Origin of the sequence: Bradyrhizobium guangdongense (assembly GCF_006483445.1) — a bacterium.
Lineage (GTDB): Bacteria > Pseudomonadota > Alphaproteobacteria > Rhizobiales > Xanthobacteraceae > Bradyrhizobium > Bradyrhizobium guangdongense_A.
In genome coordinates this window covers 1-49,597 of the sequence record NZ_PPPT01000066.1, presented here as the reverse complement: position 1 = coordinate 49,597, position 49,597 = coordinate 1, and the positions used below count along the sequence as shown (strand labels likewise).

46 protein-coding genes are annotated in these 49,597 nt (G+C 63.8%); 17 read left to right on the top strand and 29 right to left on the bottom strand.

Features of this window, described 5'->3' with window-relative positions; all coding sequences use genetic code 11:
- Positions 1-61 precede the first annotated feature (61 nt).
- Positions 62-790, top strand: coding sequence for a glutathione S-transferase family protein (locus C2U70_RS09800; RefSeq protein ID WP_140977801.1), 729 nt, complete (start codon positions 62-64; stop codon positions 788-790).
- A 201-nt stretch (positions 791-991) separates the two neighbouring features.
- Here the strand turns inward: C2U70_RS09800 and C2U70_RS09795 are convergent, their stop codons facing one another.
- The 11 genes from C2U70_RS09795 to C2U70_RS09745 form a co-directional block, all read right to left on the bottom strand.
- Entirely contained in the window at positions 992-2,143 is a 1,152-nt protein-coding gene (locus C2U70_RS09795) for an ABC transporter substrate-binding protein (protein ID WP_140977800.1), read from the bottom strand.
- A 78-nt stretch (positions 2,144-2,221) separates the two neighbouring features.
- A complete protein-coding gene (locus C2U70_RS09790; RefSeq protein WP_140977799.1) occupies positions 2,222-2,641 on the bottom strand; it encodes an acyl-CoA thioesterase in 420 nt (139 codons plus the stop codon).
- A gap of 12 nt (positions 2,642-2,653) precedes the next feature.
- Positions 2,654-3,415, bottom strand: a complete 762-nt coding sequence (locus C2U70_RS09785) for an SDR family NAD(P)-dependent oxidoreductase (protein ID WP_140977798.1) — start codon at positions 3,413-3,415, stop codon at positions 2,654-2,656.
- A gap of 24 nt (positions 3,416-3,439) precedes the next feature.
- The gene (locus tag C2U70_RS09780) at positions 3,440-5,323 is read right to left on the bottom strand and encodes a feruloyl-CoA synthase (RefSeq protein WP_140977797.1); all 1,884 of its coding nucleotides are present in this window, start codon (positions 5,321-5,323) and stop codon (positions 3,440-3,442) included.
- The gene (locus tag C2U70_RS09775) at positions 5,320-6,129 is read right to left on the bottom strand and encodes a crotonase/enoyl-CoA hydratase family protein (RefSeq protein WP_140977796.1); all 810 of its coding nucleotides are present in this window, start codon (positions 6,127-6,129) and stop codon (positions 5,320-5,322) included. The genes C2U70_RS09780 and C2U70_RS09775 overlap by 4 nt, the downstream gene beginning before the upstream one ends.
- 189 nt (positions 6,130-6,318) lie before the next feature.
- Positions 6,319-6,717: a type II toxin-antitoxin system HicB family antitoxin gene (locus C2U70_RS09770; protein WP_140977795.1), complete on the bottom strand. Its 399-nt coding sequence runs from the start codon at positions 6,715-6,717 to the stop codon at positions 6,319-6,321.
- 5 nt (positions 6,718-6,722) lie between these two features.
- Positions 6,723-6,911 (bottom strand): type II toxin-antitoxin system HicA family toxin, encoded by a 189-nt coding sequence (locus C2U70_RS09765; RefSeq protein ID WP_140977794.1) that lies wholly within the window; start codon positions 6,909-6,911, stop codon positions 6,723-6,725.
- Positions 6,912-6,959: 48 nt separating this feature from the next.
- On the bottom strand, positions 6,960-7,421 hold the full coding sequence (locus tag C2U70_RS09760; protein WP_140977793.1) for a DUF3237 domain-containing protein: 462 nt from the start codon (positions 7,419-7,421) through the stop codon (positions 6,960-6,962).
- Between the two features lie 11 nt (positions 7,422-7,432).
- Entirely contained in the window at positions 7,433-8,749 is a 1,317-nt protein-coding gene (locus C2U70_RS09755) for a TRAP transporter large permease (RefSeq protein WP_140977792.1), read from the bottom strand.
- Positions 8,750-8,751: 2 nt separating this feature from the next.
- Complete coding sequence (locus tag C2U70_RS09750; protein ID WP_140977791.1) at positions 8,752-9,261, bottom strand: TRAP transporter small permease; 510 nt, start codon at positions 9,259-9,261, stop codon at positions 8,752-8,754.
- Positions 9,262-9,333: 72 nt separating this feature from the next.
- The gene (locus C2U70_RS09745) at positions 9,334-10,350 is read right to left on the bottom strand and encodes a TRAP transporter substrate-binding protein (RefSeq protein WP_140977790.1); all 1,017 of its coding nucleotides are present in this window, start codon (positions 10,348-10,350) and stop codon (positions 9,334-9,336) included.
- Between the two features lie 410 nt (positions 10,351-10,760).
- On the opposite strand from C2U70_RS09745, the gene C2U70_RS09740 reads away from it, so the two are divergent.
- Positions 10,761-11,180 (top strand): PaaI family thioesterase, encoded by a 420-nt coding sequence (locus C2U70_RS09740; protein WP_140977789.1) that lies wholly within the window; start codon positions 10,761-10,763, stop codon positions 11,178-11,180.
- Between the two features lie 138 nt (positions 11,181-11,318).
- Here C2U70_RS09740 and C2U70_RS09735 read toward each other — a convergent pair whose 3' ends face one another.
- Positions 11,319-12,200 (bottom strand): LysR family transcriptional regulator, encoded by an 882-nt coding sequence (locus C2U70_RS09735; RefSeq protein ID WP_140977788.1) that lies wholly within the window; start codon positions 12,198-12,200, stop codon positions 11,319-11,321.
- A 121-nt stretch (positions 12,201-12,321) separates the two neighbouring features.
- On the opposite strand from C2U70_RS09735, the gene C2U70_RS09730 reads away from it, so the two are divergent.
- Complete coding sequence (locus C2U70_RS09730; protein ID WP_140977787.1) at positions 12,322-12,945, top strand: pyridoxamine 5'-phosphate oxidase family protein; 624 nt, start codon at positions 12,322-12,324, stop codon at positions 12,943-12,945.
- Positions 12,946-13,120: 175 nt separating this feature from the next.
- On the opposite strand, the gene C2U70_RS09725 is transcribed toward C2U70_RS09730, so the two are convergent.
- From C2U70_RS09725 to C2U70_RS09715, 3 genes are read right to left on the bottom strand one after another with little or no spacing between them, the layout of a single operon-like run.
- Entirely contained in the window at positions 13,121-13,852 is a 732-nt protein-coding gene (locus C2U70_RS09725) for an ABC transporter ATP-binding protein (protein ID WP_140977786.1), read from the bottom strand.
- Entirely contained in the window at positions 13,849-15,618 is a 1,770-nt protein-coding gene (locus C2U70_RS09720) for a branched-chain amino acid ABC transporter ATP-binding protein/permease (protein WP_140977785.1), read from the bottom strand. Before C2U70_RS09720 ends, C2U70_RS09725 begins: the two co-directional genes overlap by 4 nt.
- A gap of 6 nt (positions 15,619-15,624) precedes the next feature.
- Entirely contained in the window at positions 15,625-16,665 is a 1,041-nt protein-coding gene (locus C2U70_RS09715; protein ID WP_186294161.1) for a branched-chain amino acid ABC transporter permease, read from the bottom strand.
- 176 nt (positions 16,666-16,841) lie between these two features.
- Here C2U70_RS09715 and C2U70_RS09710 point away from each other — a divergent pair, with 176 nt between their 5' ends.
- On the top strand, positions 16,842-17,351 hold the full coding sequence (locus C2U70_RS09710; protein ID WP_140977784.1) for a MarR family winged helix-turn-helix transcriptional regulator: 510 nt from the start codon (positions 16,842-16,844) through the stop codon (positions 17,349-17,351).
- A gap of 9 nt (positions 17,352-17,360) precedes the next feature.
- Here the strand turns inward: C2U70_RS09710 and C2U70_RS09705 are convergent, their stop codons facing one another.
- Positions 17,361-19,457 (bottom strand): EAL domain-containing protein, encoded by a 2,097-nt coding sequence (locus C2U70_RS09705; RefSeq protein WP_140977783.1) that lies wholly within the window; start codon positions 19,455-19,457, stop codon positions 17,361-17,363.
- 237 nt (positions 19,458-19,694) lie between these two features.
- Between C2U70_RS09705 and C2U70_RS09700 the strand changes: the two genes are divergently transcribed.
- Genes C2U70_RS09700 through C2U70_RS09670 form a run of 7 tightly spaced genes read left to right on the top strand, consistent with a single transcriptional unit; the run spans position 19,695 to position 27,091 of the window.
- Positions 19,695-19,961, top strand: coding sequence for a helix-turn-helix domain-containing protein (locus C2U70_RS09700; RefSeq protein WP_140977782.1), 267 nt, complete (start codon positions 19,695-19,697; stop codon positions 19,959-19,961).
- Between the two features lie 34 nt (positions 19,962-19,995).
- The gene (gene hyfB / locus C2U70_RS09695) at positions 19,996-21,996 is read left to right on the top strand and encodes a hydrogenase 4 subunit B (protein ID WP_140977781.1); all 2,001 of its coding nucleotides are present in this window, start codon (positions 19,996-19,998) and stop codon (positions 21,994-21,996) included.
- Positions 21,993-22,949: a respiratory chain complex I subunit 1 family protein gene (locus C2U70_RS09690; RefSeq protein ID WP_140977780.1), complete on the top strand. Its 957-nt coding sequence runs from the start codon at positions 21,993-21,995 to the stop codon at positions 22,947-22,949. Before hyfB ends, C2U70_RS09690 begins: the two co-directional genes overlap by 4 nt.
- A 1-nt stretch (position 22,950) precedes the next feature.
- Positions 22,951-23,613 (top strand): hydrogenase-4 component E, encoded by a 663-nt coding sequence (locus tag C2U70_RS09685; protein ID WP_140977779.1) that lies wholly within the window; start codon positions 22,951-22,953, stop codon positions 23,611-23,613.
- Positions 23,610-25,049, top strand: a complete 1,440-nt coding sequence (locus C2U70_RS09680; protein WP_140977778.1) for a hydrogenase 4 subunit F — start codon at positions 23,610-23,612, stop codon at positions 25,047-25,049. The genes C2U70_RS09685 and C2U70_RS09680 overlap by 4 nt, the downstream gene beginning before the upstream one ends.
- 4 nt (positions 25,050-25,053) lie before the next feature.
- On the top strand, positions 25,054-26,562 hold the full coding sequence (locus C2U70_RS09675; RefSeq protein WP_140977777.1) for a hydrogenase expression protein HypE: 1,509 nt from the start codon (positions 25,054-25,056) through the stop codon (positions 26,560-26,562).
- 4 nt (positions 26,563-26,566) lie between these two features.
- Entirely contained in the window at positions 26,567-27,091 is a 525-nt protein-coding gene (locus C2U70_RS09670) for an NADH-quinone oxidoreductase subunit B family protein (RefSeq protein ID WP_140977776.1), read from the top strand.
- 44 nt (positions 27,092-27,135) lie between these two features.
- Here the strand turns inward: C2U70_RS09670 and C2U70_RS09665 are convergent, their stop codons facing one another.
- The 11 genes from C2U70_RS09665 to C2U70_RS09620 all read right to left on the bottom strand — a co-directional run bounded on the left by C2U70_RS09665 (position 27,136) and on the right by C2U70_RS09620 (position 38,445).
- The gene (locus tag C2U70_RS09665) at positions 27,136-28,419 is read right to left on the bottom strand and encodes a glycerate kinase type-2 family protein (protein ID WP_140977775.1); all 1,284 of its coding nucleotides are present in this window, start codon (positions 28,417-28,419) and stop codon (positions 27,136-27,138) included.
- 161 nt (positions 28,420-28,580) lie between these two features.
- Complete coding sequence (locus tag C2U70_RS09660; protein WP_140977774.1) at positions 28,581-29,810, bottom strand: ABC transporter substrate-binding protein; 1,230 nt, start codon at positions 29,808-29,810, stop codon at positions 28,581-28,583.
- On the bottom strand, positions 29,798-29,962 hold the full coding sequence (locus tag C2U70_RS32930) for a hypothetical protein (protein WP_186294160.1): 165 nt from the start codon (positions 29,960-29,962) through the stop codon (positions 29,798-29,800). Before C2U70_RS32930 ends, C2U70_RS09660 begins: the two co-directional genes overlap by 13 nt.
- Positions 29,963-29,994: 32 nt before the next feature.
- Positions 29,995-31,224: an ABC transporter substrate-binding protein gene (locus C2U70_RS09655; protein WP_140977773.1), complete on the bottom strand. Its 1,230-nt coding sequence runs from the start codon at positions 31,222-31,224 to the stop codon at positions 29,995-29,997.
- 261 nt (positions 31,225-31,485) lie between these two features.
- A complete protein-coding gene (locus tag C2U70_RS09650) occupies positions 31,486-32,712 on the bottom strand; it encodes an ABC transporter substrate-binding protein (RefSeq protein WP_140977772.1) in 1,227 nt (408 codons plus the stop codon).
- 119 nt (positions 32,713-32,831) lie between these two features.
- Complete coding sequence (locus tag C2U70_RS09645) at positions 32,832-34,013, bottom strand: ABC transporter substrate-binding protein (protein ID WP_433960670.1); 1,182 nt, start codon at positions 34,011-34,013, stop codon at positions 32,832-32,834.
- Positions 34,014-34,094: 81 nt separating this feature from the next.
- Complete coding sequence (locus C2U70_RS09640) at positions 34,095-35,111, bottom strand: branched-chain amino acid ABC transporter permease (RefSeq protein ID WP_140977770.1); 1,017 nt, start codon at positions 35,109-35,111, stop codon at positions 34,095-34,097.
- Between the two features lie 2 nt (positions 35,112-35,113).
- On the bottom strand, positions 35,114-35,992 hold the full coding sequence (locus tag C2U70_RS09635) for a branched-chain amino acid ABC transporter permease (protein ID WP_140977769.1): 879 nt from the start codon (positions 35,990-35,992) through the stop codon (positions 35,114-35,116).
- A 12-nt stretch (positions 35,993-36,004) separates the two neighbouring features.
- Positions 36,005-36,718 carry an ABC transporter ATP-binding protein gene (locus tag C2U70_RS09630; protein WP_140977768.1) on the bottom strand — a complete coding sequence of 238 codons (714 nt, stop codon included), beginning with the start codon at positions 36,716-36,718 and terminating at the stop codon, positions 36,005-36,007.
- A complete protein-coding gene (locus C2U70_RS09625; RefSeq protein ID WP_140977767.1) occupies positions 36,715-37,512 on the bottom strand; it encodes an ABC transporter ATP-binding protein in 798 nt (265 codons plus the stop codon). Before C2U70_RS09625 ends, C2U70_RS09630 begins: the two co-directional genes overlap by 4 nt.
- Before the next feature lie 66 nt (positions 37,513-37,578).
- Complete coding sequence (locus C2U70_RS09620) at positions 37,579-38,445, bottom strand: IclR family transcriptional regulator (RefSeq protein ID WP_186294159.1); 867 nt, start codon at positions 38,443-38,445, stop codon at positions 37,579-37,581.
- A 131-nt stretch (positions 38,446-38,576) separates the two neighbouring features.
- Here C2U70_RS09620 and C2U70_RS09615 point away from each other — a divergent pair, with 131 nt between their 5' ends.
- From C2U70_RS09615 to C2U70_RS09590, 6 genes are all read left to right on the top strand, one after another.
- On the top strand, positions 38,577-40,673 hold the full coding sequence (locus C2U70_RS09615; protein ID WP_140977765.1) for a 3-hydroxyacyl-CoA dehydrogenase NAD-binding domain-containing protein: 2,097 nt from the start codon (positions 38,577-38,579) through the stop codon (positions 40,671-40,673).
- A 184-nt stretch (positions 40,674-40,857) separates the two neighbouring features.
- Positions 40,858-42,540, top strand: a complete 1,683-nt coding sequence (pimA, locus tag C2U70_RS09610; RefSeq protein ID WP_140977764.1) for a dicarboxylate--CoA ligase PimA — start codon at positions 40,858-40,860, stop codon at positions 42,538-42,540.
- The gene (locus C2U70_RS09605) at positions 42,537-43,724 is read left to right on the top strand and encodes an acetyl-CoA C-acyltransferase (protein ID WP_140977763.1); all 1,188 of its coding nucleotides are present in this window, start codon (positions 42,537-42,539) and stop codon (positions 43,722-43,724) included. The genes pimA and C2U70_RS09605 overlap by 4 nt, the downstream gene beginning before the upstream one ends.
- Positions 43,725-43,740: 16 nt before the next feature.
- Positions 43,741-44,931 carry a pimeloyl-CoA dehydrogenase large subunit gene (gene pimC, locus C2U70_RS09600; RefSeq protein WP_140977762.1) on the top strand — a complete coding sequence of 397 codons (1,191 nt, stop codon included), beginning with the start codon at positions 43,741-43,743 and terminating at the stop codon, positions 44,929-44,931.
- 182 nt (positions 44,932-45,113) lie between these two features.
- Positions 45,114-46,256, top strand: coding sequence for a pimeloyl-CoA dehydrogenase small subunit (pimD, locus tag C2U70_RS09595; RefSeq protein WP_140977761.1), 1,143 nt, complete (start codon positions 45,114-45,116; stop codon positions 46,254-46,256).
- 196 nt (positions 46,257-46,452) lie between these two features.
- The gene (locus C2U70_RS09590; RefSeq protein WP_140977760.1) at positions 46,453-47,226 is read left to right on the top strand and encodes an SDR family NAD(P)-dependent oxidoreductase; all 774 of its coding nucleotides are present in this window, start codon (positions 46,453-46,455) and stop codon (positions 47,224-47,226) included.
- Here C2U70_RS09590 and C2U70_RS09585 read toward each other — a convergent pair whose 3' ends face one another.
- Positions 47,227-48,054 carry a hypothetical protein gene (locus tag C2U70_RS09585; RefSeq protein WP_140977759.1) on the bottom strand — a complete coding sequence of 276 codons (828 nt, stop codon included), beginning with the start codon at positions 48,052-48,054 and terminating at the stop codon, positions 47,227-47,229. It lies immediately after the preceding gene.
- A 47-nt stretch (positions 48,055-48,101) separates the two neighbouring features.
- Positions 48,102-49,463 (bottom strand): MBOAT family O-acyltransferase, encoded by a 1,362-nt coding sequence (locus C2U70_RS09580; protein WP_140977758.1) that lies wholly within the window; start codon positions 49,461-49,463, stop codon positions 48,102-48,104.
- Positions 49,464-49,597 lie beyond the last annotated feature (134 nt).

Below are 49,597 nucleotides of genomic sequence, written 5' to 3'. Positions count from 1 at the left end.
CCACCATGGTGGCAGCAGCGTGGCACTAGGTTCCCCAACAACGCTTCAGGAGAGCAACGGAATGATCACGCTTTATGGCTTTGGCACCGGGTTCGGCCTGCCGGAAATCAGCCCCTTCGTCACCAAGACGGAGGTGCAGTTGAAGATGGCGGGACTGCCCTATCGCAAGGAGCGCGCGATGCCGCCGGCCTCGCCCAAGGGGCAGTTGCCGTTCATCGACGACGACGGCGAGGCGGTGGCCGATTCCACCTTCATCCGCGCCCATATCGAGCGCCGTTACGGGTTCGATTTCGACGCCGGGCTGTCGCAGGCCGAGCGCGCCCAGGCCTGGGCGTTCGAGCGCATGGTCGAGAGCCACGTCTATTGGGGCCTGGTCGGCGCGCGCTGGGTCGATCCCGCCAATTTTGCCAAGGGGCCGTCGCATTTTTTCGACGGCGCGCCGGAGCATAATCGCGAAAAACTGCGCGAAGATGCGCAATTCCGCGTCGCCGAGAACTATCTGCTGAGCGGCCTCGGCCGCCACGCGCCCGATGACGATGTCGATCTCGCCGTGCGCTCGCTGTTTGCGCTGTCGGTGCAGCTCGGCGACAAGGCCTATCTGATGGGCAACAAGCCGGCCGGCGTCGATGCCACCGCCTTCGGCGCGCTGGCGGGGATTTTGACGCCGTTCTTCGAATCCAAGCTGCGCGAACGCGCCGAGGAGTTCGGCAATCTCACCGCCTATGTCGATCGCATGATGAGCGAATATTATCCGGAATTTGCATGGAGCAAGCTGCGAAAGGCCGCCTGAAGCACGTTTCGAGCGGGAGGGCCGCGCGCCACAAAACCTGCGCGGCTTCCCCCAAAGCGCTTGCGCAAACAAGGAGCTAGGTGATCTCACAGCATGCCCGGCCGCCACGTCATCGGCTACTGTGCATGGGGTTGTTTTCATCCCAAAAAAAGAGCCGGCCCTTTTGGGGCCGGCTCCGGTCGTCTCGGTGGTATCAGCGCGTTACTTGACGAGCTTGTACTTGCCGTCCTTCACCGTCAGCAGGATGCGCGAGCGCTCGTCGAGCCCGTAGCGATCCTTTTCGGTGAAGTTGTAGACGCCCTGGCTCGCCGCCAATTCCTTCTCGCTGAGCAGGGCCTGGCGGATCGCCTCGCGGAACTCCGGCGTGCCGGGCTTGGCGGTCTTCAGCGCCGTTGGAATGATGCGCTTGAGGATCTCGAACGCGTCGAAGGAGTGGCCGGCGAACTGGCTGCGGCTGTTCGGGCCATACTTGGCTTCATAGGCCGTATTGAGCGCGAGGCCGGGCTTCTTGGTCGCCGCTTCGTCCGGCTGGTCTTCCGGGTCCATGACCGGGCCGGAGGCCATCAGGACGCCTTCCGCGGCCTTCCCGGCGATGCGGATGAAGTCCATGCTGGCGGCACCATGGGTCTGGTAGATCAGGCCCTGGTAGCCGCGCTCGCGCAGCTCGGTCTGAGGCAGAGCGGCCGCGGTGCCGGAGGCGCCGACCAGGATGGCGTCGGGATTGGCGGCCACGAGCTTCAGCACCTGACCGGTCACCGAGGTGTCGGGACGCGCAAAGCGTTCCTCGTCCACGATGGTCATGCCCATCGGCACGGCCTGCGCCTTGAGGTCGTTGAACCAGAGGTCGCCATAGCTGTCGGAGTAGCCGATATAGCCGAGGGTCTTGATGCCCTTCGACTTCATGTGGTCGTACAGCACCTTGCCGACGATCGGAATCGGCTGCGGCATCGCCACCGACCACTTCATGCGTTCCGGGGTGATCGGGAAGGGCGCCAGACCAAAGTGCGGGATGCCGGCCTCGTTGGCGACGTTCGACACGGCGATGGTCGGCGGCGTCAGCGCCGAGCCCATGATGATGTCGGCTTTGGATTCCGTGACGAACCGCCGTGCGTTGGTGGTCGCGGTGGTGGGATCGCCGCCGTCGTCGAGCACGATCACCTTCAACGGCACGCCGCCGATTTCCTTCGGCACGAATTCCAGCGCGTTACGTTCGGGAATGCCCAGCGCCGCGCCCGGACCGGTCGTGGTGGTGGTGATGCCGATGGTGACCTCGGCGGTCTGGCTGAGCGCCGGCAGTGCCGGTAGCGCGAGCGAAGCAGCGGTGATTGCAGCCGTCAGATAAAACCGTTTCATTAATGTCCTCCCTGGTTTGTTTCTTTGTAAGCAGAAGTCGAGCGTGAATTCAGCCCCGTCTTTGGATGGTGCGGCGATTTAGCTTCCCGTGAATTTGGCTACCATTTCCGCCGGGAACGGTGCGGATTTCAGCTTGTCGGGGTTAACGGGGTCGCGGCCGACCAGCACGCGGGTCTCAAAACCCTCGATCGCCAGCGCCTCGCCCTTGTAGACGTTGTGCTTCACCTCAAAGCTCGAGCGCTTGATGCTCTCGATCTTCGTCTCGATGGTGATCCAGTCGCCATAGGTCGAGGGGATGTAGAACTTTGACCGCGTGTCGACCATGGGGATGCCGACCAGGCCGTATTTCTTGACCAGGTCCTGTTTGGAGAAGCCGGCCACCTCGAATAGGGTCGACGTCGAATCGTCGAACATCGCGAAATAGCGCGGATAATAGACGATGTTGGCGGGGTCGCAGTCGCCCCACTGGATCTGGACCTCGCGCCGGTTCACGAACATGCGGTTCTCGCCTTACTTGGGCGCCATGCGCAGCGAACCGTCGAGGCGCACCACTTCGCCGTTCAGATAGGTATTCTCGACCATGTGCAGCGCCAGCGCCGCGAATTCGTCGGCGCTGCCGAGCCGGCGCGGGAAGGGGATCGCGGCGGCGAGCGAATCCTGCGCTTCCTGCGGCAGGTTGGCGAGCAATGGGGTGAGGAACAGGCCGGGCGCAATCGTGAGCACGCGGATGCCGAACTGCGCAAGCTCGCGCGCGATCGGCAGCGTCATGCCGACGATGCCGCCCTTGGACGCCGAATAGGCCGACTGGCCGATCTGGCCGTCATAGGCGGCGACGGAGGCGGTGTTGATGATGACGCCGCGCTCGCCGCTCGCCTGCGGCTCGAGCTTTGACATCTCGGTTGCGGCCAGGCGCAGCATGTTGAAGGTGCCGATCAGATTGACCTTGATCACCTTGTCGAAATCGGCCAGCGCCATCGGACCGTCGCGGCCGACGACACGCTTGGCAACGCCGATACCGGCGCAGTTGACGAGCACGCGCGCCGGGCCATGGGCCTTTGCGGCAGCCGCAAAGGCGGCTTCAGCGGAGGCGGCGTCGGACACGTCGCACACCACGGCCACGCCCTTGATCTCGGCGGCAACGGTCTCGGCCAGCTTGGCATTGAGGTCGCATACCGCGACCTTGGCGCCCTGCGCCGCCAGTTTTCGCGCGGTGGCCGCGCCCAGTCCCGATGCGCCGCCGGTGACGATGGCTGCCTGATCCTTCAACAACATGGCTTTCTCCTTTGGCGGTATCTGTTAGCGGACCGTGATCACACGGTCCGATGGATTGGCGGCATAGAGCTCTTCGATCAGATCAGTGCGATGTTCGAGCACTGCACGCTGGTTGATCGAGCCCTTGTCGGTGACTTCGCCCTTGTCGATCGAGAGCGGCGTGTCGAGCAGGATCGCGCGGGTGATCCGGGTCGAGGAGCCGGTCGCAGATTCCAGGAATTTGGTCAGGCGTTCGCGGAAGGCCTCGCGGACGAGGCGATCGCGCGCGGTGACGGTGAGATCGTCGGCCGGCAGCGTCGGGTTGATCAGGCGGCAGCCGTCGAGATCGAGCAGGACGATCGCGGAGACCTCGTCGCGATTGATGCCCGCGATGACGACGTCGCGCACCAGCGGTGCGCAGGCCGCCGTGAGCCGCGCACGCAGCGGACCGACGCTGACCCAGGTGCCGCTCGCGAGCTTGAAATCCTCGCTGACGCGGCCGTCGAAATCGAAGCCGGCGTTGAAATCATCGGGATCGGCGGGCTTGAGCGCATCGCCGAGCTTGTAAAAGCCTTCTTCGTCGAACGACTTTGCGGTGATGTCGGGCTGGCGCCAGTAGCCGGGCATCACGTTCGGGCCCTTGGCGCGCACTTCCATCTTGCCGTTGTTCGGAACGAGTTTTGCGTCGTTGCCCGACACCGGAAGCCCGACATGGCCGGAGCGGCTGGTGTTCGGATTGACCGACATGAAGAACGGCGCGGTTTCGGTGGCACCGAGGCCGGTCAGCATCGGCACGCGATAGCCCTTCTCCTTCACCGCGAGCTCGTCGAGGCTGTTCCAGACGAAGGGCGACAGCGCCGCGCCCGAGAAGAACATCGCATGCAGCCGGTCGAAGAATTTTGCGCGCAGGCCCTGGTCGTCGCGCAAGTACGGCAGCAGCGACTCATAGCCCTTGGGGACGTTGAAATAGACCGTCGGCGAAATCTCCTGGAGATTGCGCACGGTCTCCTCGATGCCGCCGGGCACCGGCTTGCCGGCATCGAGATACATCGAGCCGCCATTGTAGAGCGTCAGCCCGATATTGTGGTTGCCGCCAAAGGTGTGGTTCCACGGCAGCCAGTCAATGATGACGGGCGGCTCGTCCTTGAGGAAGGCCAGCGTCTCGCGCAGCATCACCTGGTTGGCGCAGATCATGCGCTGGGTGTTGATGACGGCCTTGGGATTGCCGGTCGAACCCGAGGTCAGCAAAAACTTTGCGATCGTGTCCGGGCCGATTTTCCCATGCACCTCGTCGAGTCTGGGATGGATAGGCGTCGCCATGAGGTCGGCGAGCAGCGTGACGTCGCGTCCCGCGACCGTGCCGTAGGACGCCGCGATCTCGGTGCCCTGCGAGACGTTGGCAGCGAGCGCGTCGGCAAACCTGTCGGCGTCCTCGGCAAACACGAGGCCGGGCGTCAACAGCTTCATCAGGTAGGAGAGCTTGCCGTAATCCTTCGAGACCAGCGAATAGGCCGGCGAGACCGGACAGAACGGCACGCCGGCATAGAACGCGCCGAAGGCGAGCAGCGCGTGGTCGATCGAATTGCCGGAGAGGATGACGACCGGCTTTTCCGCCGACAGTCCGCGCTGGATCAGGCCTGACGCGATGTGCCTGGAGGAGGCCAGCAGCTCGGCATAGGTGATCTTGCGCCAGCCGCGGCCGCCTTCGCGCTCGGCCATGAAGACACGGTCCGGCGTCGTCGCGGCCCAGTGATGCAGGCGGTCGGTGAGGCGGACCGGATAGTCGCCGAGCGGCTGTTTCGGCCGCAGGTAGATCGTGCCGTCGTCGCGCCGCTCGACAATGACGGCGGGCGTGCCGAACGAGATCGGCCGGAGCGGGGCGGTGCTCGCGCCGCGGTCTGATTCAGAGGCGGACGGCTGGGCGCTCATGATTTCGGCTTCACCTTGGCGGTCTTGTGCTCGAGGAATTCGCGGATCCGGCGCTTGGCTTCCTTGTCGCTCTGCGCCACCGTCGCCATCAGCGATTCCATCAACAGGCCGGTCTGCGGATTGGCCTCCGCGATCATCGGCAGCGCCTGCAGCACGGCAAAGTTCGTCAGCGGCGCATTGGAAGCGATGCGCTGGGCGAGTTCCAGCGCCTTCGGCAGCGATCCGTCAGCCTCGGTCAGATATTGCGCAAAGCCGTAGGAGGCGCCTTCCGTGGCGGAATAGACGCGGCCGGTCAGCATCATGTCCATCATGCGCGCCACGCCGATCAGGCGCGGCAGCCGCACCGAGCCGCCGCCGCCGACGAAGATGCCGCGCTGTCCCTCGGGCAGCGCGAAATAGGTCGAGGGCTCGGCGACGCGGATATGGGCGGCGCAGGCAAGCTCGAGCCCGCCGCCGATCACCGCGCCCTTCAGCGCGGCGATCACGGGCACCCGGCTGTACTGGATGCGGTCAAAGACCCGGTGCCACATCTGGGAGTGCAACAAGCCGCCGGTGGCGTCATGGTCCTGCAATTCCGAGAGATCGAGGCCGGAGGAGAAATGGTCGCCGATGCCGTGGATCACCACCGCCCCGATGTCGTCAGGTAGCGTCGCAAAGCATTCGCCGATCTCCAGGATGATGCCGTCATTGAGCGCGTTGCGCTTGGCCGGCCGGTTCAGACCAACGGTCAAAACCTTGTCCGCCCTCTCGATCCTGAGCAGCCCCGAGGCCCCCGCACCAGCGGTATCGGCGTTTCCCTGTGTCATTTGCGTCCTTTTGAGAATAGTTATGTTCTATAACGAATTTTGAAGGAGTCAATATGGAGGTGGGTGCGCTGGCCATTCCCGGCCCGCGGGGCTGTGATCAGGACGGCGAGAAAAAGCCCTGAATCCGGTGCCGTCCTGGCGAAATCAGGACCCATAACCCCGGGGAGTGGTTCTGGACGCTCCGGCGACTCACGCAGCTTCAGCGATCAACTTTTTCGCCGCTTGAGCGAGTAATCCTGATCGCGTGAAGCCGTGCGCTTCTGCGTAGCGGTCGATCTGCTCCAGCACGTCGCCGGGCAATGTGACATTGACGCGAACCACTTTCGGCTGCTCGTCCTTCACCGAAACGAGAATGGCGACGCCTGAGCGGTTTTCGGGATCCGACATGATCTCTTCGAGAGACGACGGCTCAGGAATGGCCTCTCCGTCTTCGGCCAAACCTTCGAGATGAAGCGCCAACGCTTCCTCGGCCATGTCGCGCGCGTCATCGAGCGTCGTCCCCGCCGTGACAACGCCAGGGAGATCGGGAAAAGACACGCCGAAATCGCTGTCGGCATCCTTGTGAATAAGACCGATGTAGTGACGCATGCGCGCTACCTCAGCTTCAGACCGGATTGCTTCTCGATGCTCTTGAGGGTCCCGAGCGGGATATCCCGCTTGGGATGGGGGACGGTGACGCGGCCCGTTTTCGTCGGGTGCTTGAATTGGGTGTGGCTGCCTTTTTGAGCCACTTGGACCCAGCCATCCCTCTGAAGGGCCGAGATGATTTCTCGGCTATTCATGGTGTGTATTTATACACACAAGATCGCGGATGTCAATATTCCAGGCCCTCACATCACCTGATGCACATCGATCACCACGCGGTCGGCATGGCGCGCGGCCGAGGCGACAAAGATGTGTTCCATCAGCCAGCGGTACTTTTCGTGTCCGGTCTCGAACTTCGGCACGGTGCGGAAGTAGATCAGTTTTGGATCGACCGGCTCGCCGCGCTTGAGCTTTTGTAGCAGGTCGACCGGGCCGAAGCGCATGCCCTTGTTCTCCACATAGACGGTGGCGCCGTCGTCGGTCTCGAAGGCGTATTTGGCTTCGAGATCGATCAGCTCGTTGGGACGGATGATCTGGAAGTCGGCGCCGAACGGCAGCACTTTGCCGGTGACCGCGCCGGTGACCTCGCCGCCGATGATGGGGATGATGCGTCGAACGCCGGTGCCGGTCTCACCCGCCGTGACGACGTCGCCGATGCGCACGGTGAGGGTGAAGACGTATTTCGTCTCGATCGTCGGGGTGCTCATCGCATCACCTCTTACTGCATCATGCGCGTCGGCAACCACGTCGCCAGCAGCGGGAAGGCGATCAGGATCACGAGGCGGATCAGGTCGGTGACGACGAAGGGAATGACGCCCTTGAAAATCGTGGAGAAGGAGACGTCCTTTACCACGCTTTTGATGACAAAGACGTTCATCCCCACCGGTGGATGGATCAGGCCGAGCTCGACCGTCATCACGATGATGACGCCGAACCAGATCGGATCAAAACCGAGATGCGTGACCACGGGGAAGATGATCGGCACGGTGAGGATAATCATCGCCATCGCGTCCATCAGGCAGCCGAGCACGAGATACATCACCATGATCAGCGCCAGCACGCCGTAAGGGCCGATGCCGAGGCCGGTGAGGAATTCCGTGACCTTCTGCGGTGTCTGCGTCACCGTCAGGAAATAGCCGAAAATCAGCGCGCCGATCAGCACGGTGAACACCGCGGCTGCGGTGCGCGTCGCCTGCAAGAGCGAGGCGAGGATCTTTTCCTTGTCCAGCCGCCCAGTGAGCACGCCGATGATGAAGGCGCCGGCGGCGCCGACACCGCCGGCTTCGGTCGGCGTGAAGCGCGGCAGATAGGGCAGGCCGTAGAGACCGCCGATGACGAAGATGAACAGCAGCACCGGCGCCCAGATCTCCTTCAATCCGGCAAACCGTTCGCGCCAGGGCAGCACCTTGCCCTTGGGCAGGAAATCGGGGCGGAAATAGCCGATCAGGGCGATGGTGATCATGTACATGGTCATCGCGAGCAGACCCGGAATGATACCGGCGATGAAGAGCTTGCCGATGTCCTGCTCGGTGATGATGCCGTAAACGGCGAGCACGGTAGACGGCGGCAGCATCGCACCCAGCGTGCCGCCGGCCGCGATCACGCCTGTCGCAAACGACTGCGGATAGCCGAAGCGGCGCATCTCGGGATAGGCGACCGCGGAGAAGGTCGCGGCAGTCGCGACCGACGAGCCGCAGATCGCGGCAAAACCGCCGCAGGCGCCGACGGTGGCGATGCCGAGACCACCGCGCAGATGCCCGACAAAGCCGTTGGCGGCGCGGAACAGCTCGCGGCTCATGCCGGAATGGCTGACGAAGGAGCCCATCAGCAAAAACATCGGGATGACGCCGAAGGTGTAGTCGGTGACCGTGCGCATCGAGGTCTGGCCGACGAGCTTCAGCGCGGCGGTGCCATTGACGAGATAGGCGAAGCCGGACACGCCGACGAGGCCCATGGCCATGCCGACGGGCACGCGCAGCAGCATCAAGGCGAACAGTGAAACGAAGCCGATTACGGCGACGGCATCGGTGCTCATGTCTACTCCGTCGCCTTGAATTTGGGATCGTGCATGTCTTCGGGATGGAAGATCAGCCGGTAGGTGCGGATCGCGATCAGCAGCACGGCGGAGACGTCGCCGATCCAGGCGATCGCGAAGAACGGCCAGGTCGGCATGTGCATGTCGAAGGTCAGGACGTTGTCGTTATAGGTGCCGCGCACCTTGTCGAACAACGTCCAGGTCTGCACGGTGACGACGAACAGCAGCACCAGCGTTGCGAACACGTCGATCCAGCGCTGGTAACGCGGCCCAACATTGCCCCAGACCAAGTCGACCGTGATGTGGGTGCCGCGATAGGATGTCGCTGCGATGCCCCAGAAGATGAGGATGCCGAGCAGCATGCGGCCGATGTCGAAGGAATCGGGGATCGAATAGTTCAGCGTGTTGCGCAACAGGACCGACAGGAAGATGTCGAGCGCGACGATGCCGACGAAACCGGCTGCGATCCATTCGATCGAGTCGATCACGCGATCCATCCAGGCGCGTTTCATGTGCTGAATGCCCCAGTTTGCAGGAAAAAGGCGGCGGGAGGATTCCCGCCGCCGCTTCTGTTTCGGTCGAAATTATTCAGCCAGCGCGTTGTACTTCTTCAGCGAAGCCTTCAGCTCGGTCAGCGCCGCATCCGGGTCGCCGCCGTTCTTTTTGACGCCGTCGCCCCAGGTCTTGACCAGCGGCTCGGCGGCCTTCTTCCACTGCGCGGTCTGCTCCGGCGTCAGCTTGTAGACCTCGTGGCTGGACTCGGCCTTGACCTTGTCGATGCCGGCGTCCTCGAACTTGCCCCAGTGTTCGCCGACGACGCCCGCCATCTCGGTCGAGCAGTTCTTGTCGATCGCGGCCTTCTGCTTGTCGGACATCGCATTGTACTTGTCCTTGTTCATCACGAACACGAAGGTCGTGACGTAGAGTGGCGCGTCCATGTCGTACTTCGTCACCTTGTCGATGCCGAACAGCACCAGCGAGCCCCAGGGGAAGGTGACGCCGTCGGCGACGCCGCGCTCGATGATGTCGCGGACCTCAGGCGCGGACGACTGCACATTGGTGCCGCCGAGCGACGTCACGAAGTTCGCCATGGTGGCGTGCGCCGGGCGGATCTTCATGCCCTTCACGTCCTCGGGCACCACGATCTTCTTGGTCTTGGAATGGAAGGAGGAGGGGGAATGGATGAAGGCGAGGCAGTATTTGACGTCCTTCATCTCCTTCTCGGCGTATTTGCGATACCAGGCATCGAGGCCCGCCGAGCCGCCCTTGGCATCCGAGATCAGGAACGGCAATTCGCCGGCGCCGATGATCGGGAAGCGGCCGGGCTGATAGCCGGGATTGACATAGGTGACGTCGGCGATCCCGTCGCGGGCCATGTCGTAATGGTCAAACGCCTTGCCGAGCTGTTGTGCCGGGAAAACCTTGCCCTTGATGGTGCCGCCGGAATCCTTCTCCACGGCCGCGGCCCAATCCTCCAGCGATTTCTGCAGCGGATGCGAAGCCGGCACCCAGTGCGAGATCTTCAATTCGAAGGTCCTGTCCTGCGCAAACGCAGGCGTCACGCTGGCAGCCACCAGCAACGCCAACCACGCTTTCCTCATCGACGTCTCTCCCTTTCAAGTGAGCGCAGGCTTCGTTGGCCCGGTCTCGTTAGTTAACATGTTATCTATCTTATACGTTTGTTCAAGCCGGAACAGGCGGCCTGCGGCCTTACGCCGACACCGCCTTATCGCGATGCGGCGAACCCCACTCCTTCTGCCCAAACGTTATAGGTCATAATTATCGCGGGCGGATGATGGCCACAAGCGAGGGCCTCAGGCGAGGCGGACAGAAGCGGTGCGACAAAAGTCGCAAGGCCTGGTCACCCCTGCGTAACCGGCGCGCCGTTCGCTATCCGCACAGGTCGGGCCGTTTCAAACGTTTGCGCAAATCCCGTTTAAAACTTTGTAGGTGATGAACTCGTCACGCCGTTCGCGTTCAATAGACCAAAGCCAATCAACGCGAGCGACAGATGACACAGACCGATATCCCCCAAGGTTTTGAGCCGCATTTCCGCAAGAGCCCTTTCACCGATCCCTGGGAGCCGCTCTATTCAAAGCGCACCGAGAAGGCGGTCGTCATGGCGTTGCGGCTGGCAAAGCCCCACACCAACGCTCGTGGCCTGATCCATGGCGGTCTGATCGCGTCCCTCGCCGATAACGCGATGGGCTATAGCTGCGCGCAAGCAACGGGCTGGACCACGTCTTTCGTGACGATCACGCTTGCGGTCGATTTTGTCGGCTCGGCCGAGATCGGCCAATGGCTTGCGGTCGAAAGCGAGGTGATCAAGACGGGCTCGACGATCTGCTTTGCGCAGAGCCTGATCAAGGCGGACGACGCCGTGATCGCGCGCGCCAACGGCACATTCCGCGTGGTGCCGAAGAAGGGGTGACGGTTTTCGTGTCCCGGACGCGGTGCGGCGCGAAGTGCCGCTCCGCAGAGCCGGGACCCATTGCGGTGTGGGCCCCGGATCAGCAGCGCATCACGCTGCGAAGGGCGGCGCGCTGCGCAGCATCCGGGGCACGAGATCTTACCCGAACTTCCAGTCCGTCGTCTCCACCACCACGTCGATAAACGTCCGCACCTTTGCCGAGAGCAGGCGCGACGTCGGATAGACGACGTGGACCGGCAATTTCGGCTGCTCATATTTTGCGAGCACGATCTTCAGCTTTCCGCGCTTCAGGAGATCGGCCGCCTGATAGGCCAGCACGCGCGTCACGCCGCCGCCTTGCTCGGCATATTGCAGCACGGCGTCGGCGCTGTTGCTGGAGAAGCGCGGGGATGGCGTCACCTCGACATCGCCGGTGTCGCGGACAAAGCGCCAGGGCGTCGGGCCGAACTGGATGGTCTGATGCGCGAGCAAATCGTCCGGCGTCTTCGGCTCGCCATGGCGCTTGAGATAGTCGGGCGAGGCGACCACGATCCGCCGCATCTCGCCGACCTGGCGGGCGACCAGCGAGGAATCGGCGAGGTGGCCGATCCTGACCGCGACATCGACGGCGTCCTCGACGAGGTTGATGAGATGATCCGACAGTCGCAACTCACCGGTGACATCAGGATAGCGCTTCAGGTAGGCGGACATGACAGGGCCGACATGGAGCCGGCCGAAGCCGACGGGAGCGGAGACGACGAGCCGGCCGCTCGGCCGGGTGCGCTCCTCTTGCGCCGAACTGTCGGCCTCCTCGACATCGGCGAGAATCCGCCGGGCGCGCTCGAGATAGCGCCGGCCGACATCGGTCAGCGTGACAGAACGTGTGGTCCGCTGCAGCAGCCGTGCGCCGAGATGCTCTTCCAGCGAGGCGATCAGCCGCGTCACGGCCGAGGGCGACAGCCGCCGCTTGCGCGCCGCCGGTGCAAAGCCGCTGAGATCGGCGACGGTGACGAACACCTGCATGGCTTCGAGGCGGTCCATGCCATTATTGCATATATTGCAATGATGAAGTGTCAAGACGGAAGATTGTTTTAAGTGAGGGAAGGAGCACCTTAAGGACCGAAAGACGCGAAAATCGCGCCGGAGTTTCAGGAGAAGTCCGATGGATTCTGCGCTCACCTATCCAAGCGACGTCGCCTTTACCCCCGCGGTGAAGTCGATCCAGACCCGAAAGGGCTCGCGCGAGGCCTATGCCCATGCCGAGCAGCGCGGCTGGCGCACCGAGGTCGATGAAAACCTCGCTGCGTTCCTGGCCGATGCCAACAGCTTCTACTTCGCCACGGCCGCGGCCGACGGCCAGCCCTATATCCAGCATCGCGGCGGACCGAAGGGTTTTCTGAGGGTGCTGGACAAGCAGACGCTGGCTTTCACCGACTACGCCGGCAACCGGCAATACATCACGCAGGGAAACCTGTCCGAGAATCCCAGGGCCTATATCTTCGTGATGGACTACGCCCATCGCCGCCGCGTGAAGATCTGGGGCGAGGCGCGCGTGGTCGAGGACGATCCGGCGCTGGTGCAATCGCTGATGCCGAAAGGCTACAAGGCGCGGCCCGAGCAGGTGATCCTGTTCAAGATCACGGCCTGGGACACGAACTGCCCTCAGCATATTCCGCAGAAGTTTGATGCGGCGGATGTTGCGGCGGCGCTTGCCCAACGCGATGCACGGATTGCGGAGCTGGAGGCGGAAGTGGCCGCGCTGAAGGGTGAGAAGGTTACGAACTAGGCTTCGCCGCACGGTCGGTGCACCCTCTCCCCTTGTGGGAGAGGGTGGCTTCGATGTGGAGCATCGAAGCCGGGTGAGGGGTATCTATCCCCACGAGCAGTCTCACGAGTGGCGAGAACCCCTCATCCGGCGCTTCGCGCCACCTTCTCCCACAAGGGGAGAAGGAAGAAAGGCGCTACACCGTGCTGGCGCCTTCGTGCTGGAAGCCGAGATAGCTTGCCGCGACGCGCTCATTGGCGGCGATGTCGCTTGCCTTGCCGCTGAGCACGAATTCGCCGAGCTCCATGACATAGGCCTGGTCGGCGATCTTCAGCGCCGCCTGCGCGTTCTGTTCGACCAGCAGCACGGACACGCCACTGGCGCGCAGCTCCGTGACGATGCGAAAGATGTCGGCGACGATGATCGGCGCGAGGCCGAGGCTCGGCTCGTCCAGCATCAACAGTTTTGGCGCGCCCATCAGCGCGCGGCCCATCGCGAGCATCTGCTGCTCGCCGCCCGAGAGCGTGCCGGCGAGCTGCTTGCGCCGCTCCTTCAGCCGCGGAAACAGGCCGTAGACCCGCTCCATCGAGGATTTCATCTGCGCCTTGCCGATGCGGAAGGCCCCTAACTCGAGATTGTCCTCGACGTTCATGGTGACGAACAATTCGCGGTGCTCGGGCACAAGGCCGAGGCCCATCGCGACGCGATCCTCGATCTCGTAGCGGGCGAGATCCTGGCCGGCGAAGGTGACGCGGCCCTTCAGCGGCAAGACGCCCATGATGGCCGAGAGCAGCGTGGTCTTGCCCGCGCCATTGGCGCCGACAATGGTGACGATCTCGTTCTCGCCGACTTCGAGCGAAACCGAACGGACCGCTTCGACCTTGCCATAGGCGACGTGCGCGTCGGTGACTGACAACAGCGCGCTCATGCCGCCACTCCGAGATAGGCCTTGATCACTTCGGGATTGGTCTTGATCGTGGCGGGCGTGCCTTCCGCGATCTTGGTGCCGAAATCGAGCACCACGATACGGTCGGCCAGATTCATCACAAAGCCCATGTCGTGCTCGACCAGCAGCACGCTCATGCCGCCGTCGCGCAGATCACGCAGCAGCTTTGCGAGCTGCTGCTTCTCCATGTGGCGAAGGCCCGCGGCGGGCTCGTCGAGCAGCAGCAGCATCGGGTCGACGCAGAGCGCGCGTGCGATCTCGACGATGCGCTGCTGTCCCAGCGACAGCGAGCCCGCGAGCTGGTGCATCTGGTCGCCGAGGCCGACGCGCTCGATCTGGCGGGCAGCTTCCGCGAGCAGCTTTGCCTCATCGGCGCGGTCGAGCCGCAGCATCGAGGAGATCGGGCCGGAATGTCCGCGCAGATGCGCGCCGATCGCGACGTTCTCCAGCACGGTCATGTCGGGAACCAGTTTTACGTGCTGGAAGGTTCTGCTGATGCCGAGCTTGACGATTTCCTGCGGCGGGGCGTTGTCGACCTTCTTGCCGAGCACCGAGATCGAGCCGGCGGTGGCGCTGAGCACGCCGGTGATCAGGTTGAAGGTCGTGCTCTTGCCGGCGCCGTTCGGGCCGATCAGCGCCACGATCTCGCGGGCCTGGACGTCGAAGGAAACGTTGTTGACCGCGATCACGCCGCCGAACTGTTTTCGCGCCTTGTCGACCTGGAGCAGGATGTTGGACTGGCCGGGCGTACGCTCGCGCGCGGGGAGGGTGAGCGAGGTGTCGGGCTTCTTGCCGACGGCCTTTTGCGGCAGGAACGACATCAGCCAGGGCCAGAGGCCGCCGGGTGCGAGCTGGAGCAGCAGCACCAGCATGATGCCGAACACGATGGTCTCGACCTGCCCGGAGCCCTGCACGATCAGCGGCAGGTAGCTCTGCAGCACTTCTTTCAGGATCACGACGATGGCCGCACCCAGCACGCCGCCCCAGACATAGCCGGCGCCGCCGACGACCGCGATGAAGAGATATTCGATGCCGGCCTGCGCGCCGAACGGCGTCGGGTTCACCGCGCGCTGCAGATGGGCGTAGAGCCAGCCGGAGAGGCCGGCCAGCACGGCCGCATGGATGAACACCAGAAGTTTTGCGCGCGGCGTGTGTACGCCGAAGGCCTCGGCCGCAATATGGCCCCGCCGCAGTGCGCGGATGGCGCGACCGGTGCGGGAGTCCAGCAGGTTGACCGTCACCAGTGCCGAGAGGATCACCGCAATCCAGACCGCGTAATAGATCGAGCCCGGATCCAGCATCTTGTATGAGCCGATCGACAGCGGCGGGATCGCCGAGATGCCGTCGTTACGGCCCAGGAATTCGAGCTTGCTGAAGAGATAGAACAGGCCGAGCCCCCAGGCGAGCGTGCCGAGCGGCAGGTAGTGGCCGGAGAGACGGACGGTGATCAGCCCGAGCAGCACCGCGAACAGGCCGCTGACCAGGAGCGACAGCGGCAGCGTCAGCCAGGGCGAGACGCCATAGGCCGTCGACAGCACGGCGGTCGTGTAGGCACCGAAACCGACGAACGCCGCCTGCCCGAACGAGGTGAGGCCGCCGACGCCGGTGAGCAGCACCAGCCCCATCGCGACCAGCGCGGCAAGGCCGATATTGTCCAAGAGCACGATCCAGAACGGCGGCATGCCCGGAATGAACGGGATCGCCGCCATGATGAGCGCAAAGATGAGAATGGGAAGCCGTCCGTTCATCGCGCGTCAGTCCTTCTCTTCCTCGACCGCTGGAGCTGCGAGCGAGCGCAGCAGCAGCACGGGGATCAGCAGCATGAAGACGATGACCTCCTTGTAGTTCGAGGCATAGAAGGACGAGAACGCCTCGACGATGCCGACGACGAGCGCGGCGACCGCGGTCAGCGGATAGCTCACGAGCCCGCCGATGATCGCGGCGACGAAACCCTTCAGGCCGATCAGGAAGCCGCTGTCGTAATAGAGCGTCGTGATGGGGACGACGAGGATGCCCGACAGCGCGCCGATGACGGAGGCGAGCAGGAAGGCGATCTGTCCCGACAGCGAGGTACGGATGCCGGCAAGCCGTGCGCCGAGCCGGTTGACGGCGGTGGCGCGCAGCGCCTTGCCGTAGCGCGTCCAGCCGAAGAACAGCCAGAGGCCGACGATGAAGGCGATGGTGATGCCGTAAACCGTGATGCTCTGACCGGTGAAGCGTAGGCTCCCGGCGGTGAACGCGGTCGTCAGCACGGCGGGCCCGCGCTGGCCTTCGGCGCCGAAGAACAGCAGCCCCAGCCCCTGCAGCGCCAGATGCACGCCGACCGAGGCGATCAGCAGCACCAGCACCGAGGTGTGCGCCAGCGGCTGGAACACGATGCGATAGAGATACACGCCGATCATCGCGACGATCACCAGCGACAGCGCCATGGAAACCGGCACCGGCGCCTTCTGGCCGGCATAGGTCAGCGTCAGCGCCAGCACGATGGCCGGCAGCACCACATTGGCAGCAAGGCTGCGGGCGATCAGCCGGCCATGCAGCGCCTTGCGCGCCGCGAACAGATCGAGCGCGAAAGCCACGATGCCCATGGCGAGCGCGAGTTTTGCCGTGCCCGGCATCTGGCCGGAGGCCAGCGAGGCATAGGTCAGCGCGCCGTAGGTGACGAACTCGCCTTGTGGAATGAGGATGACGCGGGTGACGGCAAATACCAGCACCAGCGCCAAGCCGAGCAGCGCGTAGATCGCGCCATTGGTGATGCCATCCTGCACCAGGAACAGCATGATGGTCGTGTTCAAGCCGGACGCTCCCCCTCGATGTCCGGACCGGCGCCGCCTTTCGCGGTGGATGGTCCGTTCACAGCCATTGAAATTCGCTGACGATATTTGATATGGTCCATAACAATTATCAAATATAACATCAAGGGCGGCGGAACGACCCAGCCCCAATTTAGCGGGATTGCGAGCAGCAGGCGATGACCGTTTCCAAAGCCGTTGAAAAATCAGGGGAAGCGACCAGGTCGCGCAAGGACGCCGGGGACAGCCCGGCCGAGGCGCTGCACCTTGGCGAGCTCTCCGAGCAGCTCGGCTACGTGCTCAAGCGCGCCCAGCTCAAGGTGTTCGAGAACTTTTTGCGCTGCGTCGCCTCGCTGCAGCTCACGCCGGCACAGTTCTCCGTGCTGCTGCTGGTCGAGCAGAACCCCGGCCGTAACCAGACCGAGATCGCCTCCACGCTCGGCATTTTGCGCCCGAACTTCGTGGCGATGCTGGACAATCTGGAGAGCCGCGACCTCTGCGCGCGGATCCGCTCCACCAACGATCGCCGCTCGCATATCCTGGTGCTGACCGACAAGGGCAAGGCGGTGCTGACCCGCGCCAAGAAGCTGGTCGCCACCAAGCACGAGGCGCGGCTCAACGAGCTGTTAGGGGCCGCCAACCGCGACGCCCTGATCGCGATGCTCTCGAAAATCGCGAACGAGTTTTGAGCCGGACGATCAGGCCGCCGCGAAGCGGCCGGGCACGGCCGGTGCCTCAGTCGACAGGAACTTGCGCTCGATCTCGGCAGCCGGCAGTGGGCGGCTGAACAGAAAACCCTGGACCTCCGTGCATCCTTCGGCCGCGATGCAGGCGAGCTGCTCCTGCGTCTCCACGCCCTCCGCCGTCGCCGCCATCCCCATGCCGCTTGCGAGCGCGGCGATGGCGCGAACGATGTTGAGCGAGCCGGCATCGGTCGCGATGTCGCGGATGAAGGAACGGTCGATCTTGATCTTGTCGAACGGGAAGCACTGGAGATAGGTCAGCGACGAATAGCCGGTGCCGAAATCGTCCATCGCGATGCGGATGCCGAGCGCGCGCAGGCGATGCAGCATCGCCAGCGTACCCTCCTTGTCCTGGAGCAGGACGCTCTCGGTAATCTCGATCTCGAGCCGTCGCGCATCGAGTCCCGAGCCCGCCAGTGCGCTGACGATCACCTCGGCGAGGCCGGGATGATGGAACTGGGCGGCCGAGATGTTGACCGCGACGTGCAGCCGGTCCGGCCAGCGGCTCGCCGTCATGCAGGCCTGGCGAATCACCCATTCGCCGATCGGCACGATGAGGCCGATCTCCTCGGCCAGCGGAATGAAACTGTTCGGGGGGATCAAGCCCCGCTCGGGATGCCGCCAGCGGATCAGGGCCTCGACGCCCGTGACCCCGCCGGTCCCGGTCTGCACCAGCGGCTGATAGTGCAGCTCGAGCTCGCCCGCGGCCAGCGCCTTGCGCAGGTCGTGCTCCAGCGCGCGGCGGCTTTGCACCTGCTCGTCCATCGCGGGCTCGAAGAAGCGGTAGGTGCCGCGGCCGTCGCTCTTGGCGCGATAGAGCGCCAGGTCGGCATTGCGCAGCGCGTGTTCCGGCGTTGCCCCATCGCCCGGCACGATGGCGAGCCCGACGCTTGCGCCGGCGGTCGTCTGCTGTCCGTCGAGCTCGAACGGCATGCTCATCTCTCTGATGATGCATTCGGCGAGGGCGCTTGCTTCGTTGCGGTCGCCGATCGGCGTCTGGAGAACGATGAATTCGTCGCCGCCCATGCGCGCAATCGTGTCGCAGGGGCGAACGAGCTTGCGCAGGCGCTCGCTGACACCCCTGAGGAGCGCATCGCCGGCGTGATGCCCGAGCGTATCATTGACGGACTTGAACTTGTCGAGATCGATGTGATGGATGGCAAAAGCTTCGCCCGACGTGAACGCCTGCTCGAGCCGCTGGTTGAGCAGGCTCCGGTTGGCGAGGTCGGTGAGCGCATCATGGTGTGCCATATGCGCAATCTTGAGCTCGGTCTGCCGTTGCTCGGTGATGTCCTCGTGCGTCGCCACCCAGCCGAGATCCGGCATGGGTCGGTGACGGATCTTGAAGGTGCGGCCGTTCTTCATCTCGACGATGCTGTCGATGGGTTCGGCCGAAACGGCGACCCCGGTTCGCCATGTCGCATATTCCGCGCGCGTCATCTCGGGAACGCTGCCGGCCTCGAAGCGCAGCTCGAAAATCTCCGACAGCGGCATGCCGGCACGAACGCGCTCAGGGGGCAATCCGTACATGTCGATGAAGAGCCTGTTGCACACGTTGAGGCGGTGATCGGCATCGAAGAAGCACAAGCCATGCGACATGTTGTTGATTGCGATGTCGAACTGCATGTTGCGTTGGTGCAGTCGGGCGCTCAGCTCCTCGCGCTCGGTGATGTCCTCATGGGTGGCCATGCCGCGGCCATCGGGCAGGGAATGAATGGCGTAGGCGATGATGCGTCCGTCCGCGAACTCCTGCACGGTTCGCTCGTCGCGGATCTCGCCCTCGGTGCGCGCGCGGACATAGTCTTTGGCCTCGCCGCGGACCTTCAGTCCGAGCTTCAGCCGATGCTCGATCAGCGTCTTGGTGGGCGTGCCCGGACGCACCTGGTCCGCCGACAGGCCGTACATCTGCATGTAGCGCTGATTGCAGAAGATGAGCTTGCGGTCTGCGTCGAACAGGACGATGCCGAGCGATAGATTATTCACGGCCTGTTCGAGCAGCCCGTTCAGCACATGCGGGTCGGTACCGGCGACCTGCTGGTCACGGTCGTCCATGGATCGTTTGCCCCCTTCAACGCCACGCCATTAGAGCAGAGACCGCTTTATCGTCGCCATGATCGGCCGCTTTCGCAGGCAGGTTCCTGAAGTTGCAGCGAATTTTGGGTTAAGGCGCTCCGCGGGGGACGAACGTCTTCTGATGTGCAGTGCAATATAATTGATGCTTGATGCATCATTTTACATGTATTAAGCTTGGCAATTAAGTCACTACGATTGCCACGGAGGTGCCGCCCCGTGATCACTGCCGCCCAACTTCGTGCCGCCCGGGCGCTGCTCGGGATCGACCAGCGCGAGCTCGCGCAGCGCTGCTCGCTGTCGCTGCCGACGATCCAGCGCATGGAAGCGTCCGAAGACGTGATTCGCGGCAACGTCGATTCGTTGATGAAGCTGGTCGAGGCGTTGGCCGCCGCCGGCATCGAATTGATCGGCGAAGGCGCCGCGTCCGCCGGCGGCGGGCGCGGGGTGCGGCTGAAGGCTCCACCGGGCGGGGACCGCAGATGACCGTACAGAGCCAATTCGCAATCCGGGAGCCGCGATGATTTCGGTGGTGCTATGGGCGGTGGCATGTCTGCTGGCGCTGGCGCCGGTTGGAATCGTGCTGTCGGCGCGGCCGCGCGGGTCGTTCATGCTCTACGGCGCCTGTCTCGTCCTCACCGCAACGCTGTGCATCACGGCAGTGCTCCATCTCCTCGATCCCGCCCATCCGGTGCTGCGTACGACGCTGCCGGTGGGCTTGCCGTGGCTCGGCGCGCATTTCCGCCTCGATGCGCTCTCCGCGTTCTTCCTCGTCGTCATCAATCTCGGCGGCGCGGCCGCGAGCCTGTTCGCGCTCGGCTATGGCCGCCATGAAGAGCAGCCGGGCCGCGTGCTGCCGTTCTATCCGGCCTATCTCGCCGGCATGAGCGTCGTCGTGCTCGCCAACGACGCTTTCAGCTTTTTGGTGGCCTGGGAGTTCATGTCGTTGACCTCCTGGGCGCTGGTGGTGTCGCATCATCGCGACGCCGAGAACATCCGCGCCGGCTACGTCTATCTCCTGATGGCAAGTTTTGGCACGCTCGCGCTGCTGCTGGCCTTCGGTGCGCTGGCGAGCGGCCCCGGCTACGATTTCGACGCGATCCGCGCCTCACATCCCTCCGCCGCGCTGTCGAGCCTGGTCGTGATTCTCGTGCTGCTCGGCACCGGCTCCAAGGCGGGCCTGGTGCCGCTGCATGCCTGGCTGCCGCTTGCCCATCCGGCAGCGCCCAGCCACGTGTCGGGCCTGATGAGCGGCGTGATGACAAAAGTCGCCGTCTACGGTTTTGTGCGCATCGTCTTTGATCTGCTGCCGGAACCTGAATGGTGGTGGAGCATGGTCGTGCTGCTTGCCGGCGGCCCGACCGCGACGCTGGGCGTGCTCTATGCGCTGATGCAACGCGACATCAAGCGCGTGCTCGCTTATTCCACCATCGAGAACATCGGCATCATCTTCACCGGCCTCGGGCTCGCGCTCGCCTTCAAGGCGCAGGGGCTCGACTGGGTGGCGGCGCTGGCCTTCACCGCGGCGCTGCTGCACGTCTTCAATCACGCGCTGTTCAAGAGCCTGTTGTTCTTCGGCGCCGGTGCGGTGCTGGAATCGACCGGCGTACGCGACATGGAGAAGCTCGGCGGGTTGATCCATCGGATGCCGAAGACGGCCTTCGCCATGCTGGTCGGCTGCGTCGCGATTTCGGCGCTGCCGCCGTTCAACGGATTCGTCTCGGAATGGCTGATGTTCCAGGCGATCCTGCTCTCGCCGCAACTGCCGTCCTGGGGGCTGAAACTGATCGTCCCCGCCATCGGCGGCCTGTTGGCGCTGGCGGCCGCGTTCGCCGCCGCCTGCTTCGTCAAGCTCTACGGCATCAGCTTCCTCGGTCGTCCGCGCTCGGACGTCGCAGCGTCCGCGCATGAGACCGACCGCTTCTCGCTGGCTGCGATGTTTTCGCTTGCCGCATTGTGTCTGCTGGCCGGCATCCTGCCCGGTCTGTTCATCGATGCGCTGGCGCCGGTGAGCAAGGCCATGGTCGGCAACGTCATGCCGCACCAGACCGGGCTGGAATGGTTGAGCGTCGTGCCGATCGCCGAAAGCCGCAGCTCGTATAACGGCCTCCTGGTCTTCGTTTTCGCCGCGTTGTGCGGCACGGCCGCGGCCTCCGCGATCCATCGCCTCGCCTCCGACCGGCTGCGCCGCGCGCCGGCCTGGGACTGCGGTTACCCGGATGCCGACCCCGCGATCCAGTACAGCGCATCGAGCTTTTCGCAGCCGATCCGCCGCGTGTTCGGCAGCCTCGTCTTCGCCGCCCGCGAAATCGGCGAGATGCCGCCGCCGTCCTCGCCGCGGCCCGCGCGCCTCACCGTCGAGATGCGCGACCTGATCTGGGACGGCCTGTACGGGCCGATCGCGATTGCGATCGGTTTCGCCACCATTCGTATCAACGTCCTGCAGTTCCTCACCATCCGCAGCTATCTGACGCTGGTTTTCGTGGCTTTGATCGTGCTGCTGCTCGTGGTGTCGCTATGAACGTGCTGCGCGACATCTTCTCGCAGGGCGCCCAGATGCTGCTGGTGCTGCTGCTGGCGCCGCTGCTCACCGGCTTCGTGCGCAAGGCCAAGGCGCGGCTGTTGCGTCGGCGCGGGCCGCCGCTGCTGCAGCCCTATCGCGACCTGGTCCGCCTGATGCGCAAGGACGTCGTGCTCGCCGACAACGCCTCATGGCTGTTCCGCGTGATTCCCTATCTGATGTTCGCCGGCACCTGGGTGGCGGCCTCCCTGGTGCCGACCTTCGGCAACGGCCTCTTGTTCTCCTGGACCGCCGATCTCATCGCCATCATCGCGCTGCTCGGCAGCGCGCGGTTCTTCCAGGCGCTCGCCGGCATGGACGTCGGCACCGCCTTCGGCGGCATCGGGTCCAGCCGCGAAGTGATGATCGCAACGCTGGCCGAGCCCGCGATCCTGATGACGGTGTTCGCGGTCGCGATGATCGCGGGGTCGACCCAGCTCTCCACCGTGGCCGAGTTCATGGGCTCCGATGCGGTCGGCCTGCGCGTATCGCTGGGCATGGCATTCGTCGCACTGACCATTGTGGCGCTCGCGGAGAATGCCCGCATCCCCGTCGACAATCCCGCGACCCATCTCGAACTCACCATGGTGCACGAGGCCATGGTGCTGGAATATTCCGGCCGCCACCTTGCGCTGATCGACCTGTCCTCGCAGCTCAAGCTGCTGCTCTATGTCTCGCTGATCGCCTGCGTGTTCGTGCCCTGGGGGACGGCAACCGCCGACGCCAGTGCAGCGACACTGGCGCTGGGGGCGCTGCTCTACATTGGCAAGCTGACGGTCTTCGGCTTCCTGCTTGCACTGTTCGAGACGTCGATCGCCAAGATGCGGGTATTCCGGATCCCGGAGTTCCTGGGGGCGGCGCTGATGCTGGCGTTGCTCGCAACCCTGCTGCGCTTCGTGTCGGGGAGCCTCTGAGATGAGCAGCCTTCAGTTCGACATCGCTCATCTGCTTGCCGGCTCCCTGGTGCTGGCAAGCTTCATGATGCTCTATCAGGACCGGCTGTATTCCCTGCTCAACGTCTATGCGCTGCACGCGAGCGTCCTGGCGCTGTCGGTCGCCTGGCAGGCCTATGTGCAGGCCGCGCCGCATCTCTACGTCACCGCGCTGATCGCGCTGGTCTTCAAGGCCATCATCATCCCGGTGGCGCTGCACCGGATCATCAAGCGGCTCGGCATTCATCGCGAGATCGAGAACGTGATCGGCATCGGGCTCACCATGATGGCCGGCATCGGTCTGGTCGCGCTGTCGATGGTCGTCATGCTGCGGGTCACGCCCGGCGCGGACGCGCTGGCGCGCGAGGACCTCGCCTTCGCGCTCTCGGTGGTGCTGCTCGGTCTCCTGATCATGGTGACGCGGCGCAACGCCGTTAGCCAGGTCGTCGGCTTCATGTCGCTGGAGAACGGGCTGGTGCTGGCCGCGACCGGCGCCAAGGGCATGCCGCTGGTGGTCGAGATCAGCGTCGCCTTCTCGGTGCTGATCGCCTTCATCGTGATCGGCATCTTCCTGTTCCGCATTCGCGAGCGCTTCGACAGCGTGGACGTGCAAGCGCTCGACCGCTTCAGGGGAGAGCGCCGATGAGCTTCGACGCGCTCACCGCGATCCTCCTGATCCCGGGGGTCTCCGCCGCGCTATTGGCCGTTCTGCCGGGCTACGCGTTGACGGCCCGGTTCAACGTCGTGGCGACGTTGGCTACCTTCTTGACCTCGCTGTCGCTGTTCGTGGTCGAGCCGAGTTCGGGGCAATATCTCCTGGTCGACGACCTCAACAAGGTCTTCATCGTGTTGACGACCTTCGTCGGCTTCACCACGTCGGTGTTCAGCGCGAGCTACATCCATCACGAGATCGAGACCGGGCGGCTGACGCCGACCTTCCTGCGCTTCTATCACGCGATGTACCAGACGCTGATGTTCGCCATGAACCTCGCGCTGGTCGCCAACAATATCGGCCTGATGTGGGTCGCCGTCGAGGTCGCGACGCTGACGACGGTGCTGATGGTCGGCATCTACCGCACCCATGAGGCGCTGGAGGCCGCCTGGAAGTATTTCATCCTCGGCAGCGTCGGCATCGCGCTCGCGCTGTTCGGCACCATCCTGGTCTATATGTCGGCGCGGCCCGTGGTGGGCGAGGGGCTCGACGGAATGGTGTGGACCGTGCTGGTGGCGCATGCCTCGCAATTCGATCCCGCGCTGCTCAACGTCGCCTTCGTATTCCTCTTGCTCGGCTACGGCACCAAGGTCGGGCTCGCGCCGCTGCACGCCTGGCTGCCCGACGCCCACGCCGAAGGCCCGACGCCGATCTCGGCGGTGCTGTCGGGCCTGCTACTCAACGTCGCGCTCTATGCGCTGCTGCGCTTCAAGATGATGCTCGCGGTCAATCCCGCGGCGATTGCGCCGGGACCGCTTATGGTCACGATGGGGTTGATCTCCGTGATCTTCGCCTCGCTCATGCTCTACCGCCGCCGCGACATCAAGCGCATGTTCGCCTATTCCTCGATCGAGCATATGGGCATCATCGTGTTCGCTTTCGGCATGGGCGGGCCGCTGGCGAATTTCGCCGGCCTGCTGCACATGACCATGCACTCGCTGACCAAGTCGGCGATCTTCTTCGCCGTCGGCCACATCGCGCAGGTCAAGGGCACGCAGAAGATCGCCGATATCGGCGGACTGACGGTCACCAATCCCGTGCTCGGCTGGGGCCTGATGCTCGGCGTCGTCGCTATCGTCGGCCTGCCGCCGCTCGGCATCTTCATGAGCGAATTCCTGGTCGTCAGCTCGACCTTCGCACGGGCGCCATGGCTGACGGCGATCCTGGTACTCGGCATCATCATCGCGCTCGGCGGGCTCCTGCTGCGGACAGGCGTCGTGATGTTCGGCGAGCCCAAGGGACCGACCGCGCCGGCAGAGGCTTCCTATGTGCCGATGTTCACGCATCTGGCGCTGGTCGCGATGGCCGGCGTCTATCTGCCGCCGGCGCTGGTGACCGGCTTCACCAATGTCGCGAAGCTGTTGGGGTGACGCGATGGGCCTTCTCGACCACATCCCTCATCAGAGCACGGTGCCCGCACATCGGCCCTGGCCCCGCGCGGTGGTCGCGGAGGAGGGTTGGCGTGCCGCGATCGACCAACTGGTCGCAGGCCGGGCGACGCTGCTTGGGTTCTGGGGCGAGCCGGCCGCCGTGCACATGGCGCTGCTCGATGCGGCGTCGGCAGAGATCGCGGTCGTCACTTACGAATGCGCTTCCGGTTCCTTCCCGAGCGTCGCGATCGATCATCCGCCTGCGCTGCGGCTGGAACGGACCATCCACGATCTCTTCGGCCTGATGCCCCTTGGTGGCGGCGACAGGCGGCCGTGGCTCGATCATGACGTCTGGGGACAATCCGGGCCGCTCGCCGGTCGCAGCGTTGCGCGCGCCACGGTGCCATATGAATTCCTGCCGGCCGAAGGCGAGGGGCTGCACCAGGTCGCAGTCGGCCCGGTCCATGCCGGCATCATCGAACCCGGCCACTTCCGTTTCACCGCCAATGGCGAGCATGTGGTGCGGCTGGAGCAATGGCTCGGCTACACCCACAAGGGCATCGAATCCCTGATGCAGGGCGCGAGCCTGGAGGCTGCCGCCAGGCTCGCCTGCCGCACCTCCGGCGACAGCGCCGTCGCCTATGCCTATGCGTTTGCGCTTGCCGTGGAAGCGGCGCTCGGGATCGAGCCGCCCCGGCGCGCGATCTTCTTGCGGGCGCTGATGGCGGAACTCGAGCGGCTGGCCAATCATTTCGGCGACATTGGCGCCATCTGCAATGATGCGTCCTTTGCGCTGATGCATGCCCAGACCGGCGTGCTGCGCGAGCGCTGCCTGCGGGCGGCGGATGCCGCCTTCGGTCATCGCCTGATGATGGACGTCATCGTGCCCGGCGGCGTGGCGCGCGACATGTCCTCGTACGGCATCCCCGCCATGCAGGCCCTGCTCGCCGAGATCAAAAAGGTGTTTCCACGCCTGATCGAGCTCTATGACAACACGACGTCCTTACAGGACCGCACCGTCACCACCGGGATCGTGAAGACCGAGTACGTGCGCCAGTTCGGTGCCGGCGGCTATGTCGGCCGCGCCTCGGGCCGGGACTTCGATACACGGCGGGCGATCCCTTATGCGCCCTACGGCGCATTGTCGTTCGATGTGCCGGTGTTGGACGCGGGCGACGTCAACGCGCGGGTCTGGATTCGCATCCGTGAGGTCGAGCAGAGCGTTGCACTGATTGCGCAGATCCTGGACCGCCTCGCGCCGGGCGAGATCAGGACCGCACTGCCGGCCGGACGCGGGCCTTGCGAAGGCCTGGCGCTCGCCGAAGCGTTTCGCGGCGACGTACTGGTCTGGCTGCGGCTCGATGGCGAGAACCGCATCGAACGCTGCCACCTGCGCGACGCCTCCTGGTTCCAGTGGCCGCTTCTGGAGACGGCGATCGAAGGCAACATCATCGCCGACTTCCCGCTGTGCAACAAATCGTTCAACTGCTCCTATTCGGGCGCGGACCTCTAGAGCCATGCGCAAGACCCTGCTCGAAAGCCTCACCCACGGTTCGCTGACGGAGCCAGCACCGCCGCCGGACGAAGCGGCGCTGGCCGAGCTTGTGCGAACGGTCGACCGTGCCGCGCAGGCAAAACTCGGCCGCTCGCTCGCGATCCGTCAGGTCGATGCCGGCTCCTGCAACGGCTGCGAGCTGGAAATCCACGCGCTGTCGAACGCCTTCTACGACCTCGAGCGTTTCGGTCTCCGCTTCGTCGCCTCGCCCCGCCACGCCGACGTGCTGCTGGTGACGGGTCCCGTGACGAAGAACATGCGGCAGGCGCTGGAGCGGACGTTCAACGCCACGCCCGATCCGAAATGGGTGGTCGCGGTGGGCGGCTGCGCTGTCGACGGCGGCATTTTCAGAGGCAGCTACGCCTGCGTCGGCGGCGTCTCCGACGTCGTGCCGGTCGACCTGCACATCAAGGGCTGCCCGCCGACGCCGACCGATCTGCTGAAGGGCCTGCTTGCGCTGCTGGAGCATGTCGGCGGGAAGGGGTGAGGCGGACTCCGTCATTGCTTCGCTGACGATGAGCGGCCGCAGCCTCACTCCACCAAAATCACCCTGACATCGTTCACATTGGTCAGCGTCGGGCCCGGCAGCAGCAGGTCGCCCGTCGTCTCGAAGAACGTCGTTGCGTCGTTATTGTCCAGATAGGCTTGCGGCGCGAGTTGTTGCGCCTTCATCTTCGCAAACGTCGTCGCGTCGATCAGCGCGCCGGCAGGATCGGTTGGCTTTCCGCCACCGCCATCGGCGCCGTCGGTGTCGCCAGCGAGCGCGGCGATGCCGGGCTTATCCTTGAGCAGGTCGGCGAGCGCCAGCGCATATTCCTGGTTGGGGCCGCCGCGACCATTGCCGCGCACCGTCACCGTCAGCTCGCCGCCGGAGACGATCGCCACGCGCTTGCCATGCGCGCGCGCGGCAAGCGCGAGTTTTGCGTGATCGGCGGCGACCTCGCGCGCCTCGCCCTCGAGATCGGCGCCGAGATCGATCACTTCATAGCCGGCGTCCTTCGCCAGCTTCACCGCGGCATCGAGCGACTGCTTTGGACGCGCGATCAATTCGAACCGGGTGCGCGCAAAGGCGGGGTCGCCGGGCTTGCAGCTTTCGTTATTGGGATCATCAAGCGCGCGGCGCACGGCGTCGTCGAGCGCGAGCTTGTAGCGTGCGACCAGCGCGCGCGCATCGGCCAATGTGGTCGGGTCGGGTACGGTGGGACCGGAGGCGATCGCGGAGGGGTCGTCATGCGGCACGTCCGAGATCGCGAGCGTCACGATCTCGGCGGCGTTCTGGCCGGCGCGTGCGAGCCGCCCGCCCTTGATGCGCGACAGATGCTTTCGCACCGTGTTCATCTCGCCGATCGGCGCTCCCGAGCGCAGCAGCGCGCGGTTGACCGCCTGCTTCTGCGCAAAGTTGATACCTTCGACGGGCGCGATCCAGTTCGCGGAGCCGCCGCCGGAGAGCAACACCAGAAGCAAATCGTCAGGCCCCGCCTGCCGCGCCAGCTCCAGCGTCTCGGCCGCGGCCTTGAGGCCGGCCTCGTCGGGCACGGGATGGCCGGCCTCGACGACGCGGATGCGTTGCGTCGGCACGCCATGGCCGTGACGCGTGGTGGCGATGCCGACCAGGCGGTCCGGCGCCAGCCCCAGTTTGTCGAGGTAGTGACGTTCCGCGGCGGCCGCCATGGCGCCCGCGCCCTTGCCGGCGGCGAGGCAGATGACGCGGCCCTTCGGCGGCGGGCCGAGATGCCGCGCCAGCACCACGTCGGGATGGGCGGCGGCAACGGCAGCGTCGTAGATGGCGCGAAGGAGAGGGCGTCGGTCAGCCATGAAGAAGCTTTCGTTCTGGTATCCGTCATACCTAGCGCATCGACCGCAAAAGTGTAAGCCGGGCCTTGCAGGCATTCGGTTTCCCGATCGGGCGATAGGCAAACGAAAAGCCCCCTGCGAGGACATCGCAGGGGGCTCGTGTCGTTTCGTTGCGGCTGAGACTAGCCGCCGGCGTCGGCGCTGATCACGTCACCGAACAGATCCCACTTCTCGCCCTTGAACTTCATGAGCTGGAGCGAGCTGATCGGAGCGAAGTCGGTCGGTGAGGTGTTGATCTTGATGCCGGGCAGCAGCACTTCGGTGCGGAAGTCCTTCAGGCTTGCCGCCTGCTTCATCACGTTCTCGCGCGTGAGATCGTCACCGCACTTCTTCAGCACTTCGACCAGCGTCTGCGCCACGCCGTAGCCGACGATGGTGCCGCCGTCGAGCTTGTCGCCTTCGGGGAAGTACTTCGTCATGAAGTCCAGGAAGGCCTTCATGCCGGCATCGTCCTTCCACTGCGGATCCGAGACGTCCTTCAGATACGCGGCCGAGATGATGTCCTGCGAGTGCTCGAAGCCCGCAGGCTTGATCACGCTGCCGACCGAAGCCGAGACGTTGTTGAGGAAGTGGGTGGGCTTCCAGCCGATCTCGGAGATCTTCTTGATCGCCTGGGCCGCGAATTTCGGCGTGGTGATGTTCATGAAGACGTCAGCGCCCGTCGCCTTCATCTTCACGATGTGGTTGTCGATCGTCGGCTCCGAGGTCTCATAGCTCTCCTCGATCACGATCATGCTGGCAGCCTTGGCGCCCAGGCCGTCCTTCAGACCCTTGAGATAGTCCTTGCCGTAATCGTCGTTCTGATAGAGCACGGCGATCTTGGCGTTCGGCATGTTCTTGAGCAGGTACTTCGCGTAGATCTGCGTTTCGCTCTGGTAGTTGGGCTGCCAGCCCATGGTCCAGGGGAAGTCCTTCGGATCGTTCCACTTGGTGGCGCCGGTGGCGACGAAGAGCTGCGGCACCTTCTTGGAGTTCATGTACTTCTGGATCGCCGAGTTCGGCGGCGTGCCGAGCGAGTTGAAGATCAGCAGAACCTCGTCGCTCTCGACGAGCTTGCGCGCCTGCTCCACCGTCTTCGGCGGGGAATACGCATCGTCATAGGAAACGAAATTGATCTTGCGGCCGTTGATGCCGCCTTCCTCATTGATCTTCTTGAAATAGGCCGCTTCGGTCCGTCCGATGATGCCGTAAGCGGACGCTGGTCCGCTGTAGGGCATGATGTTGCCAATCTTGATCTCGGTATCGGTCGCGCCGGTATCGTATTTCTTCTGCGCGAGCGCGGCGCTCGTCGAGGCCGCGAAGAGTGCGATCGCAAAAGACGCAACCGCAAGTTTGCTGGTCACAGCAGGCATTCCAATCTCCCTATTTCTTCTTGATGGTGCGCTCGAATTTTCTTGAATGAAATCTTTTTGGCTGCGCGGCGGCGATTGAATACGATTTGCCCGAAAGCTTCAAGAAAAAGCCCCTGCGAATAGGTCGCAGGGGCTGCTTCTTTAGTAGTCATAGACGACTCGTTAAGGACAACCCGCCCGTGCGCTAGCCGCCGACGTCGCCGCTCAGGATTTCACCAAACCGCTCCCAGGTCTCGCCCTTGAACTTGATCAGTTGCAACTGCGAGAGGGGCGCGAAATCGGTGGCCGACGTGTTGACCTTGACGCCCGGCAGCAGGCCGAGAGGCTCGAAATCCTTGAGGCTGGCCGCCTGCTTCATCACGTTCTCACGCGTCAGGTCGTCGCCGCATGCCTTCAACACCTGCACGAGGCCCTGGGCGACGATGAAGCCATACATCACCGAGGCGTCGGCGCGGTTGGCTTCTGGATAGTACTTGTCGAGGAATTCGTTCCAGGCCTTCATTGACGGGTCGGTCTTCCACTGTGCGTCGGTCGGATCCTTGAAGTATTGCGAGGAGATGATGTCCTGCCCGTTCTCGAAGCCGGCCGGCTTCATCACACTTCCGATCGAGCCCGAGACATTGTTGAGGAAGTGCAGCGGCTTCCAGCCGATCTCGGAGTTCTTCTTGATCGCCTGCGCCGCAAATTTCGGCGTGGTGATGTTGAAGAAGACGTCGGCGCCCGTCGCCTTCATCTTCACGATGTGCGAGTCGATGGTCGGCTCGGAGACCTCGTAGCTGTCCTCGATGACGATCATCGAGGCCGCCTTGGCGCCGAGCCCGTCCTTGAATCCCTTCAGATAGTCCTTGCCGTAGTCGTCGTTCTGGTAGAGCACGGCAATCTTGGCGTTCGGCATGTTCTTCAGGATGTACTTGGCGTAGATGATGGACTCGCTCTGGTAGTTGGGCTGCCAGCCCATGGTCCAGGGGAAATTCTGCGGATCGTTCCACTTGGTGGCGCCGGTGGCGACGAAGAGTTGCGGCACCTTTTTCTGGTTCATGTATTTCTGGATCGCCGAGTTCGGCGGTGTGCCGAGCGAGTTGAAGATCAAGAGCACCTCGTCGCTCTCGACCAGCTTGCGCGCCTGCTCGACGGTCTTCGGCGGCGAATAGGCGTCGTCATAGGTGACGAAGTTGATCTTGCGGCCGTTGATGCCGCCTTCGGCGTTGATCTTGCGGAAATAGGCCTCTTCGGTCTTGCCGATCACGCCGTAGGCGGAGGCCGGTCCGCTGTAGGGCATGATATTGCCGATCTTGATTTCGGTATCGGATGCGCCAGTGTCGTATTTCTTTTGAGCGGATGCTGCCGTCGACAGGGTGGCAGCCAGCACGAGGGCAGCCGAGAAGGCCCCCAATCGCACATGCATTGCAGGCATCTTGATCTCCCTAGGTAGGTTTGAATGCGTCGATTGTTCTTGATTGGGAGCGCTCGTTGCGCGTCGCTCCGATGCGCATTGAATACCCTTCCCGGGCCGCCAGCAAGAAAAACGCCGCGGCAGAACTGACGAGGGGCGCGCGATTTAATCCAAAGGAGGAGGAATATTCCGGCGCATGAGATTACGCGCGGCGTTAATCAATTGCGCTGAAGTTGCTTTGTATGAAGTCGGCTATTTTTGATTGAGCAAGCATTGTGCGGCTCAGTTGCTGAGCTCGCTGGAAATGATGCTGCCGAACAGCTCCCATTTCTTGCCCTTGAAGCGCATCATCTGGAGCTGCTCGATCGGCGCAAAATTCTCCGCCGAAGTGTTGATCCTGATGCCGGGCAAGAGCGTATCGAGCTCGACATCCTTCATGTTCGCCGCCTGCTTCATGACGTTGGCGCGCGTGAGGTCGTCGCCGCACATCTGCAGCACCTTCACCAGTGTCTGTGCCGCGCCGTAGCCGAACACGACCGCGCCGTCGAGCCTGTTGGCCTTCGGGTAATACTTCTCCAGGAAGGCGTAGAAGTTCTTCATGCCGGGATCGTTGTCCCATTGCGGATCTGAGCCGTCCTTTGCGTAGGTCGCGGAGAGGATGCCCTGTGCGACCTCGAAGCCGGCGGGCTCCATCACGCCGCCCACCGAAGCCGAGACGTTGGAGATGATGTGCATCGGATGCCAGGCGATCTCGGCGGCCTTCTTGATGGCCTGTGCCGCGAATTTCGGCGTCGCGATGCTGATGAAGACGTCGGCGCCGGACGCCTTGATCTTCACGACATGCTCGTCGATCGCGGGCTCCGAGGTCTCGTAGCTATCCTCGATCACGATCATCGACGCTTTGGCGCCGAGCCCGTCCTTCAGGCCCTTGAGGTAATCCTTGCCGAAATCATCGTTCTGGAAGAGCACGCCGATCCTGGCGTCCGGCTTCTCCTTCATGATGTATTTTGCGTAGATCCGCGCTTCGCTGGCGTAGCTCGGCTGCCAGCCCATGGTCCACGGGTACTGTTTCGGGTCGTTCCATTTCGAGGCGCCGCTCGCCACGAAGAGCTGCGGCACCTTCTTCTCGTTCATGTATTTGCGGATGGCGCTGTTGGTGGAGGTGCCGAGGGAGTTGAAGATGAAGAGCACCTCGTCGCTCTCGACCAGCTTGCGCGCCTGTTCCACCGTCTTCGGCGGCGAGTAGGCGTCGTCATAGGAGATGAACTTGATCTTGCGGCCGTTGATGCCGCCCTCGGCGTTGATCTTGTTGAAATAGGCCTCCTGGGTCTTGCCGATCACGCCATAGGCCGACGCCGGGCCGCTATAGGGCATGATGTTGCCGACCCTGATCTCGGTGTCCGTTGCGCCGGGGTCATAGGATTTTTGCGCCAGGGCCGACGTGCTCACTGCACTGCACAAGATGACTACGGCCGACAGGGCCGCAAACTGAAAACGGACGGCAGTCACATTGGTCTCCCACCCCAATTGGATCGGCGCCGCATTGAACAAGATTGGTGCAGGAGGTCAACAAAAAGCCCCCGCGACTCGCGCGGGGGCTCGTTTGTCTTGACCGTTCGGTCAGCGCGTTACTCGGATGCGATGTCGCCGCTGATGATTTCGCCGAACAGTTCCCACTTCTCGCCCTTGAAGCGCTGCATCTGGAGCTGGGAGATCGGGGCGAAGTCGGTGGCGCTGGTGTTGAGCTTCACGCCGGGCAGCACGGTGTCCGGGGCAAAGCCCTTCAGGCTGGCCGCCTGCTTCATGACGTTGGCGCGGGTGAGGTCGTCGCCGCACATCTCGAGCACCTTGACCAGCGTCTGGGCCGCGCCATAGCCGTACACCATGCTGGTGTCGCTCTTGTCCGCACCCGGAAGGTACTTGTCGACGAAGGCGTTCCACTTCTTCATGCCGGGATCGTTGGCCCACTGCGGATCGGTCGAGTCCTTGGCATAGGCCGCCGACAGCACGCCCTGGCCGTTCTCGAAGCCCGCGGGCCGCATCACGCTGCCGACCGATATCGCCACGTTGGTGAGGATCTGAAGCGGCTTCCAGCCTAGCTCGGCGGTCTTCTTGATGGTCTGCGCCGCGAATTTCGGCGTGGCGTAGATCAGGAGCACGTCGGGATTGGCGGCCTTGATCTTCACGATGTGGGAATCGACCGAAGGCTCGGAGACCTCGTAGCTCTCCTCCATGACGATCATGGACGCGGCCTTGGCGCCGAGCCCGTCCTTGGTGCCCTTCAGATAGTCCTTGCCGAAATCGTCGTTCTGGTAGAGCACCGCGACCTTGGCATCGGGCTTCTCCTTCATCAGCCATTTCGCGTAGATCAGCGCTTCGCTCTGGTAGGAGGGCTGCCAGCCGATGGTCCACGGGAAGTTCTTCGGGTCGTTCCACTTGGTGGCGCCGGTCGCGACGAAGAGCTGCGGGATCTTCTTGGCGTTAAGGTATTTCTGGATCGCGCTGTTCGAAGGCGTGCCGAGCGGATTGAACACCACCAGTACCTCGTCGCTCTCGACGAGCTTGCGCACCTGCTCCACGGCCTTCGGCGGCGAGTAGCCGTCGTCATAGGTCACGAAGTTGATCTTGCGACCGTTGATACCGCCCTGGTCGTTGATCATCTTGAAGTAGGCTTCTTCGGTCTTGCCGATCACGCCATAGGCTGACGCCGGACCCGAATACGGCATGATATTGCCGATCTTGATCTCGGTGTCGGTCGCGCCGGTATCGTATTTCTTTTGGGCGAGTGCTGCGCCGGAGGTGAACGTCATGACCGCCGTCGCAAGCGCGGCGATTCTTAGTTGTCGCAAGAGCAAAATCTGATCTCCTTGGATCTGTTGAGGGTAATGTGCTTACTTTCTGAGCTTGCCCAGCATTTGCTGGCTGACGATCGCAACCTGCCTCGCGCCGTGCGGAACCAGGAAGATCACGAGGAACAGTAGCACGCCGAACACCGCGCCGGAGAGGCCCTTCGAGATGCTCTCGGCCATGTTCGGAACGAAGATGATGAAGGCCGCGCCGACGAAGGAACCTGGCAGCCAGCCGACCCCGCCGACGACCATGCCGAGGAACAGCGAGATCGCGAGCGTGATGGTGTAGCTGTCGGGTGCCACGAACTGTACGGCGATGGCACCCAGGGCGCCGGAGACGCCCGTGATGCCGGCGGAGACGCCGAACGCCAGCGTCTTGTACAGCGCGACGTTGACGCCCATCGAGGACGCCGCGATCTCGTTGTCGCGGATCGCCATGAAGGCGCGCCCGGAGCGCGAGCGCAGCAGGTTCACCGAAAAGACGTAGATCGCCACCGTGACCGCGAGCGTGAAGTAGTAGAGCCAGGTGTCCTGCGACATCTTCAATCCGAACGGCGCGTCCGGCTTGGTGACGACGAGGCCCTGCACGCCGCCGGTCCAGTGCTCCAGGAAGTTCAGCTTCAGGAGCTGCGGCATGGCGGTGGCGAGCGCAAAGGTCGCGAGCGCCAGATAGACGCCCGACAGCCGCAGTGCCGGCTTGCCAAAGAGATAGCCGAACCCGAAGCAGATCACGCCTGCAATCGGCAGCGTCAGCGCGTAGTTGACGTTGAACTGCTCCATCAGCACCGCCGACGTGTAGGCGCCGACCGCGTAGAACGCGCTCTGGCCGAGCGAGAACTGGCCCGAGCCGCCGGTCAGGATGTTCAGCGCCAGCACCGCGAGCCCGTAGATCAGGAGCATCGTGATCTGGAAGATGATGAAGTTCTTGGCGAATGCCGGCACGATCAGGAGTGCCGCGAGCACCACCAGCGACGTGGTCGTGCCCAGCGTCATGGCCCGCTTCGGAACGGCCTCGACCGCCTCGTGGCCTTCTGCGACGACTTCTTCTGCAGCGCTCATGATCAAACTCGCTTGACGATGTGCCGGCCGAACAGGCCAGCGGGTTTGACGACCAGGACGGAGATGATCAGCGCGAGCGCGATCGGGAGTTTCAGCTCATTGCCGACGCCGGGGATGTAAGTGCCGGCGAGGTTCTCGAAGATGCCCATCAGGAAGCCGCCGACCACGGCGCCGAACGGGCTGGTCAGCCCGCCGAGAACGGCCGCGGCGAAGCCGTAAATCAGCACGCCGCCCATCATGTTGGGCTCGAGGAACACGACCGGGGCGATCAGCATGCCGGCGATGGCGCCGATGGCGGAGGCCATGCCCCAGCCGAGCGCGATCATCCAGCTCGTGTTGATGCCGACCAGCCGGGCCGATTCAGGCAGCGCCGCCGCCGCCCGCATCGCAAGACCGATCCGGGTGTACTGGAAGAAGAAGAACAGCGCGACCAGCAGCAGCACGGTGACGCCGATCATGCCGGCCTGGTGGGTCGAGATCAGTTGGCTGCCGAGGAACGGCGCGGAGCCGAACGGGGTCGGGTATTGCTTGATGGTGAAGTCCCAGATCAGGCCGGCGCAGGAGTTGATGATCGCGAACAGGGCGATGAAGCCGGCGACGTTGGTCAGGATCGGCGCCTTGGCGAGCGGCTTGAACAGGATGCGCTCGATCGCGATGCCGCCGATGAAGGCGAAGATCAGCGTGAGCACGAAAGCGCCCCAATAGGGCACGCCCCACTGCATCAACTGCCAGGAGATGAAGGTCGCGAACATCGCCATTTCGCCCTGGGCGAAGTTCAGATGGTCGATCGCCTGGTAGATCATGACCACGGCCAGCGCCATACAGGCATAGATGGCGCCGGTGGCAATCCCAGCCAGGATTTGGTTGGTGAAAAGCTCCATTGTCCCGGCTCCTCAGTAACCCAGATAGGATTTGCGGATGTCTTCGTTGCTCGCGATGTCCTTGGCCTTGCCCGACATCACGATGCGGCCGGTCTCGATCACATAGGCCTGGTCGGCGAGCTCGAGCGCGAGCTGCGCGTTCTGCTCGACCACCAGGATCGTGACCTTGTCCTCGCGATTGATCTTGCCGAGGATGCCGAACAGGTCACGCACGACGAGCGGCGCGAGGCCGAAGGACGGCTCGTCGAGCAGCATCAGCCGCGGCCGCAGCATCAGCGCGCGCGCCACCGCGAGCATCTGCTGCTCGCCGCCGGAGAGCGTGCCGGCCTGCTGGGTGTGCCGCTGCTTCAGCACCGGGAAGTGGGCATACATGCGCTCGATGTCGGCGACGATGTTGGTGCTATCCTTGCGCGTGATGGCGCCGAGCTGCAGGTTTTCTTCCACAGTCATCGTGGTGAAGGTGCCGCGGCCCTGCGGCACATGCGCGATGCCGTAGCGCACGATGCTCTCGGTCGAGCGGTTGTTCAGCGGCTTGCCGTCGAACTCGATGCCGCCGGTCGAGCGCACCATGTTGCAGATCGCCCGCAGCGTGGTGGTCTTGCCGGCGCCGTTGGCGCCCAGCAGCGTGGTCAGCGATCCTTCGTTCAGCGAGAACGACAGGCCGTGAAGGGCCTGGACCTGGCCGTAATAAGCGCGCAGATCCTTGACGTTGAGCAGGTGCGTCATTGGTCCTTGCTCCCGAGATAGGCCTTGATGACGTCAGGATCGGCCTGCACCTGGGCAGGCGTGCCTTCCGCGAGCTTCTTGCCGAAGTTCAATGCGACGACGTGGTCGGCGATCGACATCACGAGGCCCATGTGGTGCTCGACCAGCAGCACGGTCATGTGCCGGTCGTCGCGAATGCGGCGGATGAGGTCGCCGAGCACATAGACTTCCTCATGGTTGAGACCGCCTGCCGGCTCGTCGAGCAGCAGGATCTTTGGATCCGCGGCCAGCGCGCGCGCCAGCTCGACGCGCTTCTGCGTGCCGAACGGCAGGCCGGAGACGACGGTGTGCGCGACGTCGCCGAGATCGAGATAGTCGAGGATCTCGTGCACCTTCTTGTTCACGCCGGCTTCGCTGCGGCGAACCCAGGCGAGCTTGAGGGAGTCGCTGATGATGTCGGAGGAGGTGCGCGCATGCGTGCCGACGCGGACGTTGTCCATGACCGAGAGGTTCGGGAACAGCGCCACGTTCTGGAACGTGCGGCCGATGCCGATCTCGGCGATCTTGTGCGGCGGGCGCGACAGGATGCTCACGCCTTCCATCAGGATGTCGCCGGACGACGGCTGGTAGAGCCGCGACAGGCAGTTGAACAGCGTGGTCTTGCCGGCGCCGTTGGGGCCGATCAATCCGAGGATCTGGCCCTTGTGCATGTCGAAGGTCACGCCGTTGAGCGCGACGATGCCGCCGAACACGACGCTGACGTCGCGAACCGCGAGCAGAGGCGAAGTCCCCTGCGCGAGCTGTGCCTGCGTCATCTCGTCTCGCCCACACCGTTGAGTGGGCCAAAGGACGGAATGCTCCGTCCCCTGCAACGACAAAGGCTATCTGATCCCCTCGGCCACACGGGCAACTTTCCCTCCTGATTTCAGCTTCTTGCTGTTTTCTTTGTTCGAAGCGGGCACCAAACCGCCGAGTGCCGCTTCGATGTTCCTTACCATCGCCACGAGACGTGGTCCAATGTCGTTGATCAAACGCTCTTCCGTGAAGCGGAATGCCGGCGCGCCGCAATTGAATGCGTAAGGACCGGTTCCATCGTTGAGCTTGAGCGCGACGCCGGCCGCGCCGATGTCGTCGTGCCAGTCGCCGACCGAAAGCGCAAAGCCGTGTTTCGCGACGGTCTCGCCGGAGCGCTCCAGCCCGTCGCGCAGCTTGGGCCAGCGGCTGCCGTAATGTTCACGCAGATCGCGCAGCAGCGCGGCGCGTTCGTCTTCACCGAGCGCCCAGAAATAGGCGCGGCCCATCGCGCTGGTTGCAATCGGCACGCGCGAGCCGACGTCCAGTTGAACGCCGACCGTCTCGCTGCCACGGCTCTGTCCGAAATAGATCATGCTCTGGCGGTCGCGGCCGCCGACGGCCACGGCGCCGCCGGTCGCGCGCATCACGTCCTCGCGGAACGGTTCGGACAAATGCCGAATGCCGAGATTGGCCAGCGCCGCGTAACCCAGCGCGAGCGCGGCCGGCGCGAGCTGATACTTTTCGAAACGGGGAACCGGTGTAAGATAACCAAGCCTCGTCAACGTGTAAGTCAGCCGCGACACCGTGGGCTTGGGCAGGTTGGTACGGGCCGCGATCTCCTGATTGCCCAGAAGTCCGTCGTTGGGGTGGAATGCGCGCAATACATCTAGTCCGCGGGAGAGCGCGACGACGAAATTCCGATCGGTCGCTGGTTTCTTCCCTGTACGCTTCATCCCTGATCTGCTTCTTGCGCGGAGTCGTTGACAAGGCTCGTGCTTCAAAATAACCCTGCCGTCAAGATGCGGAATTAAATTCCGCACCGCGAAATCGAATAAAAGTAAATCCCCACCAAGGAGGGAATGCCGTGAGCGAAGTGGTGAAACTCGAGCGTCAGGACGACATCGGCGTCGTCACGGTCAACAGCCCTCCGGTGAATGCGCTCAGCGCCGCAGTGCGTGGCGGCATTTTGGAATGCATCAAGGCCGCGGTCGCCGATCCCGCCATCAAGGGCATCGTCCTGACCTGCGCCGGCCGCACCTTCATTGCCGGTGCCGACATCACCGAATTCGGCAAGCCACCGAAGCCGCCCGGCCTCAACGAAGTGCTGGCGGAGATGGAGAATTCGCCGAAGCCGATCGTCGCCGCGATCCATGGCACCGCGCTTGGCGGCGGCCTCGAAGTGGCGCTGGCCTGCCACTTCCGCGTGGCTACGAAAGAGGCAAAGCTCGGCCTGCCCGAGGTGAAACTCGGCCTGCTGCCGGGCGCCGGCGGAACGCAGCGCCTGCCGCGCGCGGTCGGTCCGGAACTCGCGGTCAAGATGGTGGTCGGCGGCGACCCGATCGGTGCGGCCGAAGCGCTCAAGAACGGCCTGATCGAGGAGATCGTCGAAGGCCCGGCCGCCGGTGGCGTGGCCTTTGCCAAGAAGGTCGTGGCCGAGAAGCGCGCTCTGCGCCGCCTGCGCGATGACGATTCCAAGCTCGCGGCTGCCAAGGCCGACCGCTCGATCTTCACCAATGCGGTAGCGGCGCTGACCAAGAAGGCGCGCGGCCTGGAAGCGCCGTTCGCGGCCGCCGACGCCGTCGGTGCGGCGATCGACTATCCCTTCGACGAAGGTCTGAAGAAGGAGCGCGAGGGCTTCATGAAGCTCCTCGTCAGCGATCAGTCCAAGGCGCAGCGCTATGCGTTCTTCGCCGAGCGCGAGGCCAACAAGATCGCCGGCGTGCCCGAAGGCACCAAGTCGCGTCCCGTCGCCCGCGTCGCCGTGCTGGGCGCCGGCACCATGGGTGGCGGCATCGCGATGTCCTTTGCCAATGCCGGCATTCCCGTCACGCTGATCGAGACCGCCGAAGAGCAGTTGAAGCGCGGCATGGGCATCATGCAGAAGAACTGGGAAGCGACCGCGGCGCGCGGCGGCATCCCGGCCGATGCACCCGCCAAGCGCATGGCGCTGATCGACGGCAAGGTCGGCCTCGAGAACGTCAAGGACGCTGACCTGGTGATCGAAGCCGTGTTCGAGACCATGGCGGTGAAAAAGGAAGTCTTTGGCAAGCTCGACCAGTTCGCCAAGCCGGGCGCCGTGCTCGCCTCCAACACCTCCTATCTCAACATCGATGAGATCGCGAAGGCGACCAACCGTCCGCAGGACGTCTTGGGCATGCACTTCTTCTCGCCCGCCAACGTCATGAAGCTCTGCGAGATCGTGCGCGCCGACAAGACCGCGCCCGACGCGTTGGTCACCGCCGTCTCCATCGCGCGCAAGATCGCAAAAGTGCCGGCCGTGGTCGGCGTCTGCGACGGCTTTGTCGGCAACCGCATGCTGGCGCAGCGCGGCAAGCAGTCCGAAAAGCTGTTGTTCGAAGGCGCGCTGCCGCAGCAGGTCGATGCCGTCGTCACTAAATTCGGCATGCCGATGGGCCCATTTGCGATGGGCGATCTCGCCGGCCTCGATATCGGCTGGCGCTCGCGCAAGGACCGCGGCATCAAGTCGGAGATCGCGGACGCGCTCTGCGAAGCCGGCCGCTTCGGCCAGAAGACCGGCAAGGGCTATTACAAATACGAGGCGGGCTCCCGCGCGCCGATGCCGGATCCGGAGGTCGAGAAGCTGATCGACGAGACGCTGCTCCGCCTTGGCCGCAAGAAGCGCGTCGTCAGCGACGACGAGATTCTCGAGCGCATGATGTACCCGATGATCAACGAGGGTGCCAAAATCCTCGAAGAGGGCATCGCGGCGCGTCCGAGCGATATCGACGTGGTCTGGCTCTATGGCTATGGCTGGCCGATCTATCGCGGTGGCCCGATGTACTGGGCCGACACCGTGGGCCTGAAGCACATCGCGGATCGCTTGTCCTTCTACGCCAAGGAAACCAACGATCCGAGCCTCGAGCCCGCTCCGCTGCTGAAGAAGCTCGCGGCCGAAGGCAAGACGTTTGCGTCGCTGGCGGCCGAGTCGAAAGCGGCGTGATGGCCGCTTTCTCTCTCCACTCGTCATTCCACGTTGCGCAATTGCGCAACGGGGATGCGCCGCAAGGCGCAGGCCCGGAATCCATAACCCCGATTGGTGGTTATGGATTCTCAGATGCGCAATTGCGCATCATAGCTCGCGACGTTGTCGCGCCCCGGAATGACACCTGAGTTTGTTGTGAAAAATGACCCATCCCGGCGAACAGTTTTATCCCGAAGGCGTGCGGTGGGACGACCCGATCGTCCAGGGCACGCTGCCTGACCTCCTGTCCAACGCCGCGGCCGAATATGGCGCGCGCGCAGCGCTCGAGTTTCGCGACCGGCCGATCAGCTACACCGAGCTCGAAGCGATGGTGGAGCAGGCGGCCGCGGCCTTCCTGCGCGCCGGCTGCGGCAAGAACACCTCGGTCGCGCTGTTCCTCGGCAATACGCCGGATCATCCGATCAATTTCTTCGGCGTACTGAAGGCGGGCGCGCGCGTCGTACATCTGTCCCCGCTCGACGGCGAAATCGCGCTGACGCACAAGCTTACGGATTCCGGCGCGCGGACCCTCGTCACCAGCAATCTCTCGGCGCTGCTTCCGACTGCACTCAAGTTTCTCGACAAGGGACTGATCGACAGGTTGATCGTCTGCGAGGACGACGATTGGGGCAAGATCGGCGCGCCGCAAATGGCGCTGCCGGACAATCCCGCGATCATTACCCGCAAGCAGTTCATCGAGGGCGTGACCAGGCCGGACGCCTGGCCGGCAATCGACATCGACGATGTCGCGTTGCTGCAATACACCAGCGGAACGACCGGCTTGCCCAAGGGCGCCATGCTCTCCCATGGCAATTTCACGGCCGCCGTGTCGATCTACGATAATTGGGGAAGACCCGCCCGGCTGGCGCGCAATACGGTCGAGCGTGTCATCTGCGTGCTGCCGCTGTTCCACATCTTCGCACTTACCGTGGTGCTGCTGTCCTCGCTGCGACGCGGCAACCTGGTCTCGCTGCACCAGCGTTTCGATGTGGAGGCCGTGATGCGCGACATCGAGGTCAAGCGCGCGACCTATTTCCCCGGCGTGCCGACGATGTGGATCGCAATTGCCGCTTTGCCCGATCTCGATAAGCGTGATTTCTCCTCGTTGCGCACCGCCGGCTCGGGCGGCGCATCATTGCCGATGGAAGTCGCAAGGATTTTCGAGCGCAAGGTCGGCATGAAGCTGCGCAGCGGCTGGGGCATGACCGAGACGTCACCGGCCGGCACGGCCTATCCGGAGAACGGACCGGAGAAGCCGGGCTCGGTCGGGGTGATGCTGCCCGGCATCGAGATCGACATCGTATCGCTGGACGATCCGACAAAGGTGTTGCCGGTCGGCGAATCAGGCGAACTGCGCATCAGGGGGCCGAACGTCACCAAGGGCTACTGGAACAAGCCGAAGGAGACCGCGGAGTCCTTTGTCGGCGATCGCTTCCTGACCGGCGACGTCGGCTACATGGATGCCGACGGTTATTTCTACCTGGTCGACCGCAAGAAGGACATGATCATCTCCGGCGGCTTCAACGTCTATCCGCAGATGATCGAGCAGGCGATCTATACCCATCCGTCGGTGCAGGAGGTCATCGTCATCGGCATCCCCGACGATTACCGCGGCGAATCGGCGAAAGCCTTCGTCACGCTGCGCGCGGGCGCCCAGCCGTTTACCATTGATGAGCTGCGCAACTTCCTCGCCGGCAAGCTCGGCAAGCACGAGCTGCCGACGGCCCTCGAGTTCGCCGCCGAATTGCCGCGTACACCGGTCGGCAAGCTGTCGCGCCATGAATTGCGCCGGCAGCAGAAGGCCCAATCAACACCACAGCAAGTCGCAACAGGAGTTCGCTCGTGACTGACGCCGTCATCGTTTCCACCGCCCGCACACCGATCGGAAAAGCCTATCGCGGCGCGCTCAATGCCACCGAGGGCGCGACCCTGCTGGGCCATGCGATCGGTGAGGCGGTCGCGCGCGCAAAAGTCGACCCGAAGGAGATCGAGGACGTCGTGATGGGCGCGGCCCTGCAGCAGGGCGCGACCGGCGGCAACATCGCGCGCAAGGCGCTGCTCCGTGCCGGTCTCCCGGTCACGGTCGCCGGCACCACCATCGACCGCCAATGCGCCTCGGGCCTGCAGGCGATCGCGCTCGCGGCGCGCTCGGTGATCTTCGACGGCGTCGAGATCGCGGTCGGCGGCGGCGGCGAGTCGATCAGCCTGGTGCAGAACGACAAGATGAACGGTTTCCACGCCCAGGATCCGGCGCTGCTCAAGATCAAGGGCGAGGTCTACATGCCCATGATCGATACGGCTGAGATTGTCGCGAAGCGCTATGGCATCTCGCGCGAGAAGCAGGACGAATATTCGCTGGAGAGCCAGCGCCGCACCGCGGCCGCGCAGCAGGGCGGCAAGTTCAAGGACGAGCTCGCGCCGATCAAGACCATGATGGCCGTCACCGACAAGGCGACCGGCGCGGTCACGATGAAGGAAATCACGCTGGCGCAGGACGAGGGTCCGCGCCCCGAGACGACGGCAGAGGGCCTTGCCGGCCTTAAGGCCGTGCGCGGGGATGGCTTCAGCGTCACCGCCGGCAATGCCAGCCAGCTCTCGGACGGCGCCAGCGCCTCCGTGATCATGAGCGACAAGGAAGCGGCGAAGCGCGGTCTCAAGCCGCTCGGCATCTTCCGCGGCTTCGTCTCCGCCGGCTGCGAGCCGGACGAGATGGGCATCGGTCCGGTGTTCGCCGTGCCGCGGCTCCTCAAGCGCCATGGCTTGACGGTCGACGACATCGGTCTTTGGGAATTGAACGAGGCTTTTGCCGTGCAGGTGCTCTACTGCCGCGACAAGCTCGGCATCGACCCCGAGAAGATCAACGTCAATGGCGGTGCGATTGCGGTCGGCCATCCCTACGGCATGTCGGGCGCGCGGCTCACCGGCCACGCCCTGATCGAAGGCCGCCGCCGCAAGGCCAAGTACGCGGTCGTCACCATGTGCGTCGGTGGCGGCATGGGCGCGGCAGGTTTGTTCGAGGTATTGCAGTAATTCACAGGAGGATCCGATGGATCTCGCATTCACGAAAGAAGAGCAGGCGTTTCGCGAGGAAGTGCGGCAGTTCTTCCGCGACAACGTGCCCGCGGACACGCGGCGCAAGATGGTCGAGGGCCGGCATCTCTCGAAGGACGAGATGGTCACCTGGTGGCGCATCCTCAACAAGAAGGGCTGGGGTGTCAGCCACTGGCCGAAGCAGTATGGCGGCACGGGCTGGACCACGGTGCAGCACTATATCTTCAACGAGGAGCTGCAGTCCTATCCGGCGCCGCAGCCGCTCGCCTTCGGCGTCAGCATGGTCGGCCCGGTCATCTACACCTTCGGCAACGAAGCGCAGAAGAAGCAGTATCTGCCGCGCATCGCCAATGTCGACGACTGGTGGTGCCAGGGCTTCTCGGAGCCGGGTTCGGGTTCGGACCTCGCCTCGCTCAAGACCAAGGCCGAGCGCAAGGGCGACAAGTGGATCATCAACGGCCAGAAGACCTGGACCACGCTGGCCCAGCACGCCGACATGATCTTCTGCCTCTGCCGCACCGATGCGAATGCAAAGAAGCAGATGGGCATCTCCTTCATCGTGTTCTCGATGAAGTCGAAGGGCGTCACCGTGCGCCCGATCCAGACCATCGACGGCGGCCACGAGGTCAACGAAGTGTTCTTCGACGACGTCGAGGTTCCCATCGAGAACCTGATCGGCGAGGAGAACAAGGGCTGGGACTACGCAAAATTCCTGCTCGGGAATGAGCGCACCGGCATTGCGCGGGTCGGGGTCTCCAAGGAGCGGCTGCGCCGCATCAAGGAGCTCGCGGGCAAGGTCGAGTCCAACGGCAAGCCGATTCTCCAGGACAGCGCATTCCGCGACAAGCTCGCGGCCTGCGAGATCGAGCTCAAGGCGCTGGAGCTTACCCAGCTCCGCGTCGTCGCCGACGAGGGCAAGCACGGCAAGGGCAAGCCCAATCCGGCGTCCTCGGTGCTCAAGATCAAGGGCTCCGAGATCCAGCAGACCACCACCGAGCTGCTCATGGAGGTCATCGGCCCGTTCGCCGCACCTTACGACGTGCATGGCGACGACGGTTCGAACGAAGCCATGGACTGGACCGCCCAGATCGCGCCGAGCTACTTCAACAACCGCAAGGTCTCGATCTACGGCGGCTCCAACGAGATCCAGCGCAACATCATCGCCAAGGCGGTGCTGGGGCTGTGACCTCCTACCTCTCCGCGGAGGCGGGGAGGGCAACTTTCCACCGTCATTCCGGGGCACGACGAAGTCGCGAACCCGGAATCCATCGGGCCGCAGAGTCGAAGGCGAAATGGATTCCGGGTCTGTCCCTTCGGGCCATCCCGGAATGACGAAGTAGATGATCCGGGTACGAGGAAGCAAGACAGATGGATTTTGATTTGACCGAGGAGCAGCGGCTTCTCAAGGACAGCGTCGACGGCCTGCTGACGGATTCCTACGATTTCGAGCAGCGCAAGAAGTACATGAAGGAAAAGGGCGGCTGGAGCAAAGCCGTCTGGGGCAAGCTCGCCGAGCAGGGCCTGCTCGGTCTGCCCTTTGCGGAGGCCGATGGCGGCTTCGGCGCCGGCGGCGTCGAGACCATGATCGTCATGGAAGCGCTCGGCAAGGCGCTGGTGCTCGAGCCTTATCTCGCAACCGTCGTGATCGGCGGCGGCTTCCTGCGCCACGGGGCGTCAGCCGAGCAGAAGGCGGCTTATGTGCCTGCCATCATCGACGGCAGCAAGACCTTTGCCTTTGCGCAGCTCGAGAAGAACTCGCGCTACGACCTGTTCGACGTCGCGACGACCGCGAAGAAGAAGGGCGCCGGCTGGGTCATCGACGGCGAAAAGTTCGTCGTGCTCAACGGCGAGAACGCTGACATGCTGATCGTCACCGCCCGCACCAAGGGCGATCGCCGCGACAAGACCGGCGTCGGGGTCTTCCTGGTCCCGGCTGACGCCAAGGGCATCACCAAGAAGTCCTATCCGACCCAGGACGGCCTCCACGCCGCCGACATCACCTTCACCGGTGTCGAAGTCGGTGCCGATGCCGCGATCGGCAATCCCGATGACGCGCTTGCGCTGATCGAGCGCGTGGTGGACGAAGCCCGCGTCGCGCTCTGCGCAGAGGCGGTCGGCCTGATGGACGAATCGCTGAAGACCACCGTCGAGTACATCAAGACGCGAAAACAGTTCGGCGTCGCGATCGGCTCGTTCCAGTCGCTGCAGCATCGCGCTTCCGACATGTTCGTCGCCGCCGAGCAGGCCCGCTCGATGTCGATGTTCGCGACCATGGCTGGTGATTTCACCGATGCCAAGGAACGCAGCAATGCAATCGCGGCGGCCAAGGCGCAGATTGGAAAGTCGCTGAAATTCGTCGGTCAGCAGTCGATCCAGCTCCATGGCGGCATCGGCATGACCATGGAGGCGAAGATCGGTCACTACTTCAAGCGCCTGACCATGATCGAAAACACCTTTGGCGACACCGAATACCACCAGCGCCGCGTCGCCGATGGCGGCGGGTTGATTTAGACCACACAACGACTGTCATCCCGGGGCATCGCGACTTGTCCGCCGAAGCTCAAAGAGCGAAGGCGGAAGCGATGAGCCCGGGATCCATCATGCGGCATCACGCGCGGTGAAATGGATTCTCCGATGCGCAATTGCGCATCGTAGCTCGCGACTTCGTCGCGCCCCGGAATGACGAACATGTGAGGGAGCAACAACAATGAAAAACACCCCGTTCGATCTCACCGGAAAAGTCGCTGTTGTCACCGGCTCCAGCCGCGGCATCGGCCGCTCCTCCGCCGAATTGCTTGCCAAGCTCGGTGCCAAGGTCGTGGTCTCCTCGCGCAAGGCCGATGCCTGCAAGGAGGTCGCTGACGGCATCAATGCTGCCGGCGGCGATGCCATCGTGATCCCCTGCAACATCGCGCGCAAGAACGAGGTCGAGGCCCTGATCTCGGGCGCGACCAAGCATTACGGCAAGGTCGACATCCTCGTCTGCAACGCTGCCGTGAACCCGTATTACGGTCCGCTGCTCGACATCACTGACGAGGCCTTCGACAAGATCATGGGCTCGAACGTCAAGAGCAACATCTGGCTCTCGGCGCTGGCGATCCCGCAGATGGCCGAGCGCGGCAACGGCTCCGTGATCATCATCTCCTCGATCGGCGGCCTGCGCGGCTCGACCGTGATCGGCGCCTATGGCATCTCCAAGGCCGCTGACTTCGCGCTGTGCCGCTCGCTCGCCGGCGAATGGGGCCCGAAGGGCGTGCGTGTCAATTGCATCGCGCCCGGCCTCGTGAAGACCGATTTCGCCCGCGCGCTCTGGGAGGACGAAGCCAATCTCAAGCGCCGCACCGCCACCACGCCGCTCCGCCGCATCGGCGAGCCCGACGAGATCGCCGGCGCAGTGGCCTATCTCGCGTCGGATGCCTCGAGCTTCATGACCGGCCAGACCATCGTCATCGACGGCGGCGTCACCACGGCGGCGGTCTGATCACTGCCCTGCCAGCGCCTTTTCGATCGCGCGGGCCACGATCAAGGCGGAACGCTCGTCGAGATGCACGCCATCCGCCCAGCGCAGTTCGGCGCGCGGCGCATCGATCCGCAGCCAGCGCGCCGGATCCGGGAACGACTCATGGACGATCGCGCGGGTCGTCCTGATCAAGTTCGTTCGTTCGATGTCAGATGCCAGTGGCAGCTCGATCAGGAAGGCCCGCGCGCCGCGCTGCTCGACCTCAGCCACGAGTTGCCGGATCAGGAGCACGTTCGCAGGTACCCGCGGCGTGGCGTCCTCCGCATTCATCTCCTTCACCGCACGCTCGACATAGACGCGATTGTCGAACCCGGACGGTGGCTGCTTCAGCAGATCCTCCAGCGACGCGCGCACGTCCGCCGGGGCAGGCGGCGGGTGGTTCCATGTCTCGTAGGCCGCAACGGCCGTGCGTATCGGACGCAATAGCGTGTGAGGGCGCTCACCACCGGCAAATCGCTTGACCAGCGCGTCGTCGGCGAGGCGTGACAGAATGTCGGTCTCGATCAGGATGATCTTGGGAAGTTGAACCTGCCTCGCAACGATCTGGAGGCCGGTTATCGCAGAGCCGCCGGCCAGCGCGAGATTGCGGACACGAGGAAGCAGGAAATTCTCCTCCTTGAGGCGCCAGCCGACCGAGCTGCCAACCAGTACGATGTCGGGCGGCGGCTCCTGCACGTAACGGTTCAGCGTGATGAAATTGCCGTCCCGCGTCGTTGCCGCCGGTTGCTGAAGGTTCGTGCCGATCGAGGCGGCGACGAACTGGGAGGCCAGCAGGACCGTGGCTGCCATCAGCCCGCATTTGATCAGCCATGTGCTTGCCGGAGAGTCTTGCATGGTCAGAACTGGAAATAGATGAAGGCAGTATCGGGACCCGCCTCGAGCAGGGCGAGCGCGGCAAGCATGCCGTAGAGATAGGGCTCCCAGCGCCGCAAGCGTTCGGATACGAACGATCCGAAGCCGAGATGCTGGATCAGCACCGGAAGAACATAGAGCAGGGCGAGGCTGTAGTAGAGCTTCGTCGGATTGAACAGGTCAGGCGGGACGAACATGCCCTTCATGAATCCGAGCGCGTGGTCGATATCCGGCAGCTTGAAGAGGATCCAGAGCATCGTCACGCAGAAGAATACCGTGGACCTCCTCGCAATCACCATCACCGGACCGGATTTCCGCAGCATCGCCAGGAACGGCCGCTCGATCACGAGCAAGAGTCCGTGCAGCATCCCCCACAGCGCGTAGCTCAGGCTCGCGCCGTGCCAGAGCCCGCCGAGCGTCATCACGATCATCAGGTTGAGATAGGTGCGCCCGCGGCCGTGCCGGTTGCCGCCGAGCGGGATGTAGAGATAGGTCCTGAGCCACATCGACAGGGAGATGTGCCAGCGCGTCCAGAATTCCGAGAACGAGGTCGAGATGTAGGGCAGGTCGAAATTCACGGGCAGGCGATAGCCGAACAGCAGCCCGAGGCCAAGCGCGATCGCCGAATAGCCGAAGAAGTCGGCATAGATCTGGTAGCTGTAGAGCACGACCAGCAGCCAGCGATCCTGCGCCCGCAGGGTCTCGTAGAGCGGAAAGTCCATGTAGGACGTCATCTCGTTGAGATTGTTGGCGACGTACAGCTTGAAGAAATAGCCGGCCAGGATCCACTTTGCCGCCTCGACGAAGTGGACGTCGCCAACGCGCTTCGGCACGATCTGCGGCATGAACTGCGCGGCCCGCGTGATCGGGCCGGAGACGAGCTGCGGAAAGAAGATGATGTAGAGAAAGATGTCCGCGAGCTTCGGCGGGTCCTTACCGTCGCGGGTCAGGTCGACCAGCAGGCTGATATTGTGGAAGACGAAGAAGGAGATGCCGATCGGCAGCGGCAGCCGCAGCAGGACATCGACCGGCGTCACGCCGGTGAGCTGGCCGGCTGCCGCATCGACGAACAAAAATTTGTATTTGAAGAACGCGAGCAGCGCGAGATTGAAGGCGATCCCGGCCGGCAGCCAGACCGCGCGGTTACGGAAGGCCAGCGCGAGGAAAACGTGGGTGCCGAGAACCGCGACCAGCAGCAGCGGCAAGAGCTCCGGCTGCCCGTAGCCGTAGAAGAACACGCTCGCCAGCACCAGAAGCTGGACCTGGAAATTCCGAAAGGCCGGCAGGTAGTAGGCGCCGAAAACGATCGCGACGAAAACGCCGAACTGCCAGGATGTAAAAGTCATACCGCCCCAATGCCGTTGCGGGCATGTACCATTTTGGCGGATACGGTCATAGCCTCGTCGCCACCACTCCAGTGCGATTTGTAGTTGCAGGAGAGTCGGCGCTTCACTTACCCTCCCCTGGAGGGGGAGGGTCG

Coding starts and splice junctions, on each gene's coding strand:
- C2U70_RS09800 (WP_140977801.1), top strand. CDS start 62: ATGATCACGCTTTATGGCTTTGGCACCGGGTTCGGCCTGCCGGAAATC.
- C2U70_RS09795 (WP_140977800.1), bottom strand. CDS start 2,143: ATGAAACGGTTTTATCTGACGGCTGCAATCACCGCTGCTTCGCTCGCG.
- C2U70_RS09790 (WP_140977799.1), bottom strand. CDS start 2,641: ATGTTCGTGAACCGGCGCGAGGTCCAGATCCAGTGGGGCGACTGCGAC.
- C2U70_RS09785 (WP_140977798.1), bottom strand. CDS start 3,415: ATGTTGTTGAAGGATCAGGCAGCCATCGTCACCGGCGGCGCATCGGGA.
- C2U70_RS09780 (WP_140977797.1), bottom strand. CDS start 5,323: ATGAGCGCCCAGCCGTCCGCCTCTGAATCAGACCGCGGCGCGAGCACC.
- C2U70_RS09775 (WP_140977796.1), bottom strand. CDS start 6,129: ATGACACAGGGAAACGCCGATACCGCTGGTGCGGGGGCCTCGGGGCTG.
- C2U70_RS09770 (WP_140977795.1), bottom strand. CDS start 6,717: ATGCGTCACTACATCGGTCTTATTCACAAGGATGCCGACAGCGATTTC.
- C2U70_RS09765 (WP_140977794.1), bottom strand. CDS start 6,911: ATGAATAGCCGAGAAATCATCTCGGCCCTTCAGAGGGATGGCTGGGTC.
- C2U70_RS09760 (WP_140977793.1), bottom strand. CDS start 7,421: ATGAGCACCCCGACGATCGAGACGAAATACGTCTTCACCCTCACCGTG.
- C2U70_RS09755 (WP_140977792.1), bottom strand. CDS start 8,749: ATGAGCACCGATGCCGTCGCCGTAATCGGCTTCGTTTCACTGTTCGCC.
- C2U70_RS09750 (WP_140977791.1), bottom strand. CDS start 9,261: ATGAAACGCGCCTGGATGGATCGCGTGATCGACTCGATCGAATGGATC.
- C2U70_RS09745 (WP_140977790.1), bottom strand. CDS start 10,350: ATGAGGAAAGCGTGGTTGGCGTTGCTGGTGGCTGCCAGCGTGACGCCT.
- C2U70_RS09740 (WP_140977789.1), top strand. CDS start 10,761: ATGACACAGACCGATATCCCCCAAGGTTTTGAGCCGCATTTCCGCAAG.
- C2U70_RS09735 (WP_140977788.1), bottom strand. CDS start 12,200: ATGGACCGCCTCGAAGCCATGCAGGTGTTCGTCACCGTCGCCGATCTC.
- C2U70_RS09730 (WP_140977787.1), top strand. CDS start 12,322: ATGGATTCTGCGCTCACCTATCCAAGCGACGTCGCCTTTACCCCCGCG.
- C2U70_RS09725 (WP_140977786.1), bottom strand. CDS start 13,852: ATGAGCGCGCTGTTGTCAGTCACCGACGCGCACGTCGCCTATGGCAAG.
- C2U70_RS09720 (WP_140977785.1), bottom strand. CDS start 15,618: ATGAACGGACGGCTTCCCATTCTCATCTTTGCGCTCATCATGGCGGCG.
- C2U70_RS09710 (WP_140977784.1), top strand. CDS start 16,842: ATGACCGTTTCCAAAGCCGTTGAAAAATCAGGGGAAGCGACCAGGTCG.
- C2U70_RS09705 (WP_140977783.1), bottom strand. CDS start 19,457: ATGGACGACCGTGACCAGCAGGTCGCCGGTACCGACCCGCATGTGCTG.
- hyfB (WP_140977781.1), top strand. CDS start 19,996: ATGATTTCGGTGGTGCTATGGGCGGTGGCATGTCTGCTGGCGCTGGCG.
- C2U70_RS09690 (WP_140977780.1), top strand. CDS start 21,993: ATGAACGTGCTGCGCGACATCTTCTCGCAGGGCGCCCAGATGCTGCTG.
- C2U70_RS09685 (WP_140977779.1), top strand. CDS start 22,951: ATGAGCAGCCTTCAGTTCGACATCGCTCATCTGCTTGCCGGCTCCCTG.
- C2U70_RS09680 (WP_140977778.1), top strand. CDS start 23,610: ATGAGCTTCGACGCGCTCACCGCGATCCTCCTGATCCCGGGGGTCTCC.
- C2U70_RS09675 (WP_140977777.1), top strand. CDS start 25,054: ATGGGCCTTCTCGACCACATCCCTCATCAGAGCACGGTGCCCGCACAT.
- C2U70_RS09670 (WP_140977776.1), top strand. CDS start 26,567: ATGCGCAAGACCCTGCTCGAAAGCCTCACCCACGGTTCGCTGACGGAG.
- C2U70_RS09665 (WP_140977775.1), bottom strand. CDS start 28,419: ATGGCTGACCGACGCCCTCTCCTTCGCGCCATCTACGACGCTGCCGTT.
- C2U70_RS09660 (WP_140977774.1), bottom strand. CDS start 29,810: ATGCCTGCTGTGACCAGCAAACTTGCGGTTGCGTCTTTTGCGATCGCA.
- C2U70_RS32930 (WP_186294160.1), bottom strand. CDS start 29,962: ATGACTACTAAAGAAGCAGCCCCTGCGACCTATTCGCAGGGGCTTTTT.
- C2U70_RS09655 (WP_140977773.1), bottom strand. CDS start 31,224: ATGCCTGCAATGCATGTGCGATTGGGGGCCTTCTCGGCTGCCCTCGTG.
- C2U70_RS09645 (WP_433960670.1), bottom strand. CDS start 34,013: ATGACGTTCACCTCCGGCGCAGCACTCGCCCAAAAGAAATACGATACC.
- C2U70_RS09640 (WP_140977770.1), bottom strand. CDS start 35,111: ATGAGCGCTGCAGAAGAAGTCGTCGCAGAAGGCCACGAGGCGGTCGAG.
- C2U70_RS09635 (WP_140977769.1), bottom strand. CDS start 35,992: ATGGAGCTTTTCACCAACCAAATCCTGGCTGGGATTGCCACCGGCGCC.
- C2U70_RS09630 (WP_140977768.1), bottom strand. CDS start 36,718: ATGACGCACCTGCTCAACGTCAAGGATCTGCGCGCTTATTACGGCCAG.
- C2U70_RS09625 (WP_140977767.1), bottom strand. CDS start 37,512: ATGACGCAGGCACAGCTCGCGCAGGGGACTTCGCCTCTGCTCGCGGTT.
- C2U70_RS09620 (WP_186294159.1), bottom strand. CDS start 38,445: ATGAAGCGTACAGGGAAGAAACCAGCGACCGATCGGAATTTCGTCGTC.
- pimA (WP_140977764.1), top strand. CDS start 40,858: ATGACCCATCCCGGCGAACAGTTTTATCCCGAAGGCGTGCGGTGGGAC.
- pimC (WP_140977762.1), top strand. CDS start 43,741: ATGGATCTCGCATTCACGAAAGAAGAGCAGGCGTTTCGCGAGGAAGTG.
- pimD (WP_140977761.1), top strand. CDS start 45,114: ATGGATTTTGATTTGACCGAGGAGCAGCGGCTTCTCAAGGACAGCGTC.
- C2U70_RS09590 (WP_140977760.1), top strand. CDS start 46,453: ATGAAAAACACCCCGTTCGATCTCACCGGAAAAGTCGCTGTTGTCACC.
- C2U70_RS09585 (WP_140977759.1), bottom strand. CDS start 48,054: ATGGCAGCCACGGTCCTGCTGGCCTCCCAGTTCGTCGCCGCCTCGATC.
- C2U70_RS09580 (WP_140977758.1), bottom strand. CDS start 49,463: ATGACTTTTACATCCTGGCAGTTCGGCGTTTTCGTCGCGATCGTTTTC.